64 protein-coding genes and 2 pseudogenes are annotated in these 57671 nt (G+C 32.8%); 43 read left to right on the forward strand and 23 right to left on the reverse strand.

The features are described 5' to 3' along the window. Window positions 1-438: 438 nt before the first annotated feature. Window positions 439-1560, reverse strand: a complete 1122-nt coding sequence (locus JM172_RS14445; protein WP_214483073.1) for a cytochrome D1 domain-containing protein — start codon at window positions 1558-1560, stop codon at window positions 439-441. Window positions 1561-1841: 281 nt separating this feature from the next. Here JM172_RS14445 and JM172_RS14450 point away from each other — a divergent pair, with 281 nt between their 5' ends. Further along, window positions 1842-2375, forward strand: coding sequence for a C1q-like domain-containing protein (locus tag JM172_RS14450; protein ID WP_214483074.1), 534 nt, complete (start codon window positions 1842-1844; stop codon window positions 2373-2375). 244 nt (window positions 2376-2619) lie between these two features. After that, on the forward strand, window positions 2620-2910 hold the full coding sequence (locus JM172_RS14455) for an alpha-helical endospore appendage domain-containing protein (protein WP_214483075.1): 291 nt from the start codon (window positions 2620-2622) through the stop codon (window positions 2908-2910). Window positions 2911-3313: 403 nt separating this feature from the next. Here JM172_RS14455 and JM172_RS25455 read toward each other — a convergent pair whose 3' ends face one another. After that, a complete protein-coding gene (locus JM172_RS25455; RefSeq protein ID WP_214483076.1) occupies window positions 3314-3427 on the reverse strand; it encodes a YolD-like family protein in 114 nt (37 codons plus the stop codon). A 27-nt stretch (window positions 3428-3454) separates the two neighbouring features. Here JM172_RS25455 and JM172_RS14465 point away from each other — a divergent pair, with 27 nt between their 5' ends. The 4 genes from JM172_RS14465 to JM172_RS14480 all read left to right on the forward strand — a co-directional run bounded on the left by JM172_RS14465 (window position 3455) and on the right by JM172_RS14480 (window position 5865). After that, on the forward strand, window positions 3455-3892 hold the full coding sequence (locus JM172_RS14465; RefSeq protein WP_214483077.1) for a hypothetical protein: 438 nt from the start codon (window positions 3455-3457) through the stop codon (window positions 3890-3892). Window positions 3893-4126: 234 nt separating this feature from the next. Then, window positions 4127-4537: a hypothetical protein gene (locus JM172_RS14470; RefSeq protein WP_214483078.1), complete on the forward strand. Its 411-nt coding sequence runs from the start codon at window positions 4127-4129 to the stop codon at window positions 4535-4537. A 2-nt stretch (window positions 4538-4539) separates the two neighbouring features. Continuing rightward, entirely contained in the window at window positions 4540-5250 is a 711-nt protein-coding gene (locus tag JM172_RS14475; protein ID WP_214483079.1) for a cohesin domain-containing protein, read from the forward strand. A 132-nt stretch (window positions 5251-5382) separates the two neighbouring features. Then, a complete protein-coding gene (locus JM172_RS14480; RefSeq protein ID WP_214483080.1) occupies window positions 5383-5865 on the forward strand; it encodes a hypothetical protein in 483 nt (160 codons plus the stop codon). Between the two features lie 155 nt (window positions 5866-6020). Here JM172_RS14480 and JM172_RS14485 read toward each other — a convergent pair whose 3' ends face one another. Then, window positions 6021-6206, reverse strand: a complete 186-nt coding sequence (locus JM172_RS14485; RefSeq protein WP_214483081.1) for a hypothetical protein — start codon at window positions 6204-6206, stop codon at window positions 6021-6023. A 380-nt stretch (window positions 6207-6586) separates the two neighbouring features. Here JM172_RS14485 and JM172_RS24820 point away from each other — a divergent pair, with 380 nt between their 5' ends. Continuing rightward, window positions 6587-6952 (forward strand): H-type small acid-soluble spore protein, encoded by a 366-nt coding sequence (locus tag JM172_RS24820; RefSeq protein ID WP_250886681.1) that lies wholly within the window; start codon window positions 6587-6589, stop codon window positions 6950-6952. Between the two features lie 20 nt (window positions 6953-6972). On the opposite strand, the pseudogene JM172_RS14490 reads toward JM172_RS24820, so the two are convergent. Further along, window positions 6973-7514, reverse strand: a pseudogene (locus tag JM172_RS14490) (IS3 family transposase); the annotation flags it as partial. On the opposite strand from JM172_RS14490, the gene JM172_RS14495 reads away from it, so the two are divergent. From JM172_RS14495 to JM172_RS14510, 4 genes are all read left to right on the forward strand, one after another. Then, window positions 7505-8098: a S8 family serine peptidase gene (locus JM172_RS14495; RefSeq protein WP_214483083.1), complete on the forward strand. Its 594-nt coding sequence runs from the start codon at window positions 7505-7507 to the stop codon at window positions 8096-8098. The pseudogene JM172_RS14490 and the gene JM172_RS14495 sit on opposite strands and share 10 nt — an antisense overlap. Before the next feature lie 14 nt (window positions 8099-8112). Then, window positions 8113-8889 (forward strand): hypothetical protein, encoded by a 777-nt coding sequence (locus JM172_RS14500; protein WP_214483084.1) that lies wholly within the window; start codon window positions 8113-8115, stop codon window positions 8887-8889. Between the two features lie 217 nt (window positions 8890-9106). Next, window positions 9107-9466, forward strand: a complete 360-nt coding sequence (locus tag JM172_RS25460; RefSeq protein ID WP_214483085.1) for a TraX family protein — start codon at window positions 9107-9109, stop codon at window positions 9464-9466. A 276-nt stretch (window positions 9467-9742) separates the two neighbouring features. Then, complete coding sequence (locus JM172_RS14510) at window positions 9743-10378, forward strand: DUF4085 family protein (RefSeq protein WP_214483086.1); 636 nt, start codon at window positions 9743-9745, stop codon at window positions 10376-10378. Between the two features lie 402 nt (window positions 10379-10780). Here JM172_RS14510 and JM172_RS25465 read toward each other — a convergent pair whose 3' ends face one another. Then, window positions 10781-10918 carry a YolD-like family protein gene (locus tag JM172_RS25465; RefSeq protein ID WP_214483182.1) on the reverse strand — a complete coding sequence of 46 codons (138 nt, stop codon included), beginning with the start codon at window positions 10916-10918 and terminating at the stop codon, window positions 10781-10783. 883 nt (window positions 10919-11801) lie between these two features. On the opposite strand from JM172_RS25465, the gene JM172_RS14520 reads away from it, so the two are divergent. From JM172_RS14520 to JM172_RS14550, 7 genes are all read left to right on the forward strand, one after another. Further along, entirely contained in the window at window positions 11802-12038 is a 237-nt protein-coding gene (locus JM172_RS14520; RefSeq protein WP_214483087.1) for a DNA-binding protein, read from the forward strand. 189 nt (window positions 12039-12227) lie between these two features. After that, the gene (locus tag JM172_RS14525; protein ID WP_214483088.1) at window positions 12228-12404 is read left to right on the forward strand and encodes a YHYH domain-containing protein; all 177 of its coding nucleotides are present in this window, start codon (window positions 12228-12230) and stop codon (window positions 12402-12404) included. 208 nt (window positions 12405-12612) lie between these two features. Further along, window positions 12613-12831: a topoisomerase DNA-binding C4 zinc finger domain-containing protein gene (locus JM172_RS25470; protein WP_352223583.1), complete on the forward strand. Its 219-nt coding sequence runs from the start codon at window positions 12613-12615 to the stop codon at window positions 12829-12831. 609 nt (window positions 12832-13440) lie between these two features. After that, window positions 13441-13713 (forward strand): helix-turn-helix transcriptional regulator, encoded by a 273-nt coding sequence (locus JM172_RS14535; protein WP_214483089.1) that lies wholly within the window; start codon window positions 13441-13443, stop codon window positions 13711-13713. 170 nt (window positions 13714-13883) lie between these two features. Then, the gene (locus JM172_RS14540; protein WP_214483090.1) at window positions 13884-14150 is read left to right on the forward strand and encodes a helix-turn-helix domain-containing protein; all 267 of its coding nucleotides are present in this window, start codon (window positions 13884-13886) and stop codon (window positions 14148-14150) included. A gap of 2 nt (window positions 14151-14152) precedes the next feature. Beyond that, entirely contained in the window at window positions 14153-14356 is a 204-nt protein-coding gene (locus JM172_RS14545) for a helix-turn-helix domain-containing protein (RefSeq protein WP_214483091.1), read from the forward strand. 261 nt (window positions 14357-14617) lie between these two features. Beyond that, a complete protein-coding gene (locus tag JM172_RS14550) occupies window positions 14618-15130 on the forward strand; it encodes a type II restriction endonuclease (protein ID WP_214483092.1) in 513 nt (170 codons plus the stop codon). Window positions 15131-15610: 480 nt separating this feature from the next. Here the strand turns inward: JM172_RS14550 and JM172_RS14555 are convergent, their stop codons facing one another. After that, a complete protein-coding gene (locus JM172_RS14555) occupies window positions 15611-15790 on the reverse strand; it encodes a hypothetical protein (protein ID WP_214483093.1) in 180 nt (59 codons plus the stop codon). A gap of 103 nt (window positions 15791-15893) precedes the next feature. Between JM172_RS14555 and JM172_RS14560 the strand changes: the two genes are divergently transcribed. Then, on the forward strand, window positions 15894-16079 hold the full coding sequence (locus tag JM172_RS14560) for a hypothetical protein (RefSeq protein WP_214483094.1): 186 nt from the start codon (window positions 15894-15896) through the stop codon (window positions 16077-16079). A 60-nt stretch (window positions 16080-16139) separates the two neighbouring features. Next, window positions 16140-16469, forward strand: a complete 330-nt coding sequence (locus JM172_RS14565) for an N-acetylmuramoyl-L-alanine amidase (protein WP_352223553.1) — start codon at window positions 16140-16142, stop codon at window positions 16467-16469. A gap of 171 nt (window positions 16470-16640) precedes the next feature. Here JM172_RS14565 and JM172_RS14570 read toward each other — a convergent pair whose 3' ends face one another. Continuing rightward, window positions 16641-16970: a YolD-like family protein gene (locus tag JM172_RS14570; RefSeq protein ID WP_214483096.1), complete on the reverse strand. Its 330-nt coding sequence runs from the start codon at window positions 16968-16970 to the stop codon at window positions 16641-16643. A gap of 130 nt (window positions 16971-17100) precedes the next feature. Here JM172_RS14570 and JM172_RS14575 point away from each other — a divergent pair, with 130 nt between their 5' ends. Both JM172_RS14575 and JM172_RS14580 read left to right on the forward strand, forming a co-directional pair. After that, entirely contained in the window at window positions 17101-17268 is a 168-nt protein-coding gene (locus JM172_RS14575) for a hypothetical protein (RefSeq protein ID WP_214483097.1), read from the forward strand. Between the two features lie 96 nt (window positions 17269-17364). Next, entirely contained in the window at window positions 17365-17733 is a 369-nt protein-coding gene (locus JM172_RS14580) for a DUF3221 domain-containing protein (protein ID WP_214483098.1), read from the forward strand. A gap of 185 nt (window positions 17734-17918) precedes the next feature. On the opposite strand, the gene JM172_RS14585 is transcribed toward JM172_RS14580, so the two are convergent. Further along, complete coding sequence (locus JM172_RS14585; RefSeq protein WP_214483099.1) at window positions 17919-18266, reverse strand: hypothetical protein; 348 nt, start codon at window positions 18264-18266, stop codon at window positions 17919-17921. Between the two features lie 97 nt (window positions 18267-18363). Then, the gene (locus tag JM172_RS14590) at window positions 18364-19122 is read right to left on the reverse strand and encodes a hypothetical protein (protein ID WP_214483100.1); all 759 of its coding nucleotides are present in this window, start codon (window positions 19120-19122) and stop codon (window positions 18364-18366) included. 673 nt (window positions 19123-19795) lie between these two features. Between JM172_RS14590 and JM172_RS14595 the strand changes: the two genes are divergently transcribed. Together JM172_RS14595 and JM172_RS14600 are read left to right on the forward strand one after the other, a co-directional pair. Further along, the gene (locus JM172_RS14595) at window positions 19796-20224 is read left to right on the forward strand and encodes a hypothetical protein (RefSeq protein WP_214483101.1); all 429 of its coding nucleotides are present in this window, start codon (window positions 19796-19798) and stop codon (window positions 20222-20224) included. Window positions 20225-20958: 734 nt separating this feature from the next. Beyond that, window positions 20959-21171 carry a hypothetical protein gene (locus JM172_RS14600; protein ID WP_214483102.1) on the forward strand — a complete coding sequence of 71 codons (213 nt, stop codon included), beginning with the start codon at window positions 20959-20961 and terminating at the stop codon, window positions 21169-21171. Window positions 21172-22679: 1508 nt separating this feature from the next. Here JM172_RS14600 and JM172_RS14605 read toward each other — a convergent pair. The 3 genes from JM172_RS14605 to JM172_RS14615 form a co-directional block, all read right to left on the reverse strand. Next, entirely contained in the window at window positions 22680-23174 is a 495-nt protein-coding gene (locus JM172_RS14605; RefSeq protein ID WP_214483103.1) for a hypothetical protein, read from the reverse strand. 78 nt (window positions 23175-23252) lie between these two features. After that, the gene (locus JM172_RS14610) at window positions 23253-23444 is read right to left on the reverse strand and encodes a hypothetical protein (protein WP_214483104.1); all 192 of its coding nucleotides are present in this window, start codon (window positions 23442-23444) and stop codon (window positions 23253-23255) included. Next, window positions 23426-23617 (reverse strand): hypothetical protein, encoded by a 192-nt coding sequence (locus JM172_RS14615; RefSeq protein WP_214483105.1) that lies wholly within the window; start codon window positions 23615-23617, stop codon window positions 23426-23428. Before JM172_RS14615 ends, JM172_RS14610 begins: the two co-directional genes overlap by 19 nt. 429 nt (window positions 23618-24046) lie before the next feature. Here JM172_RS14615 and JM172_RS14620 point away from each other — a divergent pair, with 429 nt between their 5' ends. The 5 genes from JM172_RS14620 (at window position 24047) to JM172_RS14640 (ending at window position 29395) form a co-directional block, all read left to right on the forward strand. Continuing rightward, the gene (locus tag JM172_RS14620) at window positions 24047-24781 is read left to right on the forward strand and encodes a hypothetical protein (RefSeq protein WP_214483106.1); all 735 of its coding nucleotides are present in this window, start codon (window positions 24047-24049) and stop codon (window positions 24779-24781) included. 1244 nt (window positions 24782-26025) lie between these two features. Then, window positions 26026-26199, forward strand: a complete 174-nt coding sequence (locus JM172_RS14625; protein ID WP_214483107.1) for a hypothetical protein — start codon at window positions 26026-26028, stop codon at window positions 26197-26199. Window positions 26200-26503: 304 nt separating this feature from the next. Beyond that, window positions 26504-26719 (forward strand): hypothetical protein, encoded by a 216-nt coding sequence (locus JM172_RS14630; RefSeq protein WP_214483108.1) that lies wholly within the window; start codon window positions 26504-26506, stop codon window positions 26717-26719. 275 nt (window positions 26720-26994) lie between these two features. Continuing rightward, window positions 26995-27195, forward strand: a complete 201-nt coding sequence (locus JM172_RS14635) for a hypothetical protein (RefSeq protein ID WP_214483109.1) — start codon at window positions 26995-26997, stop codon at window positions 27193-27195. Between the two features lie 1156 nt (window positions 27196-28351). Continuing rightward, window positions 28352-29395, forward strand: a complete 1044-nt coding sequence (locus tag JM172_RS14640; protein ID WP_214483110.1) for a cytochrome D1 domain-containing protein — start codon at window positions 28352-28354, stop codon at window positions 29393-29395. Between the two features lie 267 nt (window positions 29396-29662). Here JM172_RS14640 and JM172_RS14645 read toward each other — a convergent pair whose 3' ends face one another. After that, entirely contained in the window at window positions 29663-30109 is a 447-nt protein-coding gene (locus tag JM172_RS14645; RefSeq protein ID WP_214483111.1) for a hypothetical protein, read from the reverse strand. 614 nt (window positions 30110-30723) lie between these two features. On the opposite strand from JM172_RS14645, the gene JM172_RS14650 reads away from it, so the two are divergent. Both JM172_RS14650 and JM172_RS14655 read left to right on the forward strand, forming a co-directional pair. Continuing rightward, complete coding sequence (locus tag JM172_RS14650) at window positions 30724-31758, forward strand: cytochrome D1 domain-containing protein (RefSeq protein ID WP_214483112.1); 1035 nt, start codon at window positions 30724-30726, stop codon at window positions 31756-31758. Between the two features lie 621 nt (window positions 31759-32379). After that, window positions 32380-33210: a GNAT family N-acetyltransferase gene (locus JM172_RS14655; protein ID WP_214483113.1), complete on the forward strand. Its 831-nt coding sequence runs from the start codon at window positions 32380-32382 to the stop codon at window positions 33208-33210. 745 nt (window positions 33211-33955) lie between these two features. Here JM172_RS14655 and JM172_RS14660 read toward each other — a convergent pair. Beyond that, a complete protein-coding gene (locus JM172_RS14660; RefSeq protein WP_214483114.1) occupies window positions 33956-34246 on the reverse strand; it encodes a hypothetical protein in 291 nt (96 codons plus the stop codon). 431 nt (window positions 34247-34677) lie between these two features. After that, window positions 34678-34983, reverse strand: coding sequence for a hypothetical protein (locus JM172_RS14665; protein ID WP_214483115.1), 306 nt, complete (start codon window positions 34981-34983; stop codon window positions 34678-34680). A 1001-nt stretch (window positions 34984-35984) separates the two neighbouring features. On the opposite strand from JM172_RS14665, the gene JM172_RS14670 reads away from it, so the two are divergent. Together JM172_RS14670 and JM172_RS25475 are read left to right on the forward strand one after the other, a co-directional pair. Next, window positions 35985-36533: a DUF6609 family protein gene (locus JM172_RS14670; protein ID WP_214483116.1), complete on the forward strand. Its 549-nt coding sequence runs from the start codon at window positions 35985-35987 to the stop codon at window positions 36531-36533. A 99-nt stretch (window positions 36534-36632) separates the two neighbouring features. Further along, window positions 36633-37214 (forward strand): tetratricopeptide repeat protein, encoded by a 582-nt coding sequence (locus tag JM172_RS25475; RefSeq protein ID WP_214483117.1) that lies wholly within the window; start codon window positions 36633-36635, stop codon window positions 37212-37214. A gap of 550 nt (window positions 37215-37764) precedes the next feature. On the opposite strand, the gene JM172_RS14680 is transcribed toward JM172_RS25475, so the two are convergent. After that, entirely contained in the window at window positions 37765-38379 is a 615-nt protein-coding gene (locus JM172_RS14680) for a hypothetical protein (RefSeq protein WP_214483118.1), read from the reverse strand. 421 nt (window positions 38380-38800) lie between these two features. Here JM172_RS14680 and JM172_RS14685 point away from each other — a divergent pair, with 421 nt between their 5' ends. Continuing rightward, window positions 38801-39259 carry a hypothetical protein gene (locus tag JM172_RS14685; RefSeq protein WP_214483119.1) on the forward strand — a complete coding sequence of 153 codons (459 nt, stop codon included), beginning with the start codon at window positions 38801-38803 and terminating at the stop codon, window positions 39257-39259. 740 nt (window positions 39260-39999) lie between these two features. On the opposite strand, the gene JM172_RS14690 is transcribed toward JM172_RS14685, so the two are convergent. Both JM172_RS14690 and JM172_RS14695 read right to left on the reverse strand, forming a co-directional pair. Then, a complete protein-coding gene (locus tag JM172_RS14690) occupies window positions 40000-40467 on the reverse strand; it encodes an isochorismatase (RefSeq protein ID WP_214483120.1) in 468 nt (155 codons plus the stop codon). Window positions 40468-40569: 102 nt separating this feature from the next. Then, entirely contained in the window at window positions 40570-40962 is a 393-nt protein-coding gene (locus tag JM172_RS14695) for a YncE family protein (protein ID WP_214483121.1), read from the reverse strand. Window positions 40963-41928: 966 nt separating this feature from the next. Here JM172_RS14695 and JM172_RS14700 point away from each other — a divergent pair. Beyond that, the gene (locus tag JM172_RS14700; RefSeq protein ID WP_214483122.1) at window positions 41929-42165 is read left to right on the forward strand and encodes a DUF3977 family protein; all 237 of its coding nucleotides are present in this window, start codon (window positions 41929-41931) and stop codon (window positions 42163-42165) included. A 390-nt stretch (window positions 42166-42555) separates the two neighbouring features. Here JM172_RS14700 and JM172_RS14705 read toward each other — a convergent pair whose 3' ends face one another. Further along, window positions 42556-42987: a hypothetical protein gene (locus tag JM172_RS14705; protein WP_214483123.1), complete on the reverse strand. Its 432-nt coding sequence runs from the start codon at window positions 42985-42987 to the stop codon at window positions 42556-42558. Between the two features lie 746 nt (window positions 42988-43733). On the opposite strand from JM172_RS14705, the gene JM172_RS14710 reads away from it, so the two are divergent. After that, the gene (locus JM172_RS14710) at window positions 43734-43910 is read left to right on the forward strand and encodes a hypothetical protein (RefSeq protein ID WP_214483124.1); all 177 of its coding nucleotides are present in this window, start codon (window positions 43734-43736) and stop codon (window positions 43908-43910) included. A 1011-nt stretch (window positions 43911-44921) separates the two neighbouring features. Beyond that, window positions 44922-46646: an ABC transporter ATP-binding protein gene (locus JM172_RS14715; protein ID WP_214483125.1), complete on the forward strand. Its 1725-nt coding sequence runs from the start codon at window positions 44922-44924 to the stop codon at window positions 46644-46646. Between the two features lie 260 nt (window positions 46647-46906). Here JM172_RS14715 and JM172_RS14720 read toward each other — a convergent pair whose 3' ends face one another. Further along, entirely contained in the window at window positions 46907-47077 is a 171-nt protein-coding gene (locus tag JM172_RS14720) for a hypothetical protein (protein ID WP_214483126.1), read from the reverse strand. A gap of 300 nt (window positions 47078-47377) precedes the next feature. After that, a complete protein-coding gene (locus JM172_RS14725) occupies window positions 47378-49612 on the reverse strand; it encodes an SBBP repeat-containing protein (protein WP_214483127.1) in 2235 nt (744 codons plus the stop codon). A gap of 262 nt (window positions 49613-49874) precedes the next feature. Here JM172_RS14725 and JM172_RS14730 point away from each other — a divergent pair. Then, window positions 49875-50036, forward strand: a pseudogene (locus tag JM172_RS14730) (cell division protein FtsZ); the annotation flags it as partial. A 278-nt stretch (window positions 50037-50314) separates the two neighbouring features. On the opposite strand, the gene JM172_RS14735 reads toward JM172_RS14730, so the two are convergent. After that, on the reverse strand, window positions 50315-50842 hold the full coding sequence (locus JM172_RS14735; protein WP_214483129.1) for a GNAT family N-acetyltransferase: 528 nt from the start codon (window positions 50840-50842) through the stop codon (window positions 50315-50317). A gap of 468 nt (window positions 50843-51310) precedes the next feature. On the opposite strand from JM172_RS14735, the gene JM172_RS25210 reads away from it, so the two are divergent. The 5 genes from JM172_RS25210 to JM172_RS14755 all read left to right on the forward strand — a co-directional run bounded on the left by JM172_RS25210 (window position 51311) and on the right by JM172_RS14755 (window position 56055). After that, window positions 51311-51439 (forward strand): hypothetical protein, encoded by a 129-nt coding sequence (locus tag JM172_RS25210; RefSeq protein WP_284730466.1) that lies wholly within the window; start codon window positions 51311-51313, stop codon window positions 51437-51439. A 5-nt stretch (window positions 51440-51444) separates the two neighbouring features. Then, on the forward strand, window positions 51445-51714 hold the full coding sequence (locus JM172_RS14740) for a GNAT family N-acetyltransferase (RefSeq protein WP_214483130.1): 270 nt from the start codon (window positions 51445-51447) through the stop codon (window positions 51712-51714). A gap of 653 nt (window positions 51715-52367) precedes the next feature. After that, a complete protein-coding gene (locus JM172_RS14745) occupies window positions 52368-53666 on the forward strand; it encodes an amidohydrolase (protein WP_214483131.1) in 1299 nt (432 codons plus the stop codon). Between the two features lie 648 nt (window positions 53667-54314). Then, complete coding sequence (locus JM172_RS14750) at window positions 54315-54800, forward strand: SRPBCC family protein (protein WP_214483132.1); 486 nt, start codon at window positions 54315-54317, stop codon at window positions 54798-54800. Window positions 54801-54879: 79 nt separating this feature from the next. Beyond that, a complete protein-coding gene (locus JM172_RS14755; protein ID WP_214483133.1) occupies window positions 54880-56055 on the forward strand; it encodes a Kelch repeat-containing protein in 1176 nt (391 codons plus the stop codon). Between the two features lie 209 nt (window positions 56056-56264). On the opposite strand, the gene JM172_RS14760 is transcribed toward JM172_RS14755, so the two are convergent. Next, window positions 56265-57128, reverse strand: coding sequence for an MBL fold metallo-hydrolase (locus JM172_RS14760; protein WP_214483134.1), 864 nt, complete (start codon window positions 57126-57128; stop codon window positions 56265-56267). Window positions 57129-57671 lie beyond the last annotated feature (543 nt).

The raw sequence follows: 57671 nt of genomic DNA on the forward strand, positions 1-57671 counted from the left end.
TAGTTTCTAAGGAATACTTTGTCATTAAAAACTGCACCTCCGTTGTTAGTTTTGTCTAACAATTGGGGTGCAGTTCAGAACTAAGCCGATCCACTGAGGGAATCGTTATTGTAAGGCCGTCGGTGTTACAGCACCTTCGGTCTTTCTTATTGTATGCAGTAATAGCTTGTCTATGATTAGAATATCATAATTATTGGGAAATGTAAAAATTGTGGGAGATATTTAATCTTCTTTTCAGCGGCACCATTTTTTAACTACACTTTAATTTTTTCGTACTTAGAACAAAGTTTATGTATATAAATGAATATCATATTCAAATCTAGTTTACATAATAGCAACTATAGGAATCAATATATTAGTTCCAGTTCTTCAGAAATGAAAAATTGGAACTAATATTATCTTACATAATGAGAAATCTATTTTGAGGTATATCATAGTTTAGCACTCATTACCCCCATTAGGTGTGATAGACAAAGCAATTGGGTTCTCTCCGACAGGTACCGTGGCAATTACCTGATGAGTTTTCACATCTATGACAGATACAATCCCATTATTTGGGGAAGACCGAGTATTTACGACATAAGCCAATTTACCATCGGGCGTGAAGGCTACAACCATTGAGTTCTCTCCCACAGGCAGCGTGGTAATCACCTGATGAGTTTTCACATCTATGACTGACACAGTCTCGTTATTTGGGGAACATCCATTATTTACGACATAAGCCAGTTTGCTATCGGGCGTGAAGGACACATTAAGTGAGTCCTCTCCCACTGGTACCGTAGCAATTAGCTGATGAGTTTTCACATCTATGACAGAAACAGTCCCGTTATTTGGACAAAATCCGGAATTTACGACATAAGACAATTTACCATCGGACGTGAAGGACACATCACGTGAAAACTCTCCGACAGGTACCGTAGCAATCACCTGATGAGTTTTCACATCTATGACAGAAACAGTCCCGTTATTTGGGAAAAATCCATTATTTAAGACATAAGCCAATTTGCTATCGGGCGTGAAGGACACATCACGTGAGTCCTCTCCGACTGGTACCGTAGCAATTAACTGATGAGTTTTCACATCTATGACAGAAACAGTCCCGTTATTTGGGAAAATTCTGGTATTTACGACATAAGCCAATTTACCATCGGACGTGAAGGACACATCAAGTGAGTCCCCTTCCACAGGCACCGTGGCAATCACCTGATGAGTTTTTACATCTATGACAGACACACTCCCGTTATTTTGGGAAAACCCATTATTTAAGACATAAGCCAATTTGCCATCGGGCGTGAAGGATAAAGTACGTGAGTCATCTCCCACTGGTACCGTAGCAATCACCTGATGAGTTTTCACATCTATAACTGAAACAGTCCCATTATTTGGGGGAAATAGATTATTTAAGACATAAGCCAATTTGCCATTGGGTGTGAAGGATATAGCAAATGAGTTCTGTCCCACAGGAACGGTGGCAATCACCTGATGAGTTTTTACATCTATGACAGAAACAGTCCCGTTATTTGATCCAAATCCATTATTTACGACATAAGCCGTTACCATAAGAAGCACCTCATATATCAGTTTTATTACCTTAATATATGAACTCTTGTTTGAACATGCGCCACTATATTTATTGGTGAGGTTCGTGAAAGTCTGTTTAAGATTGTATGCCATATTCAAATCTAGTTTACATACATAGTAGCTATCGGAACTTATGGTAATATGTACTATTTGTATAGACTTCTACACATTTTAGTCACGTTATATATTTTAGTCCAATCTTCTATAACAAATAACCATACATATAAAAGTAAAAATAATTATAGAAGGTGAAAATAATAATGAAGGATAAAGATTGTAAATGTAGAGTTGTTCCACCACCACCACAAGGACCTCAAGGACCACCGGGGAAACAGGGACTTCAAGGGCCTCAAGGAATACCTGGTCTTTCTGATCCTCAATCAGCATTTAGAGCAGAATTAATCAATGATATGTCTTTTGTTGGGGGGACATCCGTAGAAGTTCTTTTCCCTAATGTAGTATTTGATTTAAATAATGAATACTCTCCTCTTACTTCAACATTTACCCCTAATCAATCCGGAGTTTATGTTATATATGCTACCGTTCGTTTTAGAGCAACAGATTCTAATATTAACAATTCTGCTTCGTTAACAATTTTTTTAGGTGCTCAAGTTTTAAGTAGGGCAACTAATGTTTTTGTACCACCTTTTATTACGGGTGAGAATTCTATTACTACAAGTACCGTAGTACAATTACAGCCTGGGGATACTGTAGATGTTGTTTATTCAAATACTGTAGATGGGAACCTTATGTTTGATACAACTTTTGGAGCTGCAAGAGTACCATCACCTTAATAAAGATTTAGCTGGCATGTAAGACCGTCAGCTTTTTTGCATATCCATGTATAGGTTATTCAATTCTAGTTTACATAATCATAACTATAGGAACTTATTTAATACATATAAATTAGAGAAATCTATCTAGTTAAAAAATATAATTTATTTGTTTTCATTTGTTAATAGTCATTTAAACAAGCAGTTCTTTTTCTATTACATATAATTTTAATGTAAGTCAAATGAGAAGAGGTGACATAAACAAATGGGGATGCCAGTAGCACCAGAACTACCACAATATAGTGAGGAAAATGTTCTTTTATTTTTATTAGTTACAGTTGGATTTGAAGAATTAGCGTTAGCACACATTATGAACGCTGAAGGTGAGAAAATTCAAGCAGCAGTTGCAGCATTCGAATCTGATAGGTTAGTAACTATTCGTGATTTAATGGATGTTAATAATAATGTTTCAGAAACACTCAAACGTGTTATTCAAAAAGAAATCCTATTAGACTTCAAAGTAGACGATATAAAAGAATTACTTGAACGAAGATAGGTAACTAAATTATAATTCTCTAATAGATGGTTGGGGTTATTTGTTAATTAACACCTCCCACTTAAATCTATATTAGAATGAATCAAGGTAGGTGAGTGGGGGGCATTTTCATACTTTGGTCTATTTCGATTCAATCAACTCAGATGATAACTACATCCCACTTTTTACAGGAATATGGCCTCATTCTAGTCCTAAAAATAGTTAAAGAACATGACTGTCTTACAAGTGACAAGTGGTAAAAGGAATTGAAAAAGTAGATAACATTAAGAGAAATAATATATCTTAGTGCTATAAACGTTAGCTGTCTTTAAAATAACGAATACAAAAAACAATACTTGCATAGTATAAAATACATCACGAATGACGACCACGAAAAAACAGCCCTGCAAAGCATGTGGGGCTGTTATATTATTTGTACATTAATTATATCCTCGAATCTTATACGGTGTACTTCCTCAAATTTATCCACTACTCTTATATGTTTGTTGAGCTGATCTACATAGTGAATATGTCCCATGAATGGTTTAAAAGCGGAGGCGGGAATATGAAAATAAATTTTACTGGGATATCAATTATTATTCTAGCAATATCTATCTTAGTCAGTTCAATATTTATCTCCAATTCTTTATCAGACATGGCAAAATCTAATTCAGTTAGTTCAGTCAATTCAGTAAGTGAAAACAGTAAAATAGAAATGAGATTATATAGTAAATCAGAAATAGCTGAGTATATGGGGATTACCCTAAGTGAATTTGATGGAATAGATTTAAATCAAGTTCTTTTAGGCAGTGGGATTCCATTCATACGTACAGATGATGATAATTACTATACTATTCTTGGATTCAAGAGTGGTTGTCAAACAATGATACATATTCAATCAATGACAATAAGGATTTTATTAATAATTGAAAAAGATAAAAGAGCATGTGGGAGTTTTATATGCTCTTTTTATATGGAAGATTACCGGTTAAAAAAATCATGAACAATAGTAAGGAATATATTATCAGCACTCTCATGAGTGATATTAGGGATATAGCTATTTGTGAAACCAATAAAATATCCATTTTATTGGATTTTTCAGCAGTTACAATTTACATTCATTTTGATTAGTAAACTTAATGGACATTGTGTCTACAAAACATTAGTATGAATTTTTTTGATAGAATTATAAATACAATTTACTAAAATATAATACTAACAGAGGAGGATTTTTTTCATGAAATTATCGAAGAAAGTATTAGCTGTCACAATTTTTTCATTATTTGCATTAATATTACCGTTAGTAGTGATGCCAAGTACTACAAGTGCCTATGTAGGTGAACAGATCATTGATACACCACAACCAGATTGGTCGAGGTATGATGATACAGATGGTTATATAACTTATGAAGGTGATGGTTTTTGGATGCAACATCACAATCTTCCTTTTGGAGGATCTTATAATACTACTGCGGTAGCAGGAGATAAAATTAAATTCAATTTTACTGGTACGAAACTAAGGTTATTAGCTACGTATGACCACTTTGAATATACTCACAACTCTACAGTATATGTTGATGGTATACCATACCCAATCAATCAAAATGGCTATCTAGGGATGAACCAAGTTGTTTTTTTGAGTTGCTAGATTTGGAAGAGAAAGAGCACGTCGTTGAAATCATAAATGAAGATGCTTGGGAACTTGTTTTAGATGCGGTTGACATTGGTGGTTCGGGTGTATTATTACCTTTTGATGATAGTGTTATTGGTACAACTGAATTAACATTAGATCTGCAAACAGAAAAAAATGAAGTATTTAGTACAGAGGAATTCACAGTAGATGTATGGTTGAAAAATGGACAAGATATCTATGCAGAGGATTTCAATATTATTTACGATGATACATTATTTGATTTTGTAGGTGCTTCAACTGGAGATGGCATAGACTTTTATTATACAGAGGAAGATCCAGGAAACACATTGCGTTACATTCTTGCTAGTCAAGGGCGTGATTTCGGTATAAATGAAGATGCTGTTTTAGTAACCTTAACATTTAAAGCAAAATTTTCTGGTGGGTTTGGAAAAATCGTTGTGGAAAATGGTCTTGTTGCTGATAAATACGGAAATGAATATGCTCCTTCCTTAACTGAATTAGAGATCAATGTAACATTAGCCGATGGTGATGTAAATAATGATGGTAAGGTAACACTTGGAGATCTTGCGATTGCTTCATATGATACTGGAGTATCAAGCGAAGAAGTAAGTGAAGTAGAATCTGATGTGAATTTAGATGGTGAAATAAACGAGACAGATTTACATGTAATTGTACAAGCAATTTTAGATACTGAAAATGGAAATTAATAGCTTATTGGATTTTAACCCCTACTCTTTTGAGTTGGGGTGTTTTAGTAGTGGCTTGGGTATAGTACAAAAAACTAACTAGTAAACAAAAGTGATAAAGTGTTTAGTAGCTATAGTATAGGAGGATTTAAATTGAAAAAGATGATAGGTTTATTGTTGATACTAATAGCAGTATTAACATCTTGCTCTAATGAAAATAATTCTAAAAATGTAAACGTATTTAATGGAGAGGAAGAAATAGAGTATGAACACATATTTAGTGGAGAAGGTCAATATTGGAAAGGCGAAGTTATTATAACAGGTACATCAGTATGGGAAGATGAAAAAGAAAGGTATGACCACGAAAGAAGTGAAGAATTTATTATAAACTATATCGGAGAATTCAATGATCTCTCACAAATAAATACCCTTACATACACATACGAAACATCTAATGGAAGTGTGGGGCGGACATTGAATAATTTGGAAATTACTGAACCTCTATCTGAGGACGCTTTTAATTTCAATTATTCTTCTAAGAGTGAGTCAATAGTTCAAGAGGACGAAGTAATAAAAGTAACAGTAAAATGGGATCAATTTGAAGAAGTATTTGACTTAATTAATATAAATAATTAACCCTGTTCTTTAAGATAAAGCAGATTCAAATAAACATAATAGAAATTGTGGTTACTGCTATTTAAGGATAAAACTGAGATGTGTGCTAGGAAAAAAAGTACCTCACCAGGAATGGTGAGGTACTCCAAATGACATTAAATGATCAATACGCACTATCATCCTTCAGGTGGACAAATTTTATTAAGAGAAATACCATCTGGAGCTGGATCACAGTTCTCACCGCCACCAGTGCTACCGCCATCATCAGGAGGAGGCGGTGGATAATATGCGCTAGTTGTACCTAATCCCATCCCGAAAATTAATGTAAAGGCTGCAACAAACATCATTAGTTTTTTTCTCATGGACACACCTCTTATTTTTAATTATCTGAACATTTAGATTATACCAACTATTTACGATGTCGTCTATTGTTTTTGCATAATTTTCCTTTTTTTCTATCTTATAGACATTTAAAAGTAAACTCAATGATTATTGTGGTTAATAGAGCTAATTCTAGCCCTTATTCTATTTAGATCTGGAAAATGTAATTCACAATAAAAGCTACATTTTAATGCATGGATGAAAAGTGAAACTTTTAACTAGAGATGTAACTAATTTTTAGTATCTTTTTTACAAATTTTGTTTGTTTAATCTATAATTATTGACCTAATTTATGTCCAATCACGAATAGGAATCACTGCATATGATATCGTATTCATTTTGTGATAATGGAGGTAAAACAATGAGTCAATATAAGAAGGTAACAACGTGTTGCGGAAGTACAATCAAGGAAGATAAGACGTGTGATTGTCCGTGTCAGTTAATTATCGCCCTTTTAAACTTACTTTATCGTGTAGACGCAGGAGATACGCGGGTGCTTTATAACGGTAGACCGGTCGGGTTACACGGGGCTGTTGATTACGAGGACGGAGGAACAGCAACTGTAAAATTTACTGCAAACGGAATTGAACAAACGATAATAGTTGATTCAGCTAATGATAACGTAATGTATTCATTTGAAAATGTAACGAAAATAGAAGTGACATGTGTGGGTGATACGTGTGTAGGCAGTGTTGGTGTAAACGGAATGACAGAACCATGTAGATAAATCATCTGCACGGCGAACCCACATATGTAATGCCATTTTTTATCAACCCTTACATATGTTAAATCGCTTACGACAACGGAAAACGCTTCGTTCCGCGTGAATTTACGGTTTAGTTCATTGGAATATTGGTCCTCATTTGGCTTTTCTGAATGGGGTTTAAACTGTGCGACAGTATATTTAGAAACCAGTCCTAGTTCTTTCATGATTCTACCAATGCGTCTTCTAGAAACAGCTTTCCCAAGCTTTATAAGTTCATGTTTAATTTTGCGTGTCCCGTAATTCTGTCGACTCTCATGAAAGATTCGAACAATATGTGATGTGATATCATCCTCATGAGTTCGGTGTTTTGCTTCATAATAAAACGTACTTCTTGGGAGTTGTAGGACTTGGCACATTGCTGATATCGAGTATTTGTGTTTGTTTTGCTTAATCACATTTACTTTTTGTCCTAGTATCAGCGCGGCTTGCTTTAAAATATCATTAATTGCTTGTTTCGCTTACGTAATTCTTGCAGTTCCTTTTGTTCCGGAGTTAGGTTGTCCTTCTCTTTGAATGACCCGGAATTTTGGTTTAGTAGGTGTTGCTCCTAGTGCAGATATCTATCCTGTAAAAGTTCTAGACGATTTTGGACAAGGAGTAGTATCAGATGTGGAAAAAGGAATAGAGTGGTGCATTAAGAATAATATAGATGTGATTAATATGAGCTTCGCAGTTCCTGAAGATGATCCTCTGCTTAAAAATTCTATAAATAATGCTTTAGACCACGGTATCATCATTATTGCATCTGCTAGCAATTCCTCGGATGAAAATGTGGGGTATCCAGCCTCTTATCCAGGCGTTATATCAGTATCTTCTGTAGATATAAAATATAGCAAGTACATAAAATCATCAAATGGAAAAATTGATTTCAGTGCTCCTGGTGTTCATATAGTCACGACATCAAAGGACAATGGTTATGAAATAGTTGACGGGAACTCTATAGCAGCACCACATATTACTGGTCTTGTTGCTTTATTACTAGAATACGATAGAGAATTAAGTTTAAGTGATATCTATAGCATGCTCAAATCTATGTCTGTTGAATTGGGTATTCCAGGAAAAGATAAAGTATTTGGAGAAGGTTTTGTTAGGCTAACACACAAATAAGAGGAGATATTAATATGCGTTCATTTTTTAAAAAATCTTTAGCAATGATTTTATCTGTTTGTATAGTATTGATGAATTTAGGTTCGACAAATATAGCAAGAGCAGATGATGCTGATAAAGAAAATGAAATAGATTACAAGGTAGTAGAAACAAGTGATGATCTTGTGACTGTAATGACAGAGTATAAAGGTGATGAGCTTTATGCTACTTTAGATAAAACTACTAATGAAGTTACATTAGAAACAGTTGAAAAACCTAAAAGCTTATTAAAAAATGGTGAGGAAAAAAGAACAAAATATAGGGTAGAAGTTGAAGAAGCACACACAAATGGATATATTTTAGCAACAGTAATTGACGATAAAAGTAAAGAAAAAATTAAAATTGAAAAAGGTGAAAACAAAGGAAAAGAGAAAATTGATAAAGAAAAAGAAGAAGAAAATATCGTAGTTGCTCAAATACCTTTATTAGCTGGTGCAATCATAGAGTGGGGGGCTGCGGGTTTACTGGCTGCATTATTTGCAGAAGCAGCATCAATAGCAATAGCTGGAATCATAGCGTATGAGATTGCAGAAGCATGGGAAGAGATGAATAAGTCTAAATATGATTATTGGACAGCAAATTTAGACGAAGATAAAACTGATGTATTTATTGGGCCTGCAATCCCGAATAGAAGTGCTGCTATTGAATGGATACAAGTAGCAAACTCTGAAGAAAATAATGTTTGGGCTAGAACTAAGGATAAGGCTATTGATATTGCGAAAAATAGTGGTAAGATAGAAACTTATATTTAACATTCAAACTCTCAGCACGGAGAAGGTTATTACATGCACTATCATCCAGTAGATACTGCAACTTGGTACTGCAGTTATTGGGGAAATAAACAAAATAGAAAAAATCACGTTTGGTATTGGTAAATTAAAGGGAGGGGCGATCTTATGAGTAGTAGTTTTACTTATAGATGCCCTTTTTGAGTTTTAAAAACAAATAGTATAAAAGAAAGAGTATAATATGATTAAAGTTATCGCATCTTTAACTATGACCATTGACCACATAGGACAAATATTTTACCCTGATATTACTATATTGACTTTAATAGGGCGTTTATCGTTTCCCTTATTCACATGGGGGATCGCATCCGGAATTAAGCGTACACAAAACTTTAAACGCTATGCGTTACGATTATTCTTATTGGCAATTATATCTCAAGTGCCATATTATTATTTATTTAATAATGATTATATAAATGTGGTCTTCACCTTATTATCGGGACTTATTATTTTAATAATATTTGAAACCAGATTAAATATTGTTATTAAATATATAAGTATATGTACTATTGCATTAATAAGTGATGCGCTTTTTTTTTGAATATGGAATTTATGGTCTTGCTTTAATTTTTATCTTCTACATTTTTTACAATAAATTATATCAAGTTCTTTTCTTTCAAATAATAGCTACATTTGCAGGAATATATATATGGATTTCATTCATTTCAACTATTTTCAATTCTATCGATTTTTGTAATTATATTCTTAGAAAAATATGATTATAAGCTTCCTTGGTTGTTTCAGTACTTTTTCTATCCTGTTCATATGATTGTATTACTAATATTATCTAAAATTATTATTTAGAAAGGGTGATATGGTGAAATATATTACTAATGAAATATATGAAAAAAAAGCAATTAATGAATTTTTTGATTTAATGGATATCTTTGATTCAGAGAATGATGACGCAAACTTAGAAAAAACCATACTTCAAGAATTCCAAATGGTCAAACCTTTTTTACTAAAACATGTGGGTGACTCTATATTGAACAATTTTTCACTTAATAGTGTTACTTGTTTTTCTGAGGAATCAATGGCCTTTGTAAATAATTGGAGAGAGCGTTTTCAATTAGAGATTAAAGAGTGTAGTGAACAATATAATCTATATTATAAATCAATTGAACGAAAACTACCAAAAAATGCAATTAATTTAGTGAAGACATATTTTCATGATGCAATGATAATTGCCTATAATCAAACTGATAAAAACACCGTAACAATCTCTTTAGATTGCTATGGAACTACTTTGATTGTTTTCACAGGTGTAAAATTTTTTTCTTTCTCAAAAATAAATCAGGGTATATTTTGGTTAGATCATGAAATATATTTGTCTGATATTGGGGATTTTGAATTAAGAGTTTCTATAGAAACAGGAAATGTTAGAAAAGATGAGTTTTGTATTGTAGCTGATGATGTTATTTTTGAAAAAGGAAAGACATTTATATCTGAATAATTGATGGTCTACCACAATCGAAGTTGATTTTTGAATTTGTAGTTTTTCGCAACTTGATGAAGAAGTTCTTAAACTGAACTGTAGCACTCCACTATTTAAGTAGGGCTAAAGACAGTGCTCTTTTACAGCCTTAGCATTTAATTGTTTTATCTAAATATCTAGATAACTCCAGTGGATTAAAAGCTCTATTAATACAATAAAAGATATTAAATTACACATCTTTCTGCTAGAAGGGTTTTTATGGTACTATTTACTGTGAATATATAATATAAGATTGATTATATCGTAAAAGTCCTACAATTTTGTAACCGTTGATATTTGCAGAAGCAAGATATCAACTCCACGAAAAACAGCCCTGCAAAGCATGTGGGGCTGTTATATTATTTGTATGTTTATTATGTCCTAAAATTTAAGCTTATGTATTTCCTCAAATTTATCCATAATTCTGATATGCTTATTGAGTTGGTCAATAAAATGAATATGTCCCATACAAGGTTTGAATGATCCATCCTCAAAATATGTAACAGTTACCTCTCTTATAAACTAAATAGCTTCAAGGATTATATTGTTTATTTCTTCTATTTCATGCTCATCTAAGACAGGCTTTTCCACTTTATAATATCCTTTGCTACTTTCATCATTTTCATTTGTTCCGGCTGTATAAAAGCTGGCATCCAGTTCACAATCCCTCTATATACGAAATTATGTTCGGATAGTGAAGACTAAGTTAAAAATTATAGTGATTTTCCTACACGACTAATGGATAATTTTTATAATTTGTTATTGGATAGGATAGTCATACTACCTCCTCTTTACTTTCATGATTAAAGGCTTTTTTTATTTTGCATTTATTATCCTATAGTACGTGAATGAAAAGATGTTTTTGTTTGAGGGCGCTCTAGCAACACTATTATAGAAAATATATTATTTTTTACTAATAAATCCAATTATTATCAATTTATATTAACTTAAGTCAAGGTTATTGATATATTAATAGTATAGAAGGAGGTGAAAGAATAATGGACATGGAAACTTGGGAGAGGATACATAGAATCACAGCATGGTCGGTAGGAATACTGGTAGGATTAACATCCATTATAAAAAACTTACTAGACCTAAAAGACAGAAGAAAAAACTACAACAAGAAAAACGCATTCCGATTAAGGAATAACGCTAATACTCAAAGTAAGGTAGGAGCAGGTTCGACTCTCCTCCAACCTTACTATCATTATACCATGTCCGTTAAAATTCATGAAAAAAACTGATACTTTCCACATTGTTTTTCTCGTATTGTTTATATTTCACTTTGCGTCATTAGACTATAAAAGTCCAACCAGTCTAGATATTATTGCATCTATTTAAGCTGGGGTATGGCTGCTAACGGCAGCAATTTCCCTGTGGTTAAGAAGGAGGATTAAGCAGCATGACAACTAATGGACTTACTTTTAAAAACAAGGAAGAGCTAAAGATGTTTATAGCTGAAGAGATAATAAATACGTCTGAAGCAATCGAGATCCTCGGTTGCTCCAGGCAAAATTTAAATGATCTGGTCAATAGAGGTGTTTTAACACCGATTAAGGAAATGGTACGTGATAAGTTATTTTTTAAGTTAGACGTGTTAGAAAGAAAACGAGCTACTATTGCAAGGAAACAAAAGTAATGTTTTAGTTTATTTGAAAGACAAGTAGGAATTAGGAAACAAGTGATGAAAGAACTAAACTTGATAATTAGAAATATTTGAGTTCCGGAGATAATCTTGAAATGAATAGTTTAGCTTTAGAATCTGAAATTAATGGATAAGGAAGTTAAACGAGTCTGACGAGAATTTCTTTTAGAGATAGGATGAAAAATGAACAAAAGATTAATAATTTTTATATTTATTCTATGTGTTTTATATATTAATACAGGTGAGGCAGTCTTAACACATTCAGGACGTACAGATTCTAATGGAGGACATACTTGTAGAACTAACTGCAGTAGTTATGACTTAAGTTATGGTCAATATCATTTTCATAATGGAACGTGATCATCAAACACCCCAAGTAACTCTTATACTCCGAGTGATTTTACTACTAACAACATTGATATTAATGATACGAACTTTGTAGTATATCTATTTTGGGGAATAGTTATTTTTATTGTAGTTATATATTTATATAATTCTGAGAAAAAAGCACACCCCCCCACAGGAAAATATAAAAATAAACTCCACGAAAGAAAATTCAAAGGATATAATAGATCATTTTGAACAATTTGGTGATTGTCCAAGTTGTACTAATGGAATTTTAATTAAACGAAAGAGAAGAAAAGATAGCGGAAATTTTATAGGTTGTAGTAAATATCCGAATTGTAAGTATACCGAATCCATAAGAGTATGCAGAAGGTGTATTTTAGATAAGAGAAAACAAGAATTCTATGATTCTAATTTAAAGTCTAAATTTGGATTTATTTGAAATAAATGCAAAAATTAACCGTTTTGTGCAGTGTGTATTTGAGAGTAGGCAGTATCAATAACTATTTTAGTGTTAATGAAGGAGACGGAGGGGAGAGTTTATTTTCGTCTTCATTATTAACTAAAATAGTATTGACTACTTAAGTAAGGCAATAAATATAACAAAATTAACATTTTTTCGAAAAAACAAAAATTTCAAATATACACTACTGACTATTGTCATGGGAGTTAGTATAATTTAGAACAGAAAGGAAGTGAACAAAGGTGGTTGGTTTGAAAAATACATATTCCTTTAGTTATTCAGGAACAAAAGAATTTAGAAAGATCAAGTGAAGAAAGACAATAAAAAGCAGCAAAAGAAACGGAAACACTAGGCCATAAGGAAGAACGGGCTTACATACTTCTTTCATCTAATAGTAGACTATATTCAACCACCTTATATAATTATGAAAAGAATTAATTTGACAGATATTTTGTTCTTGGTCTTATTTTTAGCTTGGATCTCTGATTTAGATTTTTCGAATATGACTGTATTAAAGTGGATCGGAGTCACTGCAGTTGGAGTTTGGTTTATACTACTCTTAATAAAATTATTGGAAAGGTGATTTTTATGAAGTACAGTTTTAACAGCAAAAAAGAATTGATTGAATTTATCCAGGATGAAATATTGACCACTCCTGAAGCAATTGAATATTTGGGGATCTCAAAACAAGCCTTAAACAAGGCGGTTTTTCATGGAAAAGTAACTCCTGTAAAAGAAGTACCACGAATTAAGCTATTTTTAAAATCAGACTTGGATGTTCGAAGAAAAGAAGCTGAGGAGTTAAGGAAAAAATATAGACCGTATGATGATAAAAACGGTGAATTCCCTATACAACATTAATAAGGAGAGTAACAATTAGGCTGTATAAAAACTACAAACATGATCCGGTTGTTGGGGAAGTAGTAGCTAATTTTACCACTGTCCAATAGGCAATCAAGTAAAAAATATCAGATGTAAGTCAAGTAATATTATAAAGAACCTCAAATACAACAACTCAGGAGATGATCTATATGAAGTACCATTTATACACAAGGGAAGAAGTAGAAAAGTTCATCATAGAGGAAGTATTAACAACGTCTGAAGCTATCAAAATCCTTGGAGTCACCAGACAAAGAATGAGTCAGCTTATCAGTTCTGGTAAATTAACTCCAGTTAAAAAATTGCGTGGAGATAGCTTGTTTCTGCGTGTTGATATTGAAGCTAAAAAAGCAGAGCTTGAAGAATTAAGGAAGAAGTATAGACCGTATGAACAAGATGACCTAAAAGGAGCTAAATAAAAATGCAGGAAGTCAACTCTAAACTATCAAAGATATTAAGAGAAAGAAACATGACACAAAGGGAATTAGCGAATCTATCTGGTGTTACTCAGGCTACAATCTCAAGATTTGATAGAAATTCTAGGTTTGAAGCTAAACACCTTTTTGCAATTTCAAGAGCATTAGATACTACTATTGAAGAACTATTTGAGGTAATGGAAGAATAGGTGTTGATGTCAAGTATATCAGCGCTCTTTTTAACACAACAGTAATATAAGAAGAGTTATCAAATTGTGCTGTAAAAAATAAATATAAAAAAATGATCAGAATGCTGAGAAAGTTGTAGTAGAATTAAATATTTTATAAAATGTTCTATCGTATCATGGTAAGTTAGTATTTCAAATACCATGTCTTTTTCGATATAAACATTTTCACCAGATGATATTATTCTCACATGGGTAAAAATTGAATATAGTACATTTAAGGCTTTGGAAAGACATCTTTATAAAGAGTATCTTATTAAACCATTTGGTGAAGTAGATTCGCTCGTTGCTGTTGCTAATACAATTTTAAATAGAAGAAAGAGTAGGGCAGGAAGGAGTTTAGAGCATCATGTTGATTTCTTATTCTCTTCTTTTAATCTACCTTCCTCACATCCAGGTATATCTGAAGGAAACAACAAACCAGATTTTCTTCTACCAAGTAATGCTGCCTATATAGATACATCGTATTATGCAAATGATTTAATCTTCTTAGGTTCCAAAACAACTTGTAAGGATAGATGGAGACAGATATTGAATGAGGCGAATAGAATACCAGAAAAACACCTGTTAACATTACAACAAGGGATATCCTCAAACCAATTTGATGAAATGGCAGAGGAAAAGGTAACATTAGTAGTTCCTAAACCTTATCACTCAATGTATCCTGCAGAATATCAAGACCGTTTATGGACCATTGAAAAATTTATACACTTTGTTAAAGGTAAATATATAAAGTAACTACAGATAACAAAATAGGAGGGGCTTATAGTACAGAAAAGTTCTATCTTTTGTAATTCACCACTATAAAATTAGAACTATTATATAGATTTTTTCTGTTAAGGTCAATTAAAGCAGTTAAATATATATGATGTTTAACTTTCTAGTTCAAAGTTAGAATTTATTTCATAGGCTACCTCTAAGAGTTTTTCTTTTTTTCGGATCTGCTGACCATTTGTTGACAAATTGTTGACAAAATCCTTCAACAATAACCCAAAGTGCTACGAAATAATCAGATAAGTAACTTATGAAAGCACTATAAAACTGGGTTTTGTCCAAGTTTAGCCTGCTCTATCAAACCATGATTGCCACCTTGGCATGGTGGAGGTCAACCTGTTTGGTCACCATAATTAAAACGTACAAACCTCTTGAAATATATGGTATTTTAGTTTTGTTTGGTAATCATCGTTGTGGAATCATGTCAGTGGTGTTTTAACGTATTTAAAATGAACCAATTCTAGCATTTAAATCAAATTGGTCGACCCTAGGTAAACTCGGTTGAAATGCCTGAGAAAATCCAGATTGAAAAGCAAGATTATCTCCCATGCTGTAACATCTTGTTTTTTCAAATAAAATGATAACTAAAAGAATAAATAAAACCAAAACTAAAACTGCGTCCATAAAAATCCCCCCTTTTAACATGATGTAATATATACTATGTCGAAGAATCTACTTTGTCACGATGGTTGTCCTAGGGAAGTACACATTTTTAATAGAAATATTTATGGAACTTTTTTATCATCATATATTTATCGCATATGCTTTCTATTGTCGTTACGAACTAAAACAATTTAAAAAAATAGAAGCTGATTTAAATAAGGTGATAGAGATAGATGAAAACTATTCAATCTATTACTATAATAGGTTGTTTATATACAAGAAATTAAATAAGCATCAAGAAGCAAAGTAGTATTATGAAAAATATATTCAACTTAAGAGGCATCTAGTCTGGTGTCACAGTCCAGGAATGATGTCTTATCATTTGAGAGATTGCAATAAACATGCAATTGGTATTTGTCTTGTAGGTGACTTCCGATATGAAAAAACCACTCCAGAACTGGAACAATCGTTAGGTGACTTACATTCTGCATTAATTAAGGACATGACAAATGATAAGCAGATAAAAGGACACAATGAGTTTCCAGTTTACTCTTGGAAAGCGTGTTCTGTTTTTAATTATAAGAAGGTACTTAAAAACAAGGAGATAGAATATATGAAACTAAAAAAGTGGCAATTTAATGAGTTGGCAGAGACTTATAATTTGGCTAGAGAACAAGGAATTATTACAAGTGATGAGTAGGAGAAGAAAGTATCAAAAGGTGAAATAACAACGGATGAAGCGGTGTTTTTAAACACTGTAAATGTTGTCCGTCCTTTAAAATACGCATACAAATAATAACAATTGCATAATATAAAATACAGCAAGATATTCACTCCATGAAATAACAGCCCTGCAAAGCATGTGGGGCTGTTATATTATTTGTACATTAATAATATCCTCAAATTTAATCCTGTGTATATCCTCAAATTTATCCATTACTCTAATATGCTTATTGATTTGATCTACATAATGAATATACCCCATACTGGGTTTAAACGCACCGTCCTCAAAATACGTCACTGTTACTTCTTGTGTAAACTCCATAGCTTCTAGGATTGTACTGTTAATTTCCTCTATTTCATGCTCATCTAATATAGGCTTTTGCACCTTATAATAATTAGCCTTTGCTTCTTTCATCATCTTCATATGTTCCGGTTGTATAAATGCTGGCATCCATTTCATTATCCCTCTGTCCTTCAAACGTATCACTCCTTTACCAATAGTATATACGAAAATACGTTCGATTAATACGTTAAAAAGAATATATGTTCGTTCATAATGAGACATAAGGAGATGCTTGGAATGAGAGGCTTAAGTACTAGGATAAATAATGATTCTCAGCTCAGATGATTTTTCTCAACGAGGAGACAATGGTGCAATAGTATACGATCCTTATAATTTTTTAATACACCCTATACATTCTGGAGGTGAATTTCCATCCGGAGGAGGTGGAACATATGGACTTTACACTCAAATAATGAACGCTATGGAATTATAGGATATCTTCCCCTATACTAATGATACAGTAATTCACTTGCCAGAATAAATGAACAATGAATAAGCAACAAGTAAAATGGAATTAGAGGGGTTCTATATGAATTTATTTAGATATGCAATTACTGCTGTAATTTTATCTCTTCTTGTATCATGTTCAACGACAAATCCAACATTCGAAGGTTACATTATTGAAAAAAGAGAAGGTAAAGTGTATGAAATCCTTGTAATTAGTAATATTACTAAAGATGATATTGATGATAAATCAAAGGAAGATCTAATATCAGAGGCACAAGAAAATCAATCAGCTTATTTTGCAATTGATAAAGATGAATATGATGAGCTAACTGTTGGTCAAAAGGTTAAGGTTTGGCATAAAAGAGTAGCTGCTGAAACAAAGCCCCCAAAAGTAGGAGCAACAAAAGTAGAAATATTAGAAGAATCGGAGAAGAGTGTGGATAATGAGTAATAAGGGAGAGGAATTTTACGATAAAACATCTTTTACCGTAAGGATATTATTTTAATACATCGCATAAATTATAACTACATCATGATTAACAATCAAGAAGAAAGGAGAGAAACAACCTATCTTTCCCCTTTATATACATTAGTCAGCTTTACTTTCTTCTTTCCAAATATCTTCATATTCCATCTTCATATAGAATGATCTTTTATGAATACCTTGATAACTTTTTGACTGTCAACACTAGAAGCTTGTTCAATATCATCACCTGTGACTTGAACATTAATTGGTGTGTTTGCAGAATAGCCTTCATCTCCACTTGTATTAACTGATCCATGAGTTGTATCTATCTTAGTGCTGGTGTCATGGGCTGCGCCAGTACATTTACTACTTTTACCTTGAATTCTGTAAAGTCTTCGTCTGAAGAGAAGGAGAAGGATGCAACATTTTTCTTGCGATTGATTCTCCAGATTTTCAATCCACTTTGTCTTGGAGTTTTTTTTCTCAATTGCTCCAAAATTGTTTTCCACTTCAGACACATCCCTTCAAAATAAAAAAGAGACAGTCATTTAGACTATCTCTAACATCATTTTAAATTTTAATACCTGCTTCAATATTCAATAACATCTCTCCATCTTAAATTTCATTATTGATCCATCTATTTACTTCACAAAAATATAGTACAGTGACTCCCCAGTATACAGGGTTATTTAATCCACTTGCTAAACTTTTACCAAGCCCCATCATGTAAAACTCAACTAAGTGTATACTACTGTATATGATAAAAATGATAGTCAGATATCTAGTTCGTTTGTCTTGTGCAATCATTGCAAAGATACCAATTACACTCCCGACAACTATTCCCAAGCTTAACACATTTAAATCATTTGTAATTAACCAAATGACTATTGATAACATCCAATAAAGTAAGAACCCTGATAAGAACATTAGTATATTTTTTCTGGTGGATGCTGATATTTTTAGATACTTATAAAAATAGCTCCATGTAAAAATTAAAAATATCAAGGATGATGATTTGATTAAACTCATAATAATTAGTAAAGTGCTCTCCGTTACATTTCTAAGTTCAATTTCTAGAATAGTAGGGTTGTTAGCAAAAAAATATATACCAATAATAAATGAGACTACAGCTATTAAATATGTTATACCGTAAAATAACTCAAATTTCTTAAAGTGATTATTAATGGACTTTGAAGATCTTCTATAGCCATTAAATCCTATTATACTAGCTATAGAGAACAAAACTGCTTCAATAGTTAAATCGACTAATCCAACTCTATTTGTTGATATTAAAACCATGTAACCTACAATTGAAGTAATAAATGCTAACAGGATGTCTTTTTGATAGGAAAAAAAACTTTTACTCATCTTCACTACGCCTCACTCCCGTTAAAACATAAATTAGTGTGAAATATTGGATTTGAGTTTGTTCTATAGTAGTTATAAATATCAATTATATCCATTTCTAACACTATATTAATATTTCAACAAGAACTATTATTATCCTTTTTTTATAAGAATAGGTAGTACATTTTATGTTATTCCAGAAGTGAGGTAGGATACGATAAAAGGTATACATTATCGTGAATTTTGGAGTATTTTAACTGGCGCCGATAATCGAGGTTCGCCGTTTTCATCTACATAAGAAAAAACACCGCTAAAATAGCGGAGTTCGTTGGTCGTGCTTTGTAATTTATTTGTCATTCGCTTTCCACCACGCTTCTAAATCGACTTTGCATTCGAACACACAACTACGTTCTCCATATTTATTAATGTGAAGTGGCACGTTGGTTTATTCACTTCACGTTGAATCGCCTTTAAGTTAGCAATAGCATCGAAAACGTCATCGTTTTATTTCACGATTCACTCGTCAACTTCGGGCTGTGATTGCGCCATGTTAGATCACCTCCTTTTTCGGAATATAAAAAAGCCAACCGCGTTGATTGCGATTAGCTCTAAAACACCAAAATATTTACTCATCCGTCTAATCAAAACGAATTAATTAGCCATACAATACCCCAAACAAACTATGAAATGAGGTAGAACAATGAGTGCTTATGCTTCAAAATCATCATGTTGCGGTAGTACTACAAAGGCACTTAACACCGTAGAAAAGACCGCTTGCTGCGATTGTCCGGTTCCTACTTGTGATTTTATGGGAACTTATCGTGTAGAAGATACCGACCCATTTCAAATTTACTGTGGAGCTTCTACTCCTACTGGGGTTTTATGTGGGACTATTACTTTAATATCTGGTGATGGCCTTGAAATAAATATAACAACAAATGGTTCGGTTATACCCAAAATTATTCGACCAACAATCAATTTACCTGATAATAGCAACTCTATAAGTTTTTCTTTTCCAAATGTAACCGATATTACAGCGAACTGTTTGGATGATGAGGATAGTTGTAGGATAGAATACTCATTAAGAACAATAGAGAGATGTATAAGTACATCCGTACCTAATCAATAATCCAATCGCCCTCAGACACATTTAGTTATGTTGAGGGCGATTGTTTTATTTCAATGAAAAATTAACCTATACACTCCAAATTACAACGACATTCCACATCCTGCATCAAATAAGATATTTATAATAAAATACCAATTTTATTAAGAAACTCTCATTAATATTTTAGGTTGAGGAACTGTCAAAGGGAAAATAATCTGTTTATTTAAATGACCATAACAAATACACCTTCGCTGGTGTAGTTGTTACAAATTATGCAGCTTTATTTACAACTTGTTCCACAGCTTCTTTCAGATTAAATAGTGCAGGTACTTGTTCCAAATGGTATGTTCCAGCAATATCTAATCCGACCTATACCTTTTTAAAGCCTCCTTTTTATTTCCTTTCTAAACATATCCCATTACAGCACTTGTCAATTCTGCATTCAGTTCCTGGTATATAGGGATTCTTAAAATATAAGATCTTCTCATTAAAAATTACATAATAAAATATAAATATATTAATGTAAATGCACAATAAGAAGTGAATACACAAGAAAATTTCATATTTTCACTACAAACCACCTCTCAAGCTAAAATCAGTGGTTTCATTATTTTGATAAAATAAAAACAGGAACACCTTCGTAGCAAACTTAATTCTTTTGAATATTTAACTTATATAAAACGATACTGAGCGAAAATTTTTTTCCATCTGTTTATTTCGGGCACAAGGTGTTAAAAAGGAGAGGAATAAGAATTATGGATATAAAGCAGTATGAAAAAATATCAGGTGAACTATTGAAAACATTAGGATACGTAGATGAAACACTTAACAACGGGTCAGATAATTCTATTTATGAAATAAGAAGGGCAGAATACCTTTTTGATAGAATTCAACAAGATATTTCACTTATGAAATTAACCATTAATAAGAGAAAAAGGAAATCTAAGCGAGGTAGAATTGCCAGATGAGGTGACAATGTTGAGTAATAATGAAGAACAAGGTGGTAAAGCTTTTGGGAATGAAAATACTACTAGAGAAGTTAAATAAACTACTAAAATGTATACTTGTCCTAGATTACCCGTCATATATCAAACAATTCTTGTAACATAGTATATTGCATTAAACTATGGAGGTGGAAAAATAGGTATATTTAGTGATGAAGTTTTGTTTATTTTGTTATTAACAATACTTTTTTCTAACAAGAGTTATTTCTCATCCCAATTCCTATCTCAAACCCGGTCAGGTTCAAGCTGCTCAACTTGCAGAAGAGAATATATCAGAAATAGTAGATGATTTAGAGAGATTAGATGAAATGCGCAAATAGAAATTCGGTCGAATAAGTCCATTATTACTGAGAAGTCCTCTAAACGACAGTAAAAGGGCAAGCTGTATGGATACTAGTCCATACAGAAAATTATTTTGTAAATAGTATACATTAAAATAACATTTTAAGGTTGGAGCTCCGAGGAATTCATATTTATTTGTGATGACCATGGTAAGTTTTATCTGTATGATGATAGTATTGATTGAATCTGAAACATTAGTCTACGAATTATTTATTAGAGAACCCATTCAAACCGTACCTTTATGACACCTCAGCCTTTAGCAGATCCAGACAGCTTGATTTTGTAACATGGTTATTGTTTTTTTAAAACACTATAATTAATAAGGTGATTAAGGGCTAGAAGCAGCTCTTTTTCCATTTTTTATTTGATTTATTATACACAATAAAAGCTACATTTTATTAACATGAAACATTCGATGGAGATATAATTAAAGATGGATTTTATAGTGAAAAGCCCTACTTTACATAGGGCTGTAGAGCTTTATGCTAAGAAGTACTTTTAAGAATAGCACTTTTATATTTTTTAATCTATTATACACGTAGTTTTTTTGTGCTAAGCTCCTACTTTATCTGTTTGAATGTCTGTTCTGTTAACTTGTAAAGTGAGAGCTATTTTTCAATTTTTTACAATACATTCCATACCAAACATTCTTAGGAACAACGAAGTGTGAGCCTACTTTAACATCGAATTTTTCTTCATGTCCTTCATCATCTTTAAAAATGAATGTACCTTCGCCCTCTAACACATAGAATATTTACTCACAATCATGTCGATGAAACGTTGGTTCTTCATACAAATCGTAAGGATACAGAGCAGCCGTCATATTATCTGTACTTAATATTTCTTTCGAGTTACTTTCGATTTTACTCAAATATCATGCTTCTACGTTTACGATGAAAAAATATAAGCCTTCCAATATTCATTCTCTCACTGCCTTCTTAATCCTATTACTAACAAGAGCATATTATAGAATAAGAGTACAAATAAAAAAATGTGAGAGTTTTACATAATATACAATAAAAGGTGAGTTAATTTGTTGCTGTTTGAGTAAAATGTTCTTGTTGAATTATTTATTTCCAAACATACGGCTAAGGAATATACTGATAGGTATATATAATATAGTATTTATTTTACTGTACCTGATTGGCTATTTTTAATAGTTCTTTGACGTCAAGTTTATAATCACCTAATGCAGTGCTATTTTTATTTGTAAAATACACTAGTTTTGCCTCGAAATCATCATGTGTAATCCATCTAAGTAACTGAGATGTCTCTCTTTCTTCATAATAGGCCATAGTACCATTTTCTAGCATAAATTCTTTTGATTCCCTTGGCGGATAATTATTATTATTCGATTTATTTAATATTCTAGTTAAAATGTAATTGATTTGTTGAGTAGTTTCTGAATTATAGTACTCAAAAGAAAATTGGTGTAAATAATCTATTTTTTTAATATCTATTTCAGTTGTTTTCTCATCAATGTTAAATGGGAATTGAACAGGCTCTTTAAAGTCGTATAATATCTGATAAATTTGTTCTGTTTTTTTAGTGTCTTTATTATAATTAGTAAACTGATACAAGATAATGAATGATAACAATAATAGAAAAATCAACCTTATTTTCATCACGAGCCCTCTTTCTCAAAAGTAAAATATGACAATAAGCAACTTTTAAATATTCCTTGCTTGTTGTCACGTTTCATTTCATTTATTGTCCAAGTTTGAAGTTAGCCTCAAGATCCCATTCGTAAATCCATCAAAAATGTCTATGGTTGCTGGCCCAATCGATATGTCGTTAGCGATTATTTGCCAATTATGAACATACTTACCAGCTAAGAATTCCTCTTTACCTCTATCCTCTTCGTCGTAGTATACTTTTACCGTCTGGTACCCCATTGGTTGCCGTCATGTGCATTAGCCATTTCTACATTTATAACTGTACCATATGAGGTAGACTCTTCAATATCAATAAGGTCAGTTCGTCTACCACCAGTGCTAAGTTGTAGATAGTGGTTTGAATAGTCAGAACCAGCAACTTTTGTTCCGCCAGCAGTCCAGGCTATTCCCATTTTGTCAACCCATGCTGGAGTAAATATTTGGAACAATGATGGAGATACGGCAGAGTTGTATAATGCTGATGGTGAGCTAGTTGATAAATTATAGTAATTCTATAGTTGACTGAAAAAAAAGGACTTATAAAATACTTGTTTTGTAGTTATTTTAACGATAAAACTAGCATTTTATTCTATAATCCCCTTGTATGCCTTTACTCTTCGGAGTGAGGACTTTTTTATTTTGTATTTTAGTACTAAAAAGGAATGGTCATTTTGTATGAGGGCATTTCTAGTACCAGTAGGAAAAAAATACTAATTTTAAAAATATAGGCTTAAGTGACTAAATTGTTATTTTATAGTCACTGTAAAGTCATCTTAGATAAGTATATTTAAGTTGTACCAAACATTTAGTTGCAATATCAATCAAAGAAAGGATGTTTTTAAATGAAAAACACAAAGAAATTTATCGCAACTGCGTCATTATCAGCGTTATTACTCGGAGGAGGGCTCACAGCAATTAACTCTGATGTATTCGCAGCTTATGAAAAATCAAATTCTAAGCTAGTTGAAGTACTTTCACAAGATTCGGTAACAAAAGCAAAAACATTAACAGATTTCGATAATATTCAATATAAAGATTTTAAGTTTGGTGAATTCTTCGGTGGTTTTAGTATTCATTATAATGAAAATGGGACGACCGAAGTAACAAGCTCCGTTGGAGAAACCCTAATAGTAGATAATGAAGTTTTTGATATATACTCAACGGAAGAGATTTTAGAACAATTATTTGAAAATGAGCATACTGATGTATCTGCTGAAGGCGTACAGGAGCTTAAGAGAAAAGAAGCTTCAATTATTCGTATGGATCCATGGACGATGCTTTATAATGAAATTGAAAGTAAGAATATTGATACTGAAGGGAAAACATTTGGGCAATTGTACGATGAGAGTGATTTAAAGAAGCTTGCAACACCTGTAAACTATTTGTCAAAGGCAAAGTACTATGGCCTAGAAGTAGAAGATAAAACAATGGATGAAATTAAAGCTGAAGTTTTAGATTATAATGCTTCCTTAAAACTAAGGGAGGAATCAAGAGATCTACCTTATGACCCAAATTGGTTAGTAGAAGGTGAACAATGGTGGGTTGAAATCTTTGGAACTGAACCTACAGATCAATAGGATTGATAGTGTGAAATTGGAATAATAATAAATAACATAAAATAGATAAAGGTGCGACCTTATTTTTAAGAGGTTTCGCCTTTTATTGTGAAACATACTAGAAAATAGGACGAAAAAGTCGACAGAGTATTTTTTTTCTCTACTTCAAGTGCAGATTATGAGGTTCTTGTTTTGTCTAGACCCTACCTTTTGAAGTTTTATTTTGTTTTTTAGCAAACGGGTCAGTATACTTTATACGATAGTTTCGTGTATTTCCAAGTTGATATGAATGGTTATTTATTGGGTTATTATAATCAGTAAAAATATCAATATGTTTATTTAATAGTAAGAAACACATAACATTTCAAACAAAAACCCCGGCAAATCCCTCTAAATCGCCTCTTAAGCCAAAATCACAAATTTTAATATTTTGGTATTATAGTAACAACCCATTTTCGCCCTTTACGTTCATATATAGTGTAACGTTTGGCAGTAAAACGTTACTGTTTTGTAGCGTTTTACTTTTCTCTCTAAGGTAAGTAACAATCAAGGAAATATTTAGATATATTTATATAGATCTTTTAATAATAGGGCTAAAAATTTATCGACAAAATTAGAGAAGCAGAATATCGTTTTCTAAAATCCAACAGGATATAACAAGAATGCATTTAACTCTTAATAGAAGAAAGTTGAAATCTAAGTGAGGTAGAATTACTAAATGAGGTGATTTAGTGAGTAACAATGTCAAAAAGCCAGTGCTAAAAGGTTGGCTTTTTTGGATTATAGCTTTCACTTTAGGAGTTGTAATTACTGGGTCATTAAAATAGGTAGAACCTTGAGCACAAAAAGTAAATGCACTTTATAACAAATTCCAACTCAAGATGATGTAACTGATGATATATTAGTTTAAAAAATATCGAGTAAAAAACGATACTAGGAATGAGTACATTTAAAGTAATTAGTTAACACATATTAACAACACATCATAATAGACTCAACGAATCAATTTTACTTTCCACACCAAAAGTTCATTGAATACATAACTTAGTATTCAATGAGAATCACCTCATATAGTCTCTACTCTTCGGAGCAGGGGCTTTTTTATGAAAAGGTAATTTCGTCTAAGAGCATCTCAGAAACTTTGATCAATCACAAAATGTTATAAAAAAAAGAAGAATAAGGTCATAGAATTCATATTAATGTTCTATTTCACTCGCATATTCCATAATTTAGAATTGTAAAATGAAAAATTGGGAGGTTTCAAATTGATACTTACATATATTACAGCTTTAGATGAAAATTGTGTAATTGTTACTTCAGCTCAAGAGTCTATTGAAATACCACTAGGAGAAACACTAGCATTTCACCACACTGCGGATTTTAGGATACAAGGAAAGGCAAAAGTCGTAGCAAATTCAGGTACTATTTTCTACACCTAGCACCCTTAATTAACCTGCTATCAATGTGAAAAATGACAAACCTCATCTCCATACAATGGAGAGAGGTTTTTTTAGTTTGTTTGAGTCAATGGACGAAACCACATATTAAAAGCAAATTCCAAGTCACTATCGAATTATTTTAATTTCTCATTTGATTTTAGTCGTAATATAGCGGGATTGGAGTATACACAGTCACAAAAGTTTAATGTTTTGCCTACGAATATAGAATTTTATATTGTTGTAAAATACGGTATTATTTTTTTATGGAGGGTTTGTTGAAGAAGTTATTTTTCGATGGGGTATAATGAGTTTAGTATTATGGCTTATAATGGCTGTTGGTATTTTGATTATAAGTCAAGGTTTTAAATTTGGCTTTCACACGTTTTCAGAATTAGTATTTAATATCACGCTAAATACCTTTATGATTTTGGTTACTAGCATAATAGCTATACCTATTTACATTTTATCTTTTTTCTTACTTGGAGAAAATACGAATAGAAGTGGTACAGAAATAAGTTAACTTTATGGAACACAATGATTATGGTGATTACTATTGCTGAAGAAATTCAGTCTTTTTTGTTGCTTTTTAAAAATGGACAGACAACATTTTGAAAATTTGTAGGTTAGGTAATTCTCAAAGGAGGTAAGAATTTTAATATCAGGAACGAGTTTAGTTGCTTTTTGTTTGTCTTAATTAGTATATAATTTAATTAAGTGTACAAAGCACCGAAAAGGAACGTTTATAGCGCTTTTGTTTCGATATTGCTTCATCACACCAATAGAAGGAGAAGTGAGATGGTTATACAATCTAATATGTCTCCACAAGGAATTGTTGATATTTGGAAAGAAACAGAAGTTGTTTTCGACAAGTATAATGTACCAATAACAGCACAACCATTAGATATCTTAGTAAAGAATGGACTCTTACATTCACTGCTTAAAGAACTGAATTCTGTTGTCGGAAGTTCGACTGCCACTTGTATAGAGGGTGGCTGACAAATGCCAGAGAAAAAGGGGTAGGTTACTCCTATATAAATTGAACAGTAAGGTTTCTTAGAATACAGAAACTCTACTGTTTTTATATTGAAATCTGCTTAACTTACAAAATTTCTGAAATGTCCGGAGACCCCATTTAGCTATATTTATTACATATATGAATGCCTGAGTGAGTTCTAAACGAACATGTACAAGCACCCGAGTCTGGGTGCCTGCAATATTAAAGGAAGTTAAAGAGACTGTAACTGCCTTTGGTCGTTATTGTGTTTATATAGTAAAAATAGGCGTTGAATCTCATAAAATCTGTACCAACACTAAATTAATCATTAATTTTCCCAAATGAATCCAAATAATCTAATTAGGCTCAGTATTTTTTTCACACCCTTTCTACAATGATTCCATATACTTATATATGGAAATATTATGTTATTTGTTAGTGGATCATACTTTATATATATAGAAATACAAAAACCGTGTATTGATCCTTTAATTATTCCTCAGCTACACATTCTTTTTTCCAGGCATCCTCATATTCCATCTAAATATTTTTAAGTGTAGCCTTACCTCTAACTTCTTCTGCACTTCATTTAATACCTATTTGACTTGCTCTTTGAGATAACCAATTAGTAGCATGCTTATACTTTGTTTCACATGAGCATTTATCATAATACTCAGCAAATTTAACCTCAATCTCAACATATTCCAACACACTATTAAACTTCTCTATGTGGTTTTATTTTTTATGTATGTCAATATAAATGGAACTAGTAACTCAACGATCAAATACAGAGCACCTTGAATTAATTCCACCCAATTAATCGCATCCATATTATTTCTTTTCCTTTTGATTCAATGTCCGTGACAATACAACAGTGTTTAGGTTAGGTACATGCCTGGTTTCTAACAGGCTGGAATACATCTGGGATATAGAGGTGTCCCTCATTTAACAACGTTTGAGTCTCTCGACAGGTTAATTAAGGTAATGAGGAATGTACATACTCTGGTGATTGGTGGAGGATTGAAAGGGTAATAGGATAAATATAACCTTAAGGAAATATGTTTATAGATTTAAGATATAAAATGACTTTTATCATGAAATCATTTAGGGGTACTCTGTTGCATACACTTAATCAAACAAATAAATGGAGGTTGGAAGATGGTACTGGCTTATGTTTTGACTAGATCGCCAGGTAATAATATGCTTACAGTTATTGATACGAAGACGCATTCAGTCATTGCAAAAGTGGATATCCCATTTGTAGATGCCCCAAATAATATAGCAACTTCACCAGATGGTAAAATGGTCTATATTACTATCCCTATGGCAGCTGGAGGAAGTGTATCTGTAATTGACACAAAAACCCATTCTGTTATTGCCAATGTGACAGTGGGGAATAACCCAAATAATATTGCATTTACCCCAGATGGGAAGCTTGCATATGTTACTAACCTAAACTCAGGAAGTATTTCAGTTATAGATACAAAAACTCATACTGTTATTACTACTATAAATACGGCTGGAGCCCCCTTTAATGTAGCATTTACCCCAAATGGAAAACTGGCCTATGTTGTTAATAACAGCCTGAATATCGTTTCAGCAATAGATACGAAGACACACTTTGTGATTGCTACTATACGAGTAGACTCTCCATCTAGTAAACTTGCATTTACCCCAGATGGAAAATTAGCCTACACAGTAGACACTGGCTCAGGTAGGGTGTCCGTCATAGATACTAAGGTACACTCAGTTATTGCTTCTATCACAATAGCAGGAAACCCAACTAACATAGCCATTACCCCAGATGGGAAACTTGCATATGTTATCGCTGGGGCTTTTGGTGACACGCCTGTTTCAGTAATAGATGTAAAAACCCATTCAATTATTGCTGAATTTCCTATAACTAGAGCAAATAGCTTAGCCATTTCGCCTGATGGAACAGTAGTATATTTAACTATTGAGTCAGGTAATACAGTACCTGTCATTGATGTAAAAACTCAGTCTATAATAGCGACTATTCAAGTTGAGAACGGGGGAAGCATCCAAGAACCGATTGATAATATCGCTTTTACTCCTGATGGAAAATTAGCATATGTTGCGAACAGAACAGCTGATAGTGTATCTGTGATTGACGTAAAGACACATTCAGTAATCGCAACAGTTCCTGTCACTTTACCGGAGGTAATTAAGTTTATACTGTGATAAAAGCCAGTCATAATTGCTACCTTTCCTGTAAACACAATAAAAGAAGTATTTTATTGTTGTATTTGAACGATTACAGTTTAAGTTCATTTGTCTAATAAACATAATGGATATTCTGGTACTATTTTTAATTTTGATCATCATTTAGTGAGAAAAAACATAATATACTGCACCTTTGAATTGACATTCTTGACATAACAAAATCCCTTACTCAATGAGTAGGGATTTTTGGATTATTGCATTGATTTCAACAGAAATTTATTTATTTTAATCGCCTTTCGGAAAGGTAATGACGTTTATGCATCGGCAATTAGAATTTACTACTAAACTCCCTGTTCCATTATCCAAAACGGATAGACGATACATATGACATCCTAGTGGTGGGTGGTCACAGACTGTATTATTTGGGGTTAATATGTACACTGGATCCCTTTCATCAACCACAACATACTCACATAATGTTGTTGTCATCCCACCTGTAACTCGTTCAACTACATATCTAATATTTAGATCATCACTCGGACTCGTACTATCAACCACCTCCAAGTCGACCATCGTATCAATTTTTGCAACCCAGTCCTTTTCTGTAACCTTTATTGTATCTGTTGTTAGCTCTATAGATATAGTACCAGAAAAATCTTTTAATGTGACCGTCCCAAATTGACAATTGCAAAATATTTCGTTGTCTTTTCCTTTGCAATTACAACCAGACATTTTCTTTCATTCCTTTCAGTAATAGTAGGGGATGAACTATTTCATCCTATCTTATTAGTAGATGTTTGTGTATGTATTTTTGTAACTGACATTAGTCCATGAAATATGAAAGAAATACTGACAATGTCAATGGAAGTAATGTATAGAAGTGATATTATGTTTGATATTTGTTATATAATCCTGATAGAGGAGTTTACAGAAGATGATAGTATCCAGAATTTGTACGTATATATGGAGTATTATCCTAAAAGTATAATGCTGAATCTAATGACTTAGTAATTTTGGGGTAATGGTATATATTTGTTGAAAAGGACTGCAAAGTAGAGTGTTATATAAGGACGATGTCTAAAGTACATTCCAACAGATTCGAATACATTTGAACGATTTTGAGGTATCCCCATTCAACAACGTTTGAATCTTTGGACAGCGTAATTAAGGTAATGAGGAATTGTACATACTCTGGAGTGGGGGGGAGGGTAGCAAGAGTAATAGAGTAAATATCATCCAACATGATTATAGATTTAAGATAATACATGACTTTTATCATGAAATCATTTAAAGATACTCTGTCGCATACACTTTATCAAACGAATATAAGGAGGGTCTGCACAATAATGGTTCTGGCTTATGTGACTAACGAGGGAGAAAATACAGTATCCGTCATAAATTCAAGTACGCATAAATTAATTGCAACTGTGGCTGTTGGGGTTAGACCAAGAGCTATTGCAAGTACTCCTGATGGGAAGGTGGCTTATGTAGTTAATTTTGGGAGTGAACAAACAGCCTCCACTGTTTCAGTTATTGATACGAAAACTCATGTTGTGATTGCTACAGTACCTGTAGGTATTCAACCAATGGAGGTCGCAATTACCCCAGATGGAAAAATTGCTTATGTCTCAAACAATCGTTCAAATAGTCTGTCGGTGATAGATACAAAGACACATTCAGTTATGGCCACCATAAACTTAGGGAACAATAGTTTCCCGAATGTTATCTCCATGACTCCTGATGGGAAATTCGCTTATGTTGCGAATACTGTATCTAGTGTTGTGTCAGTTATAGATACAAAGACACATTCTATTATTGCTACGATAAATGTCAGTAGTAATCCACGTGATGTCGTTTTTACTCCGGAAGGGAAACTTGCTTATGCCTCCAGCTTCAACGACAGAAATTTGTCAATAGTTGATACAAAAACACACATCGTTATAGCTACAGTGATGTTAAGCATTGATCCATTTTTTATTACAATTTCTCCAGATGGAAAATTAGTTTATGTCTTGAATCAGACTGGACAAGGTTCTGTCTCAGTAATTGAAACAAAAACACATGCCGTGATTGCAACAATTTTGGTAGGTGTTCAAGGAGATCGACCAATTAGCATGGCCTTCACTCCAGATGGAAAAATAGTGTATGTAGTCACTTTAGACGGTAGTACCGTAACTGTCATTGATACTAAAACTCATTCAATTATAGCGACCGTTCAATTAGTGGATGGACAGTTGTTTGTAGCTTTTACACCAGATGGGAAACTCGCTTACGTTGGAAATGTTGATGGGACTGTGTCAGTTATTGCCGTGAATACCCATTCTTTAATTGCTACTGTACCTGTCGGTGTAAATCCATTAGCAATAGCATTCATACCTTAAATATGGGAGAATTATCTCTTATTTTCGGTAATCACAATTAAACAAGTATGTTAATACATGATATAAAAGTGAGTATACAAAATGTAAGCATCCTACTTTGGGTGTTTTTTATTGTGGATATTGTTAATAACATGTGGATAAAAATACTTGTCACCTTATTAATATTCATTTTGTATTATAGAAAAATGAATGTGTGTAGGTGAAGGAAGTAGTAGGGAAGTATCTCTAGTGGATGGAGGATTGTGGAAATGTGTTTATAGATCTAAGGTAAAACAAGACTTTTACCGTGAAAACATTTATGGATATCTAGGTGCTTAAAGTGTTTTTTAACGGATAAAAGGAGGTCGGTCTATGGTACTGGCTCACGTTGTGAACGGACTTGGAGTAGGAACGATTACTGTCATAGATTGGAACGCTTATTCTATAATTGCAACTGTCAAACGTTGCTGTGAATTCTAGTGCTATTGTCATTGCACCAGTCAGAAAATTAGCTTATTTACTTGCCCCTGGTAGTGAAGTTTTCAACTTGCTTTAATTGAAGTAAATGTTGTTAACAGGAGTAAGTGTATATTTGTTGAAATTATTATAAAATTAGCAGAGAAGTGAAAGGAGAGACTCACAGTGCTTAGTGATCATGTGTTAAATCAAATTAAAGAACTACAAGAAATATGCGAAACAGAAGAACAAATATTATTGAAATTAAATTGGGATGTATTAAGAACACGAAACTCGAAAGAGAAAAGAGATTTCTTTCATGAGGAGAACGGAAAACTAGTCGGTTTTTTAGGAGTGTACTGGTTTGGTACTAAGATAGAGATCTGTGGAATGGTTCACCCCAAATATAGAAGAAAGGGGATTTTCTCCATCCTGTTACAAGAAGCTTTAACAGAATGTAATAAGGGGGGATTCTCCAGTGTTTTACTCAATGCTCCTGCTGAGTCCGTTTCTGCAAAACATTTTTTGAACAAGAATCTATATACTTATCGCTTTTCAGAGTATCAAATGAAACTTAAAGAAACTTCATTATCATTTTCACCAGATGTAGTGATTCGAAAAGCAAGAAAAGAAGACCAACAACTCGAAGTTGAATTAGATGTGCAATGCTTTAATTTTGAACGAGAAGATGCGATAGATTTTAATAAAAGGATTAAAGAAGAAGAAACGAGATCTTTTTATATGATTGATTATGTTGGACAAACGGTTGGAAAAATCACAATAGATCGCAGCAACGAAGAATCTTGGATATATGGATTTGCAATATTGCCAGCACATCAAGGAAAAGGCATTGGTAGAAAAGCATTAATAAATGCGGTGTTAAGGGAGCAAGAAAAAGGGTATAGGATTTTTTTAGATGTAGAAACATCGAATCAAAATGCTTTGAAATTGTATACAGATTGTGGCTTTGTATCTTATAGTGTTCAAGACTACTATGAAAAACAGCAAGAAAAATAAATCTTTTATTTTAATATCAAAGTAGATCATTATAAGATTAGCAATAAAATATTATTCCAATATTACAATGGATAGGATTCATTACTAGAACCCATTAAGGCTAATACAAGTATTTTGCAATAAGATCCAAAAATAGGAGGGTACTCTTGGCTGTTGGCGTCCCATCCGGGATGGCAGCTTCGATTGAAGAGGAGTCCCTATGAACTTGGAGGAGCTACCGGAATAGGCAGTATATCAGGTTTGGTTTACTCGTTATCCATGAAAATTCCGAACGAAATTTAAGCTCCTGAAAATGTAAAGGATAGTCTAGACGAAGCACTAATGGCTTCTGAAGGATTGCCTTTACTGTCATCTAACGTTTTACTAGATGGAGGGCGGATACACAAGAGTGAAAGAAGGAGATTTATGAGGAAGATTGGAGCCACCAAATATGAGTTTTTATATACCAGATATTTTCCTACGTTGATAGTACTTACTTTGATTATAATATCCTATGTCCGAAAATAAATAAAATAGAATGAATAAGTGGAGATATCAGAAGACATATTGTTCATGCAAGTGCGTTAAATTACGTAGCTCAAAGAGGAAGAAACTCATTATTTAGGCAATTGGCTCGAATTAGTCAAGGGTTTAGCATTTGTATGGAAACAGAAGCTAATTTCAGCGTGTCACAAATCAAGTCGTATAACAGTAGATATGCATAAAAATACATATAAGGACCTATATAGAGGTTAATTTTAATATGTTATTTTGAAATTTCTTTTCTTCTATTTATTATATCTATTAAAACTGCACCCAATAAGGAAAATCCAAATACAATTGACAGAAAAATAATCACAACCATATCAATAATTGGATCATATCCTTGTGAAACATATGACATTTTTAAATAAACCAAAACAATACTTAATGAAGAAACAATAGATGGTATATACTTCATAAATTTTTTTGATTTATTCTTGCTTACTCTATATAGCAAAACTGAAAGAAAAGTAATGATAACTATTACAGCTAGAAAAGTGATATAAGCACTCATATTTTACAACCTCTCCTTTAATCAGATACTAACAGGAAATTCTTTTATTACAAATTTATAAAAAAATAAAATCTATAAGAAAACACCTATGTAGGTGTTATTTTAAATAGCGATAATAGGAATTACTGGAGAGACAAAGGGGAACTAGAGTTTTGACAAAATAATAAAGTTGCTTATTGAAAAGGCAAACGACTCTTATATCCTTGAATTATTCTCTCACTTACTTTACATTGGAAGAAAAAAAGTTAATAAATGTGTTTTTTAAACTAACAGGCGCATTTCTAATAGAAATGCGCTATTTTTGATAGGGAGCTTTAATAGTGAGAATGCTTATAGATATCACACCATTATCATTATTATAAACTACATGTTAGAGTGAAAAATCTCATTGTAGATGAAATCATGATTTTAAATAACGAACAAATAGCTATCTATGAATTCCTATGTTCCCATTGTTCTAGTGCCAATTCGTACATCTCATCCCAAGTTTCAAAAGATGTGTTTGTCTGCATAAATTTATTTTGTTCTGATAACGGAGTAAAGGTGTCTGGAAATATAGAAGAGTAACTCTCAAAGAATTCACTATGATTTTTAAATCTAGTATATTTTTGAAGAAATCCAGAAGTATATAGGTCGGCCGAGTCAATTAAAGTAAATTCTATTTTATGTGCATGATCGTTGGATTCAAGGTGAGGTGGTGTAACTAAACAATCAAGTAATTCTTTTAGGTTTTCCATAATAATGCCTCCTTTCTTCAATTATAATGCTGTTTTTATACTTTATTAGTTGAAATATTGGATATTTTATGAATATTACTTAGTCATTTAGAGGTGAATTAATGTTATATGCTCACGAAAGTTATTTAGCTGAAGTTAAGCAACTAGAGAAGATACAAAGTTGATATGTAAAAACGTACAACACAGAGTTAATTATTATTAAAATGAAGGATTAAGTGGACTTATGGAAAGACGAGGGAGAAAAAAGATTAGTAAAGCCACTTAGTTTATTAATCTTTAAGCATATACCAAGATTGAGACAATATGTAATGCTAAAAAGAGTTGTGATTGTTTTTATGGTAATCCAGTATTTGTTTAACCTCAAGATCTGTTAATACACTATCATGACGATCTTGACCGTGTATACTACTACTTTTGAAATGTTCATCTAATGGTGTTGCTATATATTTACTATTATAGAGCCATTAAAAATATCCCTTTATAATGACATTTTTACGAGTAATTGTATTTGGTGTTTCCTTTACCTAAAGGACCGTTATTTAACCATTCTTGATATCCCTGAATATATGTCGGTATTAACGTTTTAAATATCGAGGCAAAATTTGTATCGATTTATAATTCTAATTCACCTGAAAATACAAATAAAATACAAGCTCTTGATATTTGTTTCAATACATTGGAATGACATGTAGTCTTATGTGTTTATTTAGAGGATAATCCAATATTTAGTAGAAAATATAATTTGAGGAGATTAAATTCTTAAAAAATACTTACAACTTACGTCTATAGCATCTGTTTGTTTTTAGGATGACATTTAAAGCTAGTACAAGTTTAGTGATCAATCTGATAACTGTTGGTCAATGAATGAACATAGTAAATAAGTAAGAGCAGGGTATTAAATTTTCAATAGGAGAGGGAATGGTTTCAAGATAGTTACAAATGACTATTTTACTATGAAGTATGTTTTTTATCAAAATTCAGAATATTTCAGGAGGGGTATTGTGGGAAAAAATAAAGATGAGATTTCGAAGTACCCTACACAAAGAACTGGTGGAGTGTGGTTAATCTACGTCGGCATCATAATTATTTTTTCAGCTCTTGTTGGGGGAGATTTATTAATACAACCTTTCATTTTAGGATTAGGTTACTTAGTTGGCTTTATAGCTATTCTTGGTTTACCATTTGTTAATAGAAAATTGGCATATGGTGAAAATACAAAGTTTCAGAATAAGATGGATAATTTATTCACTCTGTTAAATGTACTATTGTGTACAGCCTGTGGGTTTATCATCGGCTTCGATAATTTAAGGTTGTTTTGGTTAAGTATATTTATTGCAGTAGGCATTCACTTTTTCGGTTTGTACTTCTCTCAAGGTAAAATGATGATTCTTCTAGGTAGCTTCACAATTTTAAACGGAATTCTAGGTTTATTAATTATAGATGTGCCATTTCTCGTATTTGCCATTATTGATGGACTTTTAAAATTTATTATTGGTGTGAAACTAATAAATATGAGGCCTGTTAGCACTGAAGTTCCTCTGGGACACTAGAAGGTTCAAGACTGGTTTTTAGAAAGTAACAAATTAATTAGGTTGATCTATAGAAATTTGTAGCGTTCAGCAAACATTTTTTATGATGAAGAAACCGAGGTGGAGATTATCTCTATTCATGATCTAAAAGTAAAGATTAATTTAGTAACTAATACTTTATATTTTGATGAGAGCCAATTTTTACGAGAGAAAACTTCTTCTCCTATTAAGGTTAGAGAAGTGATTAATGAAATAGAAGATGCCGTACAAGATCCAAAAATTAGCGTTGAAGATAAATATTATCTGAACGGAGTAATGGGAAACTTTCTGAGGATTTACGGAGAACCAAAGAGAGCCATGCCTTATTTAAATTGGTGTTTAGAATTTGCATCCAAAGAGCAGAATTTATCTAAAGAAATAGTTGCTCTTATACGAATTGGGGAAGCATTAAAATACAATAATCAGCATAAACAAGCTTTGGAAATGTTTGATACAGCACTGTACAAATGTAAAGGTGCTGAAAAGGACTTCTACATCGACTTTGCATTACAACATAAAGGAAAATGTTATTTAGAGTTAAACCTTCTAAATGAGGCAGAAGATTGTTTTATAAAAGCATTAGAAATAAGGAAATACAAAGGAAACAAATCACTAATCGAATCTACAGAACTTGCTATTCAATTGGTTAGTAAAATTAATTAAAGTTTTATTCCATAAAATATCAATTGGATTAAAAGTAGACATCTTGTGAAGAAAAGTTGGTGTAGTATCATCAAGCTGGGGAAGAATACCATACAGAGATCATGGTCCTAGCTAATCAAAGTTATTCTGTTTTTAATAGGTGTGCCATATAGAATGGAGCGATGTTTTAGTTTAATCGTTTTAGAAGGAGAACTTGAAGAGAACGATGATATAGAGGGGTTTAGAGGAAAAAAGAATCAAAAATTTTAGAAAAAGTTTCATATTATTTCAAGGATATAAATTTAAAAGTTTTTTAGTCTAATCTGATATGTTTCTCTGCTAGTGGGAGTGTTCCGTACGCAAGTTCACAATGAGGCTGTGAGCTCTAGCGTTTTTTTTGTTTGGGACATTTGTCTAAAAAGATTGTTCTATAAAGGCCCACAAACCAGACAAAAAAATCGAGGACATTTTCCAAATGCTCCTCAAAAACCTCAGTCGATAGTGTTTTATTAACAACTGAGGTTTGATTAAAAAGCACATTTTCAATTCCAGGTGAATTAATGTTGAAAAATCATTCTCCAGGGGAGCAACCCGTAAAATCTACAACTAAATCAACTTTCAATATAACAATTTGTCGTCCACATGGATCAGTTGTAAGATCAATACTTGGGATAAATCCTGTGATATCAAAACAATCACGACAAGGTGGTTTTTGACCACATGTAAAATCAATGATTTGGTCAACACATGTTGTAGTATCACAACAAATTGTACATGGTGTATTTGAAATATTAAGTGTGATACCCTTTTTGGGTTTTAATTCACCAAAGTTTGCATGCATTCTTGCACAGCCAACTAGACGAACTGCTTCTATGTCAATAGGACATTCTAACGTACCATTGCACGGGTTGTTTACTACCCCTGTTGATTGGAATGTTTCTAAACAACAATCCAAATCACTAAAGTCGAAAGAGATACACAGTTGATCTATTGTTGGTAGAAGGAATCCATCTGGGACTACACTCGTACAACAAAATGAAATTACATTATTACATTCATCTTGTTGTTCAACAACCATGGGATTTATAGCTTCTCCATTCTTATCGATAGCAAATGAAAACTTTTGATCCTCTTTTGGTAAGTCTTGTTCATTAAAATTCGTAAGATTAATATTATTACTTTCCATCAATAACCACTCCTTTTTTATTAATCATTCAATAACATATGTACATTTATGTGTAATGCTTGGACGATTATCATTAGGTGTGTAACCATATTAAAAAGGAGTTAGGGTATGAGTCGATAAAACTACCATTTTTATTTTGTTAAATTAATAAATACGAAAAGTTTTTTGTCTATTAGAAGGAGGAAAGTAGAAAAAAGGGAGATCCTGCAACTGATTTGTAGACATAAACAAAAAGGTTGGTACGTTGAGAATTGACAATTCTTTACGGACATTATGGCTGCAGACTTTAGGTAGAATGATTGTCCACACCTTTCAACCTCTATATTCATATGATGATTATAAAAGGAGGAGGTGAGATTCAATAGGAACTTTAGTTTGCAGAAAAACAAATGAGAATTTTTGTGATTGTTGTGCCACTCCAATGAAGAGAGTGCTAGAGCAACTTGAGGGGAATTTTGCAGTACTAGCAACACAAAATGAAGTGTTTAATTTTGATCCCATTTCAGGTTTCCAACCAATTCTGATAGAAAAGGTTAATAAATTTGGAGTAGATACCTCGGAAGGTTTCTTTCCGATCAGTCAGGTAAAAGCTGTTACTGTAAATGCCATTTATCCTGACATAGAATTAATTCCATCAGAAAGGAGTGGTGGTGTTTGTAAATGTATTGAAGATCCAGCGACAGATCGTTTAAAATGCTTAATAGATAAGAAAGTAATTATTAGTGCGCTAGTACCAACGTTCTTATTCGAAAATGCGCCAGTAACTGTTAAAGAAGTAGGTGAAGGAATTGTAATAGTAGAAGATGTCAGAGATGGTATAACACTTTTCGTTGCTATTTCAACGTGCTGCGTTACTCGCATAAAAGAAGTAGAAATGTAAAGGAAAACCTAGACAAATTAGAGTATGTCTAGGTTACATAAGGAAGCATAAGATAAAAGTGTATAATTTTTATTCATAACTAAATATTAACAAATAATTAAATACTTACAAATTAAAATTGGGGTTGGGAGTCCATATCTTAAAATTGTTGTAAATATGAATGAGCGATAATTTCGGCAACTATTCGTATGCATGTCCCCATTGATTTATGTAGTATATATAACAAAATTGAAAAAAAGTCCGAAGTAATACATAATAATTTCGAGTATCAAAGCACCTATTAAATATACAATTATATGGAATGAAATTACCTCTTCCCTTTTGTAAAATCCGATGTTCTAATATGGAAAAGGAGCAATAACCAATTTCCGTAAACGATTCTAGTTAATGGGTAAATATATTGGAAGGTTTATAGAACGTCAAGTTCATTAACTAGATGAGACAAACCGGAATATTAATCGTTCTCACAATGTGCAAGTCTGTCCAGTGCAAGGCAGTAGCTTCATCGATCCCCATGGCTGAGTTATACTTGAGCAAAACTAAAAAAAGCCAAACGATTTAATCTAATCAAGGATCTCCAAAACCAAATCAGTCCTTTTATTGAAATTGTTATTAATAATAAATGCGAAATTGTTTCAATGATGCAACTGATAAATGTTCAAGTACAAAACGTAAAATTTAAGGAAACTCCAGAATTAATTCTTTCAACTAATGATATTGATGATTAACTTCAGCATCAATCAAAAATCTCCATTCAGATGAGACTTTAAATAGGAATTTAAATCAGGAAGTCCTTTAGGGTTATTTAATACCGAATCCAACCAAGCTTGTCTCTCAAATCCAATTATCTTTAAATCCCAAACGCATGCTGAAATTCCTGTATGAGTCATTTCAACCAACGCAGAAGGATTGTCTTTAGGGGATATGAAAACATGGTGATGAAGCTCATTTTCATCTTGCCACCAATCTAAAAATACGAAATTCGAATCACGTCCATCATGGATTCCAATATACCCTACCCCATAAACAATATCAGAAATTGCAGGTAGTTTTGAGAGAGTGACTGATTTAGCATGGTTAATTAAATCAGGATTAGGCAATTCGTTTTCATAAGAAATACCATAAACTTTTAATTTCCAATCATGGTGGTTGAGTATTTCCATAAAACGAATAGGTCTTTGTTTATAAGGCTGTTTTAATTTATTCAATATTTTCATCCTTTCTATGTATTCCATCAATTATAGATACTTAATTTAAAATTCAGCAATTTATGTTAACACTTTTGAAATATGAATTATGGATACTCATTTTTATGTTGAAGAGATTGCAACAAATACTGGATTATTACCAACTGTTATAGTAGCAATTACAGCTTGTGTTTTTGTATCAATAACTGAAACCTTATCTTCTCCTAGATTTGTAATATAGACAGACTTTCCGTCAGGTGATATTGCTAATGAGTTGGGGGCAAAGCCAACTTGTAGTGTGGAGATAGTAGCATGAGTTTTCACATCAATAACGGAAACAGTTTTATTAGTAAATGAAATTGGTGTACTTAAGACATATGCTAGCTGACTGTCTGGTGAAAAGCTTATGAAAGCTGGAGAACTATTAAGTATTACTGTAGCAATTACGGAATGAACGTTAGTATCTATGACAGAGATTGTGGAAGATGCAAAATTAGCTACATATGCAAATGCCATAATTATTTTACTCCCTTCAAATCTAAAGTCAGATATATATTTATGTAGCTTTACGGTTTTTAGAATTGGAAGTTGTCAAAAGTTATTAGACAAAAGAAACATAGTGGTTATTAAATCTACCTATCTAAAAAAACACCTCCATTTTCATGGAAGGTGATAAGATTAGTTAATACTTTTCACTTATTTTATCTAAGTTTCTTTGGACCATTTTATAAGTATTAGATTCATCTTTACTTTTTTAACAGCTTTTTTTACAACTAAATAAATTACGGAAAGGGGAAGAGTCAAAAAATAAATGGAAGAATCAAATGTTTTACGTCCAAACCTATTGTAATCACTACTATATAAAACTCTTTATAAAAGAAGAAAACTTCATAAAATTGCAAGTGGTGAAGTAAACGAAATAACAAAAATGTTTGATGAAAAACACCTCCAAAAAATTTGAAGGTGAAAAATTTAATCATGTTTGCTAGTTATTCATTTTTGATTCATTGATGGCGTTATTAACAGCTAGTTTAATCACCCAATATAAAATAGTTATGCCGATTATGAGAAAAAACAAGTAAAAAATAATCCTAAATGGTGTAAATGCATCCATTATAAAGCCTGCTCCTGTTATGACATATATGTAATAGAGAAAATAATATTGTCAATTATAAAAAAGGACACCTGGAAATTTTAATGAAACACAATAATAGTTGGGTAACAAGATACTAAATTTAATTACTCTAAACATTAAATGGAGGAGAAATGTGGTTATAGATGAAAAATTATAAGCATTTTTTTCATTTAATTCCACCTATTCTATTTTTTATTGTTTGTGTTGATTTAGTAAAAGCGATAAAAAATGATAGAGAAACATTCCGTCATACAATAATAGGATCAATTTAAGTAGGGTTAATTGTTTTATCGATATTGCAATTACATTAGGTGTGTTTATTAAACAATAGGTTAGGAGAGTTTCTTTTGAAGTATATAGAATTCGGAATAGGAAACAAGTGGCTTATTAGGACAGAAACTGAATTAAGTGATGGTACTGAGTATGAGGAGAAAGGCATAGTAGGACCTATACAATTCAACTCTGTATATATACGGATCTGGATAATGAAGACAGTTTATATTATTGATACAAAACAAGGTTTTCAAAAGACGAAAAAGAATCGAAATGAGTTAAAAATTATCTTTGGAATCGTTAGCCTTTAAATCATATGTTAGTAAAACCAAGATAAGTCTTGATTATATGTAAAATTTACCACCGAGGGCTATAGCTAAACTACTTGTTCCTTCAAATCAAGTTTTCAATTAGAAAATAAAGCTATGAGTTCTGACCTCAATCAAAGTAGTTGACAAAATAAATAACATCCTAAATTTAATGGGTACTGTATATATGATTGTGTTATTAAATTAATGTAATATTGATTTTGTTTAAACAATTTGTAAGTAGAATTTTAATAGAACATATGGTAAATTGTGCATGATTGGAAAATGTTTAAATAAAAAAAGAGTACAGGTTTATAGTAAACTCTATGGACAATGTGGTTAATATAGAAACACCGACTTCACTTTGGAAATCGGTGTTTTCAGTCATGTTTTTTATTCAGAGCCTAAGTCAATCTCTTCAACTTCAACTGGTCCAGCATTTTCCCGTTCCTCTAAAAACTTAGCTAGTTCTTCATCAGACAAACTAGAACCGATTACTTCACCAGTTTGTTCATCTATCTCAATAGTAAAGAATTCTTGAGAAAATTCGTCAACTGACAAGCTAGAACCTGTTTCTTCGTCGATAGTCTCAATCGAAATAAGTTCGTAATTACCACTTGAAAGGTTACTGTCATTTAATTCATCAAGTATATCTTGGGGAATTTCTGATAGATCAAATCCAATTGTACCATTTTCAAATTCCGTCGCATATGGCTCTAGTCTTTCGTCTAAATCTTGTGTTGTCTGTGCACCAGTTGCTGAGACTCCAATTAATCCACTCACTAATACTCCACCTGCTAATGTTAAAGATAATAAGTTCTTCATTTGAAACACTCCTTTAAAATAGTTTTTCTTACATAGTTATTTATACAACTTTAGCATGTAGTTCTCGTGTATTTTCTATGTGAAATTGTGTGAGGTCTATAGTCAACATTCTTTTTGCTTCTTTTTACTAGAAAACATATGTGATACTGAGGTGACAAGCTGGAATCTCAAAAGAAATGGGATAAGCTAACTAACCAGGAAAAGCGAGGATATGTTAGAACCTGTAGATAGTGATACTTTATAGGGGTGCACCATTTCAGAAATGATAATGAAAAGTGTCTTTCATTATGTTTTGAACAATATTGTATAAAACAAGAAATTATAGTAATCAAAATGGGTATTTAGTAGAAATTGAGGGGTTAAAACATAAGACCTTATGTTACATCTCCTTAAAATATGTAACCTCCCTGTGCCGATCAGTAAAGGAGGCATGCTTAGGGAGGTTTATATGAGTGTAGTTGGCCGTACATTATGCTATGCAAATTATCTCTGTATGTACTAGGTAATACATACAAATCTAGATTTAAGAATTATGTACCCTCTCGAAGTTTTCGAGAGGTGCCTAATGGCAAGATATAAGGTATCAACTTATAGGAATAGAGTATGCAATATAATTTTGATTTTTTGTATTGTTGACTAGAAAATGGAAAATGTGTGTAGACCTATTGGGATATATACGCATTACCCCATGCATCAAATTGCAGTGAAGCATAACATGAAGTAATAATCATTATGGGGGTGATCTAATGGCAAATTATAAGGTATCAACATCACCTTGTGGTTGTAAGTCTATAGTCAAAGAAGAAGTAAAGCAAATTACCACTTGTGATTGTTGTACTATCGGAGCAAATTCTAATTATACTCAATATCTAGGTCAAGAAGTTTGCGTAAGAGAAATTAGTGGGAGTATATATGAATTTTAGGATGATTGGACGATTTCAAACTTTGTATTGCAAGGGACTGAGATAACTGTAAATGCTCCACTTTCCATCACACTGTGTAATATAGAAGCAATCACTACAGGGTCATTGAAATAAACAATATTGAAAACACTTAGTTTTACAGGAAATCACAACAGATATCATGTAGTATATCTGTTGTGGTGTTAGGTGAAATACATTACGGAAATTGGAATTCTGTATCGAACTTCTCTGAAAAGTAAGTACTTGTTGTAATTTAACTGAAGGTTTTGAAGTTAGAAAATCAATTAAAGTATGACCAGTGTTTTGTAAATCCATTTTCGCATGTATGTAATGTACTTGAATTTTAATATTACAAATATCAATATGTTTATATAAGTGAAAGAAGTTTAAAGCAACTTAAACAAAACCACTAGCCAATCCTGCTAAATAGCCTTTTATGCCAAAATCATAATATTTAGTTAATTGGTATGATAATAATAACCAAATTTCCCCTTTATGCACTTTTATATATTATGTTTTCCCAAGTAAAACGCTACTTTATTGTAGCGTTTTACTGCTTTTTTGAGACTATAGTGTGAGCAGCTATAGGAATTAAAATAAAGCATATTAAAAATCAAGAAAGAATTTCTGGTAAACTTTTACCAACGTTGGGTAATGTAGGTGAAGTCCTTTATCACATGAAGAGCATATCCATTGATGAGATGAAATAAGAAAAGAAATATTCCACAAAATGGTGCTGTTAAGTTATAATACTGAAAGCGTCTTTCTTTATGTTTTGAGCAATATTATTGTAACTATTAAATGATACTTTGAATCCTTTATGATGTTCTAATATCTAGGATTTGTAAATAGCAAACGTTTTTTTTACATAAGGCGGAGAGCCAATTCATCTGCGATTAATTAATTAGAGTTTAGATAAAACAACAATTTATTATATTGTATTATCAAACTTTTTTTATAAATACAATGAAAGATTGAAGTTCAATACTAGAATACTGAGGTGACTATTATATGATTAAACGATTTTTCAGCTATTACCGACCTCACCGGAAGCTGTTCTATCTAGACTTCGTTTGTGCTGTGTTGGTTGGACTTTTGGAACTCGGCTTTCCTCTCGCGGTATCATGGTTTATTGATTCCCTATTACCTGAAGGAAATTGGAGTACCATTATAGCTGTCTCCATAGGTCTACTGGTCCTCTATTTACTAAGTTCGGGCATGCAATTTGTAGTGAACTATTGGGGGCATAAGCTTGGAATTAATATTGAAACTGACATGAGGCGAGAGTTGTTTCACCATGTTCAAAAACAATCCTTCCGTTTCTTCGATAATACGAAAACTGGACATATTATGAGTAGAGTCACAAATGATTTAATGGATATTGGAGAGCTTGCTCACCATGGACCTGAAGACTTATTTATCGCTATTATGACGTTTATAGGAGCATTTTGGATTATGCTTACTATTAATGTAAAGCTTGCGTTAGTTGCAATTTTGATTGTGCCATTTTTAGTTTGGCTCATTTCCTATTCGAATATTAAAATGAATGCTGCTTGGACAAAAATGTATGGTAATATCGCAGAGGTGAACAGCAGAGTAGAGGACAGTGTTTCAGGATCTAGAGTTGTTCAATCATTTACAAATGAGTACTACGAAATTGAACGATTCAATAAAGACAATCAATTCTTTCGTAAATCTAAGCTAAAAGCATACAACACCATGAGTGTGAACCTTTCAGGAATCTATATTTCCACCCGTCTAATGACGCTTCTCGTTCTAGTGTATGGTGCATGGTTAAGTTTTTCAGGTTCCCTATCTTATGGAGAGCTCGTTGCTTTTATTCTTTATATTAATATATTATTCAAACCAATTGACAAAATCTCTGCACTCCTTGAACTATATCCAAAAGGTATGGCGGGCTTCAAACGATTTACAGAGCTTATGGATAGGGAACCGGATATCGAAGATCGTCCTAATGCAATAGATGTTTCAACATTACAAGGGGATATCACCTTTGACGAGGTGACGTTTGGATATGAGACGAATCGTCCAATTCTAATAGACTTATCCTTTACCATTCAAGCAGGACAGACCGTAGCGTTTGTAGGTCCTTCTGGGGCAGGAAAAACAACGATATGCTCCTTAATTCCTCGTTTCTATGATATTGAACAAGGAGCCATTACTATTGACGGCATTGATATAAGAGATATGACGAAGGAATCTCTTCGTTCACAAATTGGAATAGTACAACAGGATGTGTTCTTATTTACGGGTACACTTCGTGAAAATATTGCTTACGGAAAGCTATCAGCTACCCAAGAGGAGATCGAAGAGGCATCAAGACGTGCTCATTTGACAGATCTTATCGCCTCACTTCCGAATGGCTATGATACCCAAATCGGGGAGAGGGGTTTAAAGCTATCTGGAGGTCAAAAGCAGCGCTTGTCTATCGCCCGTATGTTCCTTAAGAATCCTAGAATACTAATACTCGATGAAGCTACTTCTGCTCTAGACACAGAAACAGAAGCGATCATTCAAGAAGCCTTAAATGAATTGACCAAAGACCGTACTACTTTAGTCATTGCTCACCGTCTAGCTACCATTCGTAAAGCAGACCGAATTTTAGTCGTCACTGAAAATGGCATAGCTGAAGATGGTACTCACGAAGAACTTTTATCTAGGGAGAATGGAATCTTCACAAGGCTCCATGCCCATCAACATGCAACCATTCTATAAAAAAGCAAAATCCAAATGAGCTGCATTTGCAGCGCATGGGTCTACCAGTAATAGTGTGGTAGGTTGAATAAGTCATTTACGCAACACAATGATTAAGAAGTCTAATAGTTTTTAACGAATGGCCACCATAGAATGTTATTAACCAAAAAATGTGGGCAATATCAGTCAGTAGATACAAACATAGAAGAAATATAATAGAAGATAAGATGAATAAAAGCATGTCATTTAATATGATGACATGCTTTTAAGCTTAGGTAATTTTACGGTTGGATACATGTGCCATTACTTGTGCAAATTGGTGGTGGATCACTAGTGCCGCCACCACCTGGGCCAGGATCAATAGTTATCGGATCAGCACTTGCACCAGAAACACTTGAACCTACTATCGTAAAAGTTAACGCTGCACCGAATAATAGTTTCTTGAGTTTCAAGAAAGTTACACCTCCTGTAAATGTCATATTACAAGTATTCTTTGTATATATTGTATATCCTTCAATTATATTTAGAAGATTTTGAGTTGTTATCATTTTATATTCGATAAAACAGTCTCTTTACTTGAGGTGGTCAATTTATGACATAAAGTTTAGTTTTTTTGCTTATTGTAATACATTACCATTAGTTCTTTGAATGGGGTCTTCTTAAAAAACAAAAGCCTAGATTATTATTTAGGCTGTTGTTCATTCATTCATTTTTTCTTAATAGGTTGAGTGCTTTACTTATTCTATATTTGATTATTTTAAGTTATATATTCCTTTTCCTTTTAATGTTGCTGAATTAGAGGTTTTTGAAATTGTCTTTTTACATTTGCACGGACTCTGGCAGCATTTTGAAATTAACGGTGGTGGAGGTGGAGGTGGAAGAGCAATCTGGAATTTCGTCACAAACGCATCTGATAAACCATTTAACATCATTTGAAAAACTCCTGATGTTATCGGAAAATCGGTTGATCCAGTTTGGCCCGAAACAAAAACATTTCCTTGTGAATCCAAAGTAAGGCCATTCCCATCATCTCCTCCACTGCCACCGAGGTACGTAGAGAATAAAAGTGCAGAACCTAAAGCATTTAGTTGTGTTACAAAAGCATCAGTTGGGCCATCTAACATCATTTGAAGCGCATCAGGTGTTACTGGAAAGTCTTGAGACTGAGTCACACCCGTCACAAACGCATTCCCATCTTGATCGACTGCTAAACCTCGAGCGGCATCAACATCATTGCCACCCAAGTACGTAGAGAATAATAGAGCATTCCCAATTGAGTTTAATTTTGTGACAAAAGCGCTTTGTGTTCCCATCAACATTGTTTGAAAAGCTCCAGGCGTTGTTGGAAAGTCCATTGACTGAGTAGTTCCCGAAACGACAGCATTACCTTGAGAATCTACTACAATTCCAACTCCGCCATCAATTAAACTGCCCCCAAGGTACGTAGAGAAAAGAAGCATGGTTCCCGACGAATTTAACTTCGTAATAAAAGCATTAACAACACCATTTAACATTGTTTGAAAAACTCCAGGTGTTGTTGGAAAATCCATTGATAAGGTGCTTCCAGTGACAAAGGCGTTCCCTTGTGGATCAATTGTTATACTGGTTCCTAAGTCATTCTCCATTCCGCCAAGGTACGTGGAGTAGACAAGATTAGTACCTATATTATTTAATTTTGTCACAAATACATCAAGACCTCCACCACCAAAGGCAGGTTGAAAAGCTCCGGCTGTTGTCGGGAAATTCATTGAACTGGTATCGCCTGTCACAAACGCATTCCCTTGAGAATCTACTGCAATCCCACTTCCATTATCAGCTCCATCACCTCCTAAATACGTAGAGAAATCAAGAATAGTCCCCGTTGCATTTAACTTGGTAACGAAGGCACTTTGTCCTCCCATTAACATCGTTTGAAATGCACCTACAGTTGTAGGAAAGTCCATTGACTGAGTATTGCCTGTAACAAAAGCATTCCCTTGGGTATCCACTGTGATACTATTGGTGGTATCAATCCCATTCCCTCCAAGGTACGTAGAGTAAATTAGCGCGCTTCCAGTGGAATTAAATTTTGTCACAAATATACTTTGTAATCCCATCAACATTGTTTGAAAGGCTCCTTGAGTCGTTGGAAAATCCATCGACCTAGTTACTCCAGTTACATACGCATTCCCTTGCGAATCCACAGCAATACTTTCACCTATATCACCTAAACTGCCCCCAAGGTATGTGGAATATGAAAGCGTGGGATCAATGATTAAAGTGCGATTTGTGTCGTATGAATTGGGAAACTCATACCCAATAATTACTTTTCCATCGGAAATTGTATAACAATAGCGACATGTTATGTTTTTTCTTACTCCATTGTATGTTTGATAAACGATTGGCTTACGTTTGTTAAATGTCCCATATTCGGTGTGAAACATTAATGAGCCATCTGCACATAACTCAATTTGTTCCATTCCTTCACACAAAATTTGAATATCTTCGATGTTTCCATGAGGATGCACAATAATATCATATTTTAATTCTCCCTTGTCGTCTTTCCATATCCAATCAATCCCTTGCCAAACATTTTTGTACAAGAGTTCCTTGAACAAAGGAATTTCTGTTAGCCACTTCTTTGGGTTGTTTCCATAGATGAGATTAATAGTCCCTGAGTCCTTTGTTTTTCCTTCTAATATCATTTGATTAGAAGGGTTCAAAAACCTCCAATTTAGTGTAACTCCTTTAACAGTACTTTTTTGACTGGATTGATAAGGGGTTAGCTTACTTTTAATTTGATTCTCAGTTAATTCATGTGCATCATTATAACCAAATAGTGTTAAAGATACCTTGTTGGTAAAAAATGCATAATGACATCCAGAATCTTTACAATAAAACTTAATTTGATCACCAACTTGCCCATGGTTTGGGAAAAATGTAAGTGGCAATTTCCTATACGATTGTAATAGGTTACTTTCTTGATGTTCGGATATATTCTGTGACAATTACGTCATCCTCCATTAATAGACATATTGTTTGTACATCATATGGATATATAAGTAGAAAGTGAGCTCATTTAAAGAAATTGTGTGATTTCTACAAGCATAAAATACTAGGTTTTAAATTTCATAGTTAAATATAAGTCAGTTAATTAAAAGTATGAAAAAATTGTTTCGCAGAGTAAATAAAATATTCAATGAGTTGGAAAAAAATAGAATATTTTAGAATAATTAATATATAAATTGTCAGTTACAAATGTAGGAGTGTTTAATGTCCGTTCCTGCTTTATTTAATATTGACTTTGCAGATGTTCAAGTGATAATGAGTAGCAAAGGTTCTACCTTGATGGGGATTAGTATATCTAAAGGAGAAAATAGAGCTGTTGAAGATGCAAAAAGAATAATTTCTAGTCCGTTATTAGAAACATCTTATTGAGGGTTCTAAGGGTAACTGTCAACCTGAAAATGTTATTCAGCAATATGGTGCTTGAAGGGACTAAGTTCCTAATAAATACTTGGGTATTGTGAATTATCTTTCTAGGCTCCCTAAAGTAGATCAAGGAAAAAAATGAATGATTGATCTCTACTTATAAAAGCGTGAACGTGAACCTTTATAAGTAGAGTATATATTGGTTAAAAAAGGCTGTCTTTAGAAAATGTTCTAATATGCAAGACAACCTTTGTTATTAATGAATAACACCTAGTTTTTTAATCTGAAAAAGCATTTGAATAATAAACAATACCTTGTACATTTTCAAGAGAGTTTTCTGTTATCTCCAGAGCCATAAACACTTCATCAGGTACTTCAAATGGAGCTTCGATATTCCATAAACTAGCTGGTTTAAATCCAAACTTTGGATAATAATCTTTATGTCCTAAAACAATTACTGAACTGTAACCAAGCTCTTTTGCGTTTTTTAGCGCACTATGAATTAATTGGCTCCCAATGCCATTTTTCTGATACTCCGGTACAACAGAAAGTGGAGCTAGCACCAAAGAATCGACAGCGTTATCACCAGATCCGATTGTTATTTTAGATAACAGAATATGACCTACAATGTTATTGTTTCGATCTTTTGCAACTAATGAAAGTTCAGGTATAAATGCATTTGATTTTCTAATGCGATTTACAAGTATATGTTCTTTCTTATCACCTACATTTAAAAATGCTCTTTTAACAATTTCTTCAGTCAATTTATATTCTTTAGAAATTTCTTGTTTAATCATGATATCCATTTATAGTCTCCTCTTCTTTAGTGAATTACATTTTCTCTATTATTCTATAAATGGGCACTTTCTCAATGAACGAAGTCACTAAGAAAGTTTACATACCCTGCTCAAACATAAGTTTAACAAACAAAAACCTCCAATTTTAGTATGTACTCATCTTACAATGTGATGTAGTACCTGTCTAGGTTCAGTGTATTTTAGAATTTTTTTAAAAATACCATTAGTAAATAATATGCTGAAATAGGAATATGTTGTAAAAGTATTAGTAAAAAAAGCATTGAGTCAACTATAGAGAAGTTCATCAGACTGGGGTATGTGATAAAAACATCTATTGGTTTACTGATAAAGCTTGTACACTTTAAGAGAAATTTTAAGTTGCTTTGAAAATGGCTGGAATATTACTAATCGTGAAATAAATTAATAAATAAATAATGACAAGTTTGTAGAGGGTGAGAAGAAGTGGTAATTGATTTTTTGTCAAATAAACCTGAGTATATACAAGAGGTTGCGGAAAAGACAAATAGTAAAATGGCTTTTGAAGATGTTTTAACATTCTTTTCAGGTACTAAAAAGGATGAGTTACCTATTACACTAATTGCTTAGGTACAGTGTCAATATTTGAAAATGACTTAAAGACACAAAACATATATAAACCTTGGCTTGCTTCCTTATATACAAAACCCGAATATCGTGGCAAAGGGATAGGGCAAATAATGATAAAAACAACCTTAAACGTGGTTAGGGATTTAGGTTATAAAGAACTTTATCTGCGCACTGAAAATGCTTCCCATTATTACAGAAATGGAGGATGGAGATATGCGAATACTGCTACTAATGATAAGAACGAAAAGGTTGATATTTTCAAACATTTTTTTTGACTTGGATAAGTTCAAGTGTTTTTATATGGAATTTACCTCGGCTCGTTTATATGAAGCCATTGGTACATGATATCAAGGACCACGAATGGACAAAGCTATCTGACATTAAGTAAAGAAATTAATGCAATAGAGTTTTTTTCTATACACAAACAACTGCCGATTCGCCTTCAAGAAAACTTATTAGTAATGATGAAACGAAAGAAGAAGGATATATCTTTCCACTTTCTGAGATTGATAAAGTAGATGCTGTGTACTATGTAGAATTTGATGCGAAAAGAGTCTGGGACAAAAAAGATTCATGGGATTCAGTTTTAGAACGTGCTCAATTAATTTGGCAGAAATAACAATTTTCTCATGGTTGAAATATCTTTTGGAAGGTATTATTATTACACAAAATGACGCCTTTCTCGAAGAAGTGCGTCTTTCTTTATTGAGGGAGATTGCTGAAGGTCGAAGAAAATATTAGAAATGAATTTTGTAATTAGCGTAACCATGTTAGCTTAATAATCCTCTATGGTAAGATAAAATTTAGCATATAAATTTAGGAGATTAGGAGAATAAGATAATATTTAATCAATAGTATTCTTAATGAAGAATACCAATAATGGATAAGAGTTAGTATTTAGAAAGAAAAATAACTGAGGAGTGGTTTTATGTCCAGTACATTTCTAAAGAATATTACCCCGACATTGATCGAATGGCGGCGTAGTTTGCACGCTTTACCTGAATTGGGATTTATGGAATACATCACTACATACAGACTAGGAAAAGAGCTAGAGAAGATGGGGTTTAACCTTTATATTGGCAAAGAAGTACTCCTAGAAGGCTCACGTATGGGGGTGCCTTCCATCGCTGATCTTGAGTCACATGAGAAAAAGGCTTTAGACTGGGGTGTAGAAGAGTCGTGGCTAGATAAAATGCGGGGAGGCAATACAGGACTTGTTGCGACATGGGACTCAGGTAAAAAGGGTGAACATATTGGATTTCGATTTGATATAGATGCATTACCGGTAAACGAATCCACCGATTCAACTCATCTGCCATTAAAGAATCAATTTGTTTCTAATGAAGAAAACGTTATGCACGCTTGTGGTCATGACGGGCATGCAGCTATTGGACTGGGAGTGGCAAAGTATATTTCATCTCATAATGACGAGCTAAAAGGTAGATTTACTCTTCTATTCCAGCCAGCTGAAGAAGGAGGGAGAGGGGCTAGAGCAATGACTGCTAAAGGGTGGCTCGATGATGTCGATTATTTTTATTCCGGACACATAGGCATTCAATCATTACCCGTTGGAACGATTGCAGCAACAACACAAGGTTTTCTTGCTTCAACCAAATTCAATGTCTATTTTAAAGGAGTTTCCTCTCATGCTGGCATGAATCCAGAGCTTGGAAAAAATGCGTTATTAGCTGCAACAACTGCTGCTAATCATCTGTATGGAATCCCGCGCCACCATGATGGTATAACCCGCGTGAATGTAGGGAGAATGACTGCTGGAAGCGGGCGGAACATTATCCCAGAGGACAGCTATATGGAAATAGAAGTACGGGGAGAAACGGCTCAGATTGCAGTTTATATGGCTGAGAAAGCTACACAGATTATTCAAGCGGCAGCACATATGCATGATGTTTCCTACACGATTGAGGAAGTAGGCGTTACAGAAGTAGTTGTTTGTGATGATGCACTCATACCAAAAATAACTGATTGGTGTTCGTCAAGTGAGTTTATTAAAGAAGTATTGCCAGTAGTGTCAGTGTCTGGCTCAGAAGATGTCAGCTTCATGATGAATCGAGTACAAGAGCATGGGGGCAAAGCTACATATATGCTCTTTGGCACTGAACTTGATTATCCTCATCATCACCCTCGATTTAATTTCCAGGAAGAAACTTTATTAGCTGCGACTGAGGCATATATTTGTATTTTAAATGGGGGATCTAGAGATGTTTGAAAAACAAAATTATTATAGGTGTAGGACTACTACAAAAGTCGTTTTCAGCATATCACCGCCTTCTGAGCACTTTATGTGAAGTACTAAAATATGTATGAAAAGTAAGTTGCCTTTTGATATTTTTAAAATCTCCATAAAAGTGTTAAGTTAATAGAAATAATTTTGTCAGGAATAACACTGATACAATCATGTTTAGAAAAAGCCTAATTTCTCAATTATCATACTGAGAGGTCGGGCTTTTTAGTATGTATTGTTTATTAACGTTGTATTCCGTATTCTCCTGAAGCTAACCGCAAGTGATTCAATTAATAATCTTTAATTTCCTAGATTATTCGGTTGCCTCCCATGTCCCAATTTCGATAGCGGTTTAAATTTGTTACTTAAGTCACCACCAGAAATGACTTAAGCTACATGTTTAAAATATAAAACCTCCTTATGATAAACAATATAGGATCCAAAACAATGAATATTTACTAAGTTCGGCATCATACATGTACTGTCTTAAATCTATTTTTTGATCAATATCAATGATATTTTTCTACCAAACCTAAAATTAGCACACTATACCTGATATTTCACGGTTATCGATAACTTTCAACAAATAATCATATCACTAATATAAATATTCATTATAAGGAGAGGATTTTTTTGACACCTTCAGTAAATAGTTCACTATTTAAAAATATTACTATTAATTCTCCAGTAGATCTTGTTTGGCACGCATGGACGATTTCTGATAGAGTGTCTAAATGGTTTGCACCAAAAGCTGTAATTGAACTGAAAAAAGGTGGAGCATTTGAGTTATATTTTGAATCTAGGGATATTGAATGTATGAATACAAAAGGCTGTAAAATAAAGAGATTTGTACCTAAACAACAGTTAGAATTCACTTGGAAAGGTCCAGATCAATTTGCCTCCATTATGAACAATCAAGATGATCTGACACTTGTAAATATTCTTTTTGAAAAAGAAGAAGAGAAAACTAACATTTTAGTTGAACATTATGGATGGGGGTACGGAGAATTTTGGGAAGAAGCATATAAATGGCATGAGAAAGCATGGCAAGATGTCCTCGGAAGCCTTAAATCTGCATTAGAGCAGGGGAAAGGCGAGCTTTGTTGTCAACCAGAGTAAACAGATTACATATAGTAAAATATTACATTGGAAAGTCAATTGATATAAAAAATATATTATTTGAGAGGAATTTTTAAACATGAAATTAACTAAGAAACTATTTATGTCATTAATCATAGCAATAACAATGTTGTTATCAGTATCATTGTTACCTAGCTTTGCTGAAGGTAGCTGGGACACAGTTTCTACAATGCCTACCGAACGAATAAATTTTGGGATTGAAATAGTAAATGGGAAATTTTATGCTATTGGAGGTTCGAATGCTAACGGGGATTTAGATACTGTTGAAGAATATGATCCGGAAACAAACACGTGGGAAAAGCGAGCGAGTATGCCAACAAATAGATACGCATTTGAGGTTGCGACAGTAAAGAGGAAAATATATGCTATTGGAGGCTTTAATTCTATTGGGGATTTAAATACTGTTGAAGAATATGATCCGGAAACAAATACGTGGGAAAAGCGATCAAGCATGCCAACAAATAGATACGCATTTGAAGTTGCAACAGTAAATGAGAAAATATATGCTATTGGAGGCTTTAATAATACCGGTGAATATTTAGATACTGTTGAAGAATATGATCCGGAAACAGCCATGTGGGAAACAAAAACGAGTATGCCAACAAATAGATACGCATTTGAAGTTGTAACAGTAAATGGGAAAATATATGCTATTGGAGGCTATCGATATAATAATATTATCGCAAAATTTTTAGATGCTGTTGAAGAATATAATCCAGAAACAGACACATGGGAAACAAAAACGAGTATGCCAACAAATAGATATGGATTAGAAGTTGTAACAATAAATGGGAAAATATATGCTATTGGAGGCTATAATAATAATGGTGAATATTTAGATACCGTTGAAGAATATAATCCGGAAACGAACACGTGGGAAACAAAAACAAGTATGCCAACAAATAGATACGCATTTGAAGTTGTAAAATCAAATGGGAAAATATATGTTATTGGAGGCTTTAATAATGTCGGTGAATATTTAGATACTGTTGAAGAATATGATCCGATAACAAACAGCTGGGAAACAAAAACGAGTATGCCAACAAATAGATACGCATTTGAAGTTGTAGCAACAGACGGGAAAATCTATACTATAGGCGGAATAAATGGTGTTAATTCATATGTTAATTCAGTAGAAGCTTATACACTAGCTTATGAACCAGTCAAAACAAACCCTACCAAACTATTAGCAAATTCAGGAGGCTCACTACTAAATCTTATACACAGGTGCTGAAAAACTAAATTGTGTAACGACCCACAACATCAAGTGGCACATATAAACTAGATAGTAAAGTTTTATAGATACAAACGTATGATGTTATAACATCATTTATCAGGAAGAGCCAACAATTAACATAAAATATACTTAATTGAAAGTGGTAATAGATATAAATAGAGAGCTGCTAATGGGCAAAGAGAGCTCCTTAGCAGCTATAGACAAATTTAGTGATGTGCTTTTTCTTTCATTGATTTATTCCCATTAACAAAGCCACCTATAAAAAAGGATTCAGCTTCAGAAGGTGGTCTTTTATATGTAGCGGTAAATTTCCTTTTTGCTTCTTCAACCGAAGTACCCTTTTCTACTATATTTCCAGTGGATTTTAATTGATGCCAAAACCCGTCCATTTCTTCTTTATCACAAATACTTTCATGAGAACAAAAATAGTATTCGATATCATTTTTCTCAATTTTATCTATCATTGGAAATAATTTTTCTTTTGTAAAAACATAATCACCGTTATACCTTCCGTTATAGACACAGTCCCCTAAGAAAATTACTTTTTCCTCAGGAATATAAATAACTGTTGATTCCAGAGTATGATCTCCTCCAACATCGTTTATGATGCAATTAATGCCACCTAAATCTATTGCCATGCTTCCTTTGTATGTTATATCCAAGTCTCCTATAAGGAAGCTATCCCTTTCTGGAATTTCTTTCTTTATACAACTAATCTCAAATTCATTTAAGATACCATTCTGAAGGTATACTTCTAAAGAAGCATCATCCCACTTCATATTTCTCATTTCTTCTAGTTTTATTTTCGTATTTTCATGACCTATAGTTGTTAAATTCATCTCTTTTATACCGAATACGTGATCGAAATGCCAGTGAGTGATTACTAAATATTTGACTGGTGGAATATTCAAAGATTTTACTTCGGCTAAAAACTCTTTAGCATGTTGTGGAGAATTTCCTGAATCAACAATTAAACTGTATTTATCACCGCATACAAGTCCTAATATAGGTCTGTCAGTGTCATTATTATGAGGCATGTAATAAATTCTCTCTGTTAGTTTTTTAAGCATGTTCTTTCCCCTTTTTTAAAATGATAAACTTCCAAGTATATAATTTGGAAATCTATTCATTTTATTTTAATACTTAGATGAAACAAAAAACACCATCTTTACAAAAAAGTTATCTTATTTCCTCCAAATGGATACTTAGCTTAATAATTATTATATAAAAACAACACTGACAACATTATGTCAGCGTTCTATCAAAAAATACTGTACGTCGCTGATTAATGTAAGTATATAAGATTTAGGGTGTTCTCGTGGATTTGAAGGAAGCCACTTTAATTAAAAACACTAGTGATAAAAAGTTACGTATCTTTTATAATACAGCTAAGTTAATTTTCAACAGTATTAGCTTTTGTGATTATTCATAAAAAATATTATAGTTAAATGAAACCCCTGCCAGATTGATGTCGGAGTTCGTTATGACCTATATCAAAAATTTTGAATAGTAGAACAGTCATTTGGGGACGTAATACCATTCCCCTTTTTAGAAATTATAAGCATTTCATTTTACGTATTGTAATATCGAATGACTATTTTGTAATCTAGGAG

Origin of the sequence: Bacillus sp. SM2101 (assembly GCF_018588585.1) — a bacterium.
GTDB classification, from domain to species: domain Bacteria; phylum Bacillota; class Bacilli; order Bacillales; family SM2101; genus Nanhaiella; species Nanhaiella sioensis.

What these genes read in the sequence shown, in the direction of transcription:
- JM172_RS14445 (WP_214483073.1), bottom strand. Translation starts at nt 1,560, where the DNA reads ATGGTAACGGCTTATGTCGTAAATAATGGATTTGGATCAAATAACGGG.
- JM172_RS14450 (WP_214483074.1), top strand. Translation starts at nt 1,842, where the DNA reads ATGAAGGATAAAGATTGTAAATGTAGAGTTGTTCCACCACCACCACAA.
- JM172_RS14455 (WP_214483075.1), top strand. Translation starts at nt 2,620, where the DNA reads ATGGGGATGCCAGTAGCACCAGAACTACCACAATATAGTGAGGAAAAT.
- JM172_RS25455 (WP_214483076.1), bottom strand. Translation starts at nt 3,427, where the DNA reads ATGGGACATATTCACTATGTAGATCAGCTCAACAAACATATAAGAGTA.
- JM172_RS14465 (WP_214483077.1), top strand. Translation starts at nt 3,455, where the DNA reads ATGAAAATAAATTTTACTGGGATATCAATTATTATTCTAGCAATATCT.
- JM172_RS14470 (WP_214483078.1), top strand. Translation starts at nt 4,127, where the DNA reads ATGAAATTATCGAAGAAAGTATTAGCTGTCACAATTTTTTCATTATTT.
- JM172_RS14485 (WP_214483081.1), bottom strand. Translation starts at nt 6,206, where the DNA reads ATGAGAAAAAAACTAATGATGTTTGTTGCAGCCTTTACATTAATTTTC.
- JM172_RS24820 (WP_250886681.1), top strand. Translation starts at nt 6,587, where the DNA reads ATGAGTCAATATAAGAAGGTAACAACGTGTTGCGGAAGTACAATCAAG.
- JM172_RS14495 (WP_214483083.1), top strand. Translation starts at nt 7,505, where the DNA reads ATGACCCGGAATTTTGGTTTAGTAGGTGTTGCTCCTAGTGCAGATATC.
- JM172_RS14500 (WP_214483084.1), top strand. Translation starts at nt 8,113, where the DNA reads ATGCGTTCATTTTTTAAAAAATCTTTAGCAATGATTTTATCTGTTTGT.
- JM172_RS25460 (WP_214483085.1), top strand. Translation starts at nt 9,107, where the DNA reads ATGATTAAAGTTATCGCATCTTTAACTATGACCATTGACCACATAGGA.
- JM172_RS14520 (WP_214483087.1), top strand. Translation starts at nt 11,802, where the DNA reads ATGACAACTAATGGACTTACTTTTAAAAACAAGGAAGAGCTAAAGATG.
- JM172_RS14525 (WP_214483088.1), top strand. Translation starts at nt 12,228, where the DNA reads ATGAACAAAAGATTAATAATTTTTATATTTATTCTATGTGTTTTATAT.
- JM172_RS14535 (WP_214483089.1), top strand. Translation starts at nt 13,441, where the DNA reads ATGAAGTACAGTTTTAACAGCAAAAAAGAATTGATTGAATTTATCCAG.
- JM172_RS14540 (WP_214483090.1), top strand. Translation starts at nt 13,884, where the DNA reads ATGAAGTACCATTTATACACAAGGGAAGAAGTAGAAAAGTTCATCATA.
- JM172_RS14545 (WP_214483091.1), top strand. Translation starts at nt 14,153, where the DNA reads ATGCAGGAAGTCAACTCTAAACTATCAAAGATATTAAGAGAAAGAAAC.
- JM172_RS14555 (WP_214483093.1), bottom strand. Translation starts at nt 15,790, where the DNA reads ATGGACGCAGTTTTAGTTTTGGTTTTATTTATTCTTTTAGTTATCATT.
- JM172_RS14560 (WP_214483094.1), top strand. Translation starts at nt 15,894, where the DNA reads ATGGAACTTTTTTATCATCATATATTTATCGCATATGCTTTCTATTGT.
- JM172_RS14565 (WP_352223553.1), top strand. Translation starts at nt 16,140, where the DNA reads ATGTCTTATCATTTGAGAGATTGCAATAAACATGCAATTGGTATTTGT.
- JM172_RS14575 (WP_214483097.1), top strand. Translation starts at nt 17,101, where the DNA reads ATGATTCTCAGCTCAGATGATTTTTCTCAACGAGGAGACAATGGTGCA.
- JM172_RS14580 (WP_214483098.1), top strand. Translation starts at nt 17,365, where the DNA reads ATGAATTTATTTAGATATGCAATTACTGCTGTAATTTTATCTCTTCTT.
- JM172_RS14595 (WP_214483101.1), top strand. Translation starts at nt 19,796, where the DNA reads ATGAGTGCTTATGCTTCAAAATCATCATGTTGCGGTAGTACTACAAAG.
- JM172_RS14600 (WP_214483102.1), top strand. Translation starts at nt 20,959, where the DNA reads ATGGATATAAAGCAGTATGAAAAAATATCAGGTGAACTATTGAAAACA.
- JM172_RS14605 (WP_214483103.1), bottom strand. Translation starts at nt 23,174, where the DNA reads ATGAAAATAAGGTTGATTTTTCTATTATTGTTATCATTCATTATCTTG.
- JM172_RS14610 (WP_214483104.1), bottom strand. Translation starts at nt 23,444, where the DNA reads ATGGGGTACCAGACGGTAAAAGTATACTACGACGAAGAGGATAGAGGT.
- JM172_RS14615 (WP_214483105.1), bottom strand. Translation starts at nt 23,617, where the DNA reads ATGGGAATAGCCTGGACTGCTGGCGGAACAAAAGTTGCTGGTTCTGAC.
- JM172_RS14620 (WP_214483106.1), top strand. Translation starts at nt 24,047, where the DNA reads ATGAAAAACACAAAGAAATTTATCGCAACTGCGTCATTATCAGCGTTA.
- JM172_RS14630 (WP_214483108.1), top strand. Translation starts at nt 26,504, where the DNA reads ATGAGTTTAGTATTATGGCTTATAATGGCTGTTGGTATTTTGATTATA.
- JM172_RS14635 (WP_214483109.1), top strand. Translation starts at nt 26,995, where the DNA reads ATGGTTATACAATCTAATATGTCTCCACAAGGAATTGTTGATATTTGG.
- JM172_RS14640 (WP_214483110.1), top strand. Translation starts at nt 28,352, where the DNA reads ATGGTACTGGCTTATGTTTTGACTAGATCGCCAGGTAATAATATGCTT.
- JM172_RS14645 (WP_214483111.1), bottom strand. Translation starts at nt 30,109, where the DNA reads ATGTCTGGTTGTAATTGCAAAGGAAAAGACAACGAAATATTTTGCAAT.
- JM172_RS14650 (WP_214483112.1), top strand. Translation starts at nt 30,724, where the DNA reads ATGGTTCTGGCTTATGTGACTAACGAGGGAGAAAATACAGTATCCGTC.
- JM172_RS14660 (WP_214483114.1), bottom strand. Translation starts at nt 34,246, where the DNA reads ATGAGTGCTTATATCACTTTTCTAGCTGTAATAGTTATCATTACTTTT.
- JM172_RS14665 (WP_214483115.1), bottom strand. Translation starts at nt 34,983, where the DNA reads ATGGAAAACCTAAAAGAATTACTTGATTGTTTAGTTACACCACCTCAC.
- JM172_RS14680 (WP_214483118.1), bottom strand. Translation starts at nt 38,379, where the DNA reads ATGGAAAGTAATAATATTAATCTTACGAATTTTAATGAACAAGACTTA.
- JM172_RS14685 (WP_214483119.1), top strand. Translation starts at nt 38,801, where the DNA reads ATGAAGAGAGTGCTAGAGCAACTTGAGGGGAATTTTGCAGTACTAGCA.
- JM172_RS14695 (WP_214483121.1), bottom strand. Translation starts at nt 40,962, where the DNA reads ATGGCATTTGCATATGTAGCTAATTTTGCATCTTCCACAATCTCTGTC.
- JM172_RS14705 (WP_214483123.1), bottom strand. Translation starts at nt 42,987, where the DNA reads ATGAAGAACTTATTATCTTTAACATTAGCAGGTGGAGTATTAGTGAGT.
- JM172_RS14710 (WP_214483124.1), top strand. Translation starts at nt 43,734, where the DNA reads ATGGCAAATTATAAGGTATCAACATCACCTTGTGGTTGTAAGTCTATA.
- JM172_RS14715 (WP_214483125.1), top strand. Translation starts at nt 44,922, where the DNA reads ATGATTAAACGATTTTTCAGCTATTACCGACCTCACCGGAAGCTGTTC.
- JM172_RS14735 (WP_214483129.1), bottom strand. Translation starts at nt 50,842, where the DNA reads ATGGATATCATGATTAAACAAGAAATTTCTAAAGAATATAAATTGACT.
- JM172_RS14745 (WP_214483131.1), top strand. Translation starts at nt 52,368, where the DNA reads ATGTCCAGTACATTTCTAAAGAATATTACCCCGACATTGATCGAATGG.
- JM172_RS14755 (WP_214483133.1), top strand. Translation starts at nt 54,880, where the DNA reads ATGAAATTAACTAAGAAACTATTTATGTCATTAATCATAGCAATAACA.
- JM172_RS14760 (WP_214483134.1), bottom strand. Translation starts at nt 57,128, where the DNA reads ATGCTTAAAAAACTAACAGAGAGAATTTATTACATGCCTCATAATAAT.